Source organism: Streptomyces sp. NBC_01463 (assembly GCA_036227345.1).
Classification (GTDB): Bacteria; Actinomycetota; Actinomycetes; order Streptomycetales; family Streptomycetaceae; genus Streptomyces.
The window spans coordinates 634,387-692,057 of the sequence record CP109468.1 but is presented as its reverse complement, the minus strand read 5'-3'; the positions used below and the strand labels follow the sequence as shown (position 1 = coordinate 692,057).

Genomic DNA, 57,671 nt, shown 5'->3' with positions numbered 1-57,671 from the left:
CTCGCCGTCGCGGTGGGCGCCGCGCTCGCGGTGTCCGGCGCGCTGATCCAGACGCTGGCCCGCAACCCGCTGGCCGAGCCGGGCATCCTCGGAGTGACCGCGGGTGCCGGCTTCGCCGTCACCGTCGGCTCCGCCCTCGGACTGGCCACCGGCCGGACCGGCGAACTGGGCTTCGCCGTCACCGGATCCGTGCTCGCCGCCCTGCTCGTCGCCGCGGTCGGACGGCGCTCACCCCTGCGCCTGGTCCTCACCGGAGTGGCGCTGACCGCGGTGCTGAGCGGCGTCGCGCTGGGCATGCGGCTGATGCTCCCGGACGTCTTCGACACCTACCGGTTCTGGTCGGTCGGCTCGCTGGCAGGCCGCGAACAGACCCCGCTGGCCGTCCCGTTGGCCGCCATCGCCGTGTCGCTGATCGGCGCACTGCTGCTGAGCCGGGCCCTCAACGCCCTCACCCTCGGCGAGCACGTCGCCCACACCCTGGGCGCGGGCGTCGGCCGGGTGCGGATCGCCGCCCTGGTGCTGATCACCGTGCTCAGCGGGGCCGCGACCGCGGTCGCCGGGCCGATCCTGTTCGTCGGACTGATCGTGCCCCACCTGGTACGCAGGCCCGCCGCCGGCTCGGTGCCGTGGCTGATCCTCTACACGATGGTCCTGGGACCGGTCCTGCTGCTCGTCGCCGACATCGCGTCGCGCGTGCTGCTGCCCACCGGCGAGGTGCCGGTGGCCATCGTGACCGCGTTCCTCGGAGGCCCCATGCTGATCTGGGCCGTCCGCCGCTACGGGGCGGAGTCGCTGTGACACTCCTGCACACGGCACGACCGCACACCACACGCCCGCGCGGACCGCGGATCGAACGCCGCACCGTCGTCCTGATCGCCGCCTTGGTGCCCCTGATGCTGGGCCTCGGCCTGCTGGGGCTGTGTTACGGGGCGTCATGGTCGTCCCCCGGCAAGGTGTTCGCCGTACTCACCGGCACGGACCACTCCGTGGTGATCCGGGACTGGCGGCTGCCGCGGGTACTGGCCGGGCTCGTCTTCGGCGCCGCACTCGGGGTGGCGGGGGCGCTCTTCCAGAACCTCACCCGCAACCCGATGGGCAGCCCCGACGTCATCGGCCTGGACGCGGGTGCCTACACCGGAGCCCTCGTCGCCCTCACCGTGCTCTCGGGAACCTCCGCCCAACTGGCCGCCGGGTCGGTGCTCGGCGGACTGCTCGTCGCCGCCGCGATCTACCTGCTGTCGTACCGGCAGGGCTTCTCCGGAATGCGGCTGGTGGTCATCGGCATCGCGGTCAACGCGATGGTCACCGCCGTCAACTCCTGGATCGTGCTGCGGGCCGACCTGGAGGTGGCGATCGCAGCGGTCGGCTGGAGCGCCGGATCGCTCAACGGCGTGGGCTGGGAGGACCTCGGAATCCCGTTCACCGTCATCGCCGTGCTGCTCGCCCTGATGACCGTACGGGCCCACGCCATGCATCAGGCGTCGCTCGGCGACGCCGTCGCCGTCACCACCGGCGTCGCACTCGACCGGCTGCGCCTGCTCATGGTGCTGGTCGGTGTCGGCTGCACGGCCACGGTGACCGCGGTCGCCGGACCTATCGCGTTCATCGCGCTCGCCGCCCCGCAGATCGGCCGCCGGCTCGCGGGCGCGGCCGGAGTGCCGCTGCTCCCGGCGGCACTCACCGGAGCGGTGCTGCTGCTGGGCGCCGATCTGATCGCCCAGATGCTGCTGGCACCCGTGGCCCTGCCCGTGGGCGTGGTGAGCACCGCGATCGGCGGCTGCTACCTGATCTGGCTGCTGACGAAGGAGGTGAGGCGCGCGTGACCGCACGCCTGACGGCGCGGGAGATCACCCTGCGCTACGGAGACCGGGTCGTGTCCACACGGCTCAGCCTCGACATACCGGACGGCGCGTTCACTGCCGTCGTGGGACCCAACGCCTGTGGAAAATCAACCCTGTTGAGTGCCCTGGTCCGGCTGCTGCGCCCCGCATCGGGGCAGGTGGAGCTCGACGGCCGCGAGGTCGGCGGCTACGCGACCAAGGCACTGGCCAGACAACTCGGCTTCCTGCCGCAGGACCCGCTGGCACCCGAGGACATCAGGGTCCGCCAACTCGTCGGCCGGGGAAGGTTCCCGCACCAGTCGATGCTGGCCCTGTGGTCGGCGGACGACGACAAGGCCGTCGACGGGGCGATGGCAGCCGCCGGAGTCGCCGACCTCGCAGGCCGGCCGGTGCGGGAACTCTCCGGCGGGCAGCGGCAGCGCGTCTGGATGGCCATGGTGCTCGCTCAGCAGACCTCCTGTCTGCTGCTCGACGAGCCGACGTCCTTCCTCGACATCACGCACCAGTACCAGCTCCTCGGCCTGCTCGCCAGGCTGCGCAACGAGGGCCGCACCGTGGTCGCGGTCCTGCACGACATCAACCAGGCATGCCGCTTCGCCGACCACCTGGTCGCGATGAAGGACGGCCGGGTGGTCGCCGAGGGCGAGCCCGGGGACATCGTGGACGCCGCCCTGATCAAGGACGTGTTCGACCTGCCGAGCGTCGTCGTCCCCGACCCGGTGACCGGCACACCGATGGTCGTTCCCACACTTCAAGGAGAGTAAGTTGAGCCCCGCAAGCGCGCCCTCGGACGGCCTTCTCGCCCTGACCAGTGCCCAGTCGGGCATCTGGAACGCGCAGCGCCTCGAACCCGACTCGCCGTACTACGTGGTCGGCGACGTGGTGGAGATAACCGGCAGCGAGCCGGTCGACGCGGACGCGCTGGCCCAGGCGGTCCGGGCGACCACCGAGGAGGCCGAGACGCTGAGGCTGCGGGTGTACGACACCCCGGACGGACCCCGCCAGGCGGTGAGCGACGAACCGGTCCCGCTGCCCGAGGTCGTCGACGTCAGCGGAGCGGCCGACCCGGTGGCCGCCGCCCAGGAACTCGTCGACGCCGAGCGGGCACGGACCGCCGAGGCCTGCCGCGGCATGACCGGCCGGCCGCTCTGCTCACGTACCGTCATCAAGCTCTCCGACCGCGAGGTCTGGTACACCCAGCTCGGCCACCACCTGGTCTTCGACGGCTACACCGCCGCGATGCTCGCCCGGCGGACCGCCGCCCGCTACACCGCCCTGGTGCGCGGGACCGAGGTGCCGCGGTCGACCTTCGGCACCTTCGCCCGGCTCGTCGCCGCCGACCGGGCCTACCGGGACGGCGACCGGTTCGCGGAGGACCGCGCCTACTGGGTCGAGCGGTTCACCCCGCTGCCCGACCTCGGCTCCGCCGACGACTCCGGCACCGCGGGCCCGGCCGGCGGCACACTGACCGCCCGCGCGACACTCACCCCCGAGGACACGGCCCGGCTGCGCGCGTTCGCCGACGCCGAGGGCGTCACCTGGGGCGAGGCCCTGATCGCCGGCTACGCCGCCTTCCTGCACCGCATGCTCGGCCGCACCGACGTGGTGTTCGCGCTGCCGCTGATGTGCCGGACGGACTCCGCCGAACTGCGCACCCCCTCCATGGCCGTCAACGTGCTGCCGCTGCGCGTCACCGTGCGCGGCGGCGACGGACTGGGGGAGCTGAGCCGGCGCGTCGCCTCCGCCATGCGCGAGATGCGTGAGCACCAGCGCTACCGGGGCGAGGACCTGCCGCGCGACCTCGGCGTGCCCGGTGCGGGCGCGCTGCTGCACGGACGCGGGATCAACCTCAAGGCCTTCGACCTCGCTCTCGACTTCGCCGGCGCCGCCGGAGCGATGCGCAACGTGGCGGGCGGCCCGCCGGAGGACATGGGGCTGAGCGTCCTGCCCACCCGTGACGGCGGACTGCTGCTCGGCTTCGAGGTCGATGCCGGGACCAGGGACCAGGCCGCCGTCGACCGCCTGTTGTCCGGGCTGCGCACCCTGCTGACCGGGCTGACGGACGGCCTGCCCGTCGGACGGATCTCCCTGGCCGGTGACGTGGACCGGCTGATGGCGGACTGGTGCCCGCCCGCGCTGCCGGGCACGGCCCCGCACGTGCCGGACGCGCTCGACGCGATGGCCGCCGCCGGTCCCGGGCGGACCGCGCTCGTGTGCGGTGACGAGCGGCTGTCCGCCGGCCGGCTGGCGGAACGGGTGCACCGGCTGGCCCGCGCGCTGCGGGCCCGCGGCATCGGCGCCGGGGATGTCGTGGCCCTGGCCCTGCCGCGCTCGGCCGACTCGGTGGTCGCGCTGCTGGCCGTACTCGACGCGGGCGCCGCCTTCCTGCCGCTCGACGCCGCCCACCCTCCCGAGCGGCTGCGCGAGCTGATCGAGGACACCCGCCCCGCGCTCGTACTGACCGACGGAACAGTCGACGGGTCGGCCTGGACCACCCTGACGGCCGAGGCCGCCGTGCTGCCCGGCACACCCCTGACCGACGGCGAACTCGCCGCACCCCGCCACCCCGACCACCTCGCCTACGTCATCCACACCTCCGGTTCGACCGGACGCCCCAAGGGCGTACTGGGCCGGGCCGGCGGACTGGCCGGGCTGGTGCACCACCAGCGGTCCACGGTCGTCGCGGAGGCCGAGAAGGCCGCCGGACGACGGCTGCGCGCCGCACACACCTACTCGTTCGCCTTCGACTCCGCGTTCGACCACCTGGTGTGGCTGCTCTGCGGGCACGAACTGCACGTCTACGACACCGAGACCGCCCGCGACGCCGACGCGCTGCTCGCCGCCTTCGGCCGCGACGGCATCGACATCGTGGACACCACCCCGTCGATGGCTTCGCCGCTGATCGACGCCGGACTGCTCGACCTGGCACCGACCCTGCTGGTCCTCGGCGGAGAGGCCACCCCGCCCGCGCTGTGGCGGCGGGTCGCCGCGTCCGGGATCACCGCGCGCAACATGTACGGACCGACCGAGGCGACCGTCGACAGCACCACCGCGCGCATCGACGGCGACGAGCCGACGATCGGCCACCCGCTCGCCGGCACCCGGATCTACGTGCTCGACCACGCACTGCAGCCCGTGCCCCACGGCACGCCCGGCGAGCTGTACCTCGCCGGGCCTCACCTGGCCCACGGCTACCTCGGCAGGCCCGGCGCGAGCGCCGAGCGGTTCGTCGCCGACCCGTTCGGCGAGCCGGGGGAGCGGATGTACCGCACCGGCGACCTGGCCCGCTGGGTCCCGGGCCGGGGCCTGGAGTACGGCGGCCGCGGCGACGGACAGGTCAAGATCCGCGGCCACCGGGTGGAGACCGGCGAGGTCGAGGCCGCGCTCGCGGCCGTTCCCGGGGTCACCGCATCCGCCGCCGGTGTCCGCTCGACCCGGCTGGTCGGCTACATCGTGTCCGCCTCCGTCACCGGGGACGAGGCGCGGGCCCACCTGGCCGGGCGGCTGCCCGAACACATGGTCCCCGCGGCCGTGGTGGTGCTGGACCGGCTGCCGGTCACCCCCAACGGCAAGCTGGACCGCGCCGCACTGCCCGCACCGGCCCTGTCCGGCGCCGGCCGGGAGGCGGGCACCGAGCGGGAGCGGCTGCTGTGCACGGTCCTCGCCGATGCCCTCGACGTCGAACGCGTCGGTGTCGACGACGACTTCTTCGCCCTCGGCGGCGACAGCATCACCGCGATCACCGTCAGCAGCAGACTGCGGGCCCTGGGCATCGGACTGCGACCGCGCGACCTGCTGGCCCGCCGCACCTTCGCCTCGCTCGCCGCCTCCGCCGAACTCCTGACGGAAGCAGCCGGCCCGGCGGACGACCCGGTCGGAGCCGTACCGGCGCCGCCGATCGTACGCGGCCTCCTCGACCCCCATCCGGACGTGGACGCCGTCGCCGGATACGCGCAGTGGACCGCCCTGCACGTCGAAGGTCTCTCCCACGACGACCTGGTCAGGGGCGTCCAGTCCGTGCTCGACCACCACGACGCGCTGCGGCTGCGGGTGGCCGGCGGACTGGAGGTACTGCCCCGGGGCATGGTGCGCGCCGTCGTCGCCGAGACCCGCGGCGAGGACGTGACCGGCCTGGCCCGGCGGCTGGCGGACGAACTCGACCCGCGCTCCGGCGACCTGCTGCGGGCGGCCCTGCTCCGCAGCGACGACGGCACGGCCGACCGGCTGGTCGTCGTCGTGCACCACCTCGCCATGGACGGCGTGTCCTGGCGCATCCTCCTGCCCGACCTGCACACGGCCTGCACGGGCGGCACGCCCGAACCCGTCGGCGCCTCCTGGCGGCGGCACGCCACTCTCCTCGCCGAGCAGGGCACAACCGGCGCACGCCGGGGCGAACTCGCCCACTGGCGGACGGCGCTGGGCGCCGCGTCCCGGCTCGGCGCCCGGCCCCTTGACCGGACACGGGACACGGTGTCGACCGCCCACCGCTCCGTCACCGTGGCCTCGGCCGAGGCCACCGAAGCGGTCCTGACCACCCTCACCGCTGCGTACCGCGCCGGGGCCGACGAGGTGCTCCTGGCCGCACTCGTCCTCGCCCTGCGGGGATGGGGCCTGCGCGGCGACGCCGTGACCGTCTCCATGGAGGGGCACGGCCGGGAACACCTCGATCTGGCCCGCACCGTCGGCTGGTTCACCAGCGAGTACCCGGTCCGTGTCCCCGCGTCCGACGACGTGGGGCAGGCGCTGCGCGCCGCCAAGGAGGCCCGGCGCGGCGTCCCCGACGGGGGCATCGGCTACGGCGTCCTGCGCCACCTCGACCCGGAGACCGGCCCCGCACTCGCCGCCACCCCGCCGCCGGACGTACTGCTCAACTACCTCGGCAGGTTCGCCCCGCTGTCCGCCCCCGGGTGGCGGCTGCCGGAACACGACGCCTTCGCGGTGACGGAGCCGGACGCCAAGGCCCTCGAACAGGTGCTGGCCCTCAACTGCTTCGTCCACGAGGGCGACACACCCCGGCTCGCCGTCGAGTGGACCGCCGCGACCGGGGTGCTCGGCACCGAAGCCGTGGCGGCCCTCCAGGACGCCTGGGCCGCAGCCCTGGACGCGCTGGCCGCGCACGCGCTCCACACCCCGGGCGGACTCACCCCCTCCGACCTGCCGCTGGTCGACATCGACCAGAGCGCCATCGACGCCCTCGAACGCACCGGCCGCGTCACCGACGTCCTGCCCGCCACCCCCCTCCAGGTCGGGCTCTCCTTCCACACCATGGTCCGCGACGGCGACGACACCGACGTCTACGTCGTCCAGGCCGTGACGACCCTCGCCGGCGAACTCGACCCGGAGCGCATGGCCGAGGCGGCGCGCGAACTGCTGCGCCGCCACCCGGCCCTGCGCGTCCACCTGGCCACGGCGGGGGACGACGTGGTGCAGGTGATCCCCGCGGACATCGCCCTGGAATGGCGGCAGGACGACCGGTTCCCCGAGGCCGCCCGCGCCGATCTGGAGCGACCGTTCGACCCGGCCCGCCCGCCGCTCATCCGCTTCCTGCTGTCCCGCGTCGGGCCCGCCGAGCACAAGCTGGTGATCACCAACCACCACGCCCTGCTCGACGGCTGGTCGATGCCGCTGGTCGGCCGCACCCTGCTCGCCCTCTACGCGGAACTGGGCGGAGGCCCCGCCGCGCCCTCCGCCCCGCCGCTGTCCGAGTACTTCCGGTGGCTGGCGGACCGGGACGGCGAAGCAGCGCTCGCCGCATGGCGGGACGCGCTGGCCGGCGTCGACGACGCGACGCGGCTGGCACCCGCGAGCACCGGCGCCGGAGTCGAACGGCCCGGCCGCGAGACCGTCGGACTGGGACGGGAGTTCAGCGACCGGCTGCGCGCGTTCGCCCGCGAGCAGGGTGTCACCCTGACCACCGTCCTCCAGACCGCGTGGGGTCTGCTCCTCGGCAGGCTCACCGGGCGCCGCGACGTCGTGTTCGGCTGCCCGGTGTCCGGGAGGCCCGCCGAGGTCGACGGCGTCGAATCGATGATCGGCCAGCTCGGCACCACCATCCCGGTACGCGTCCGGCACACCCAGGACGAGACCGTGCGCGACCTCCTGGCGCGGCTGCACGCCGACAGCGTCGCCCTGGCCGAGCACCACCACGTCGGCCTGCCGGGCATTCAGCGGGCCGTGGGCATCGGCGAACTGTTCGACACGATGCTGGTCATGGAGAACTTCCCGTTGTCCAGCCGGAAGCGCACTCCCCTCGCCCCCGGGCTCGACCTGGCCGGGGTGGACATCACCGACGCCACGCACTACGCCCTCACCGTCATCGTGATCCCGGACGACGAGATCACGATCGGCCTCGGCTACCAGCCGCGCGCCTTCGATGCCGGCGCCGTCCGCGACTACGGCCGCTGGCTGCACCACCTCCTGCGCGAGATCGTCGACGACCCGGCACGCCCCGCGCTCCGACTGCCGGTCCTCGACGCCGACGAGCGGGCGACGATGCTGCGGACCGGCACCGACACCGCCGCCGCCCGGGCCCGCGGCCACTGGCTGGACGAGTTCGCCGCGTGGGTGGGCCGCAAGCCCGGCGCCGAGGCCCTGGTCTGCCGTGACCGCAGCCTGAGCTATGCCGAACTCGACCGGCGCGCCAACCGCCTGGCCCACGCGCTGATCGGGGCCGGGGTACGGCCGCAGGACCCGGTCGCGGTGCTCATCGGCCGCGACGTCGAGATGACCGTGGCCCTGTTCGCCGTGGCCAAGGCAGGCGCGGTGTACGTACCGATGGACGCGAGCTATCCGCGCGAGCGGCTGGCCTACATGTTCGACGACATCGCCCCGGCAGCGGCCGTCACGACCGGCGCCGAACTGCCCGTCGACCGCGACATCCCCGTCCTGCGTCTCGACGACCCGGCCACCCTCGCCTCCGTACCGGACGACGACCCGGCCCAGGCGCGCGCCGGGCTCACCGAGGACGCGCTCGCCTACGTCATCTACACCTCCGGAACCACCGGGCGCCCCAAGGGAGTCGGCGTGACCCACCGGGGCGTGCCCGACCTCGTCGCGCTGCAGGAGGAGGTCGTCGGCGTCACCGAGCACGACCGGTACCTGCACTTCGCGTCGACGAGCTTCGACGTCGCGTTCTGGCAGACCATGGTGCCGCTGCTGTCCGGCGGCACGTCCGTCATCGCGCCCGAAGAGGTGCGCGTACCCGGCGACGAACTGCTCGACTACATCGTCGAGCACCGGGTGACCGGAGTGAACCTGCTCCCGTCGTTCCTGGCCGCGATGCCGGACGACCGCACCGTCGACCCCGACGTGTTCTTCGTCGTCGGCGCCGAGCGCCTCGACCCGGAACTGGCGCGCCGCTGGGGCAGGGGCCGCCGGGCGCTGTTCAACGCGTACGGACCGACCGAGGTCACCATCAACTCCACGACCTGGCACTACGACCCGGACGACGAGGGACCGCTGCCCATCGGCCGCCCCGACCCCAACATCCGCGCGTACGTCCTCGACGGCGGGCTCCAGCCGGTCGGCACCGGGGTGACCGGCGAGCTGTACCTCGGCGGGCCGAGCCTGGCCCGCGGCTACCTCGGCCGCCCCGGTCTGACCTCCGGCACGTTCGTCGCCGACCCGTTCGGTCCGCCGGGCGAGCGGATGTACCGCACGGGCGACCTGGTGCGATGGCGGCCCGACGGACAGCTGGTGTTCCTCGGCCGCGCCGACCACCAGGTCAAGGTCCGCGGCTTCCGCGTCGAACTGGGCGAGATCGAGTCCGTGCTGACCGGCCACCCCGACGTGCGCGCCTGCGCCGTGATCATGCGGGAGGGCAGGCTCGTCGGATACGTCATTCCGGCCGACGGCGCCGGCCTCGACACCGCGGGCGTGCGCGGCCACCTGGCCGCGGAACTGCCCGACCACATGGTGCCGACGGCACTCGTCCCCATCGACCGGCTGCCGCTGAGCCCCAGCGGCAAGCTCGACGCCGCCGCGCTGCCCGCCCCCGAGACCGCCGCCGTCGCCCGGCGCGAACCCGCCACCGAGGCGGAGGCGGTCCTGCTCGCCGTGTTCCGCGACGTCCTCGGCACCGACGACATCGGCCCGGACGACAACTTCTTCGACATCGGCGGGGACAGCATCGTGTCGCTGCAACTCGTCTCCCGGGTCCGGCGGCAGGGCCTCGGCCTGACCCCGCGGGACGTGTTCGACGGCGAGACGGTCGCGGGGATCGCCGCCCGCGCCCGCACCCTCGACGGCGACGTGGCCCCCGCCGTCGGGGACGCGCCGCTGACCCCGGTCATGCGGGACCTGCTGCGCCGCGCGGGAGCGGCAGCGGACGGGTTCTGCCAGTGGACGGAGATCTGCGTTCCGCCGGGCGGCGACGAGACGACCTGGCGGGCGGTGCTCGACGACGTCCTGGCCCGTCACGACGTGCTGCGGGCCAGGCTGTCGGGCGACGTGCTGCGCATCCCGCCGGTCGGCGCGGTGACCGGGGCCGACGTACTGACCCGGGTGCCGGCCACCGAAGACCTCCGCGGCGCGGTCGATGCCGCGATCGCCGCCGCCCAGGCGTCGATGGACCCGCGCACCGGTCCGCTGCTGCGCGCCCTGTGGGTGGACGCGGGACCCGGCAGGCCGGGCCGGCTGGCCCTCGTCGCCCACCACCTGGCCGTCGACGGAGTCTCCTGGCGCGTCCTGCTGGACGACCTGGAGCACGCCCACTCCGGCGGCGCGCTGACCCGGCACGGCCAGTCGTTCCTCGGCTGGGCGCGCACCCTGCACGACGCCGACCGGCGTGCCGAACTGCCGCACTGGCGGCGGATGGACGCCACTCCGGCACTCGCCGGACCGCTGGACCCCGCCCGGGACACCGTGGCCACCGCCGGGCACCACGAGATCCGGCTCGACGCCGAGTCGACCCGCGCCCTGGTCACGACCCTGCCGGCCGCCTACCGCACCACCCCGGACGCCGTCCTGCTGACGGCGCTCGCGCAGGCGGTACGGGAGTGGCGCGGCACCCCGCAGGTGCTGGTCGCGCTGGAGAGCCACGGCCGCCCGCGGGACGTCGACCTGTCCCAGACCGTCGGCTGGTTCACCGCCGTCCACCCCGTGCGGCTCGACGCGGACGACGACGTGCGGGCGGTCAGGGAGCGGCTGCGCGCCCAGGGCGACGGCCTCGGGTACGGCATCCTCACCGCGGCCGGCCTGCTGGACCCGGTGCGGCCCGAGATCGCCTGGAACTACCTCGGCCAGTACCCCGCCACCCCGGACCGGGAGACGGCGTGGCAGACGCCCCCGGACGCCGGACCGCTCGGCTCGAACGGCTCCGACGCGATGCCGCTCCCGTACGGCCTGATGGTCAACGCCCTGGTGCGGGACGACGCGCTCGGGATCCGGATCACCTGGCCGGCCGCGCTGTTCACGGCCGCCGGGATCGAGGAACTGGCCGGACATCTGCGGACCGCGCTCCTGCGGATCGCCGCCGCACCGGAGATCGGCGCGCTCGACCGGGACCGCCCGGTCGCCGGCGTACAGCCGCTCACCCCGCTCCAGGAGGTGATGCTGCGGCACTCGCGCACCGAGCACCCCGACCCGTACACCGTGCAGTCGGCGTTCTCGCTTGCCGGCCGGCTCGACACCGACGCGCTGCGGGGAGCGGGCGACGACCTGCTGGCCCGGCACCCGAACCTGGGGGCGGTGTTCCCCGCCTCCCTGGCGGTGATCCCGGTGCTGCCACGGCCGGAGTTCCGGGTCACCGACGAGCCCGTGGAGGAGGTGCTGGCCGCGGATCTCGCGGAGCCGTTCGATCTCGCCCGGGGCCCGCTGTTCCGGCTCACCGTGATCCGGCGCGGACCCGAGCGCGCCGAGCTGGTGATGACCAGTCATCACGCGCTGTCCGACGGCTGGTCGGCCCCGCGCATCCTCACCGAACTGTTCGCGCTCTACACGGCACGGACGCGCGGCGGGGCTCCGGAGCTGCCGGCCCCCGTCCCGTTCGCCGGCTACCTGGACTGGCTCGCCGGGAACGAGCCGGACCTCGGTGCCTGGGCGGACGAGCTGGCGGGGCTGCCCGAAGGGGACTACCTGGGCGGCGGTGAAGCCGGTCCTGCCTGGCAGGAACCCGAGGTGATCGAGTTCGACGCATCGCTGGTGGCCGGCCTGACCCGCCTCGCGGCCCGGCGCGGGCTGACCCGGAACACGCTGGTGCAGGGGGCGTGGGCGGTGCTGCTCGCCCGGCGGTCCGGGCACACGGACGTCTGCTTCGGCGCGATGGTGTCCTGCCGGCCGCCGGAGCTGGCGGGCGTCGAGGAGATCATCGGGCTGCTGGCCAACACCGTGCCGGTACGGGCACGGCTCACCGGCACCCTCGCCGACACGCTCAGCGCACTCCAGTCCCGGCAGCGGGAGCTGGTCGAGCACCACCATGTCGCCCTGTCCGACCTGGAACGGCTGACCGGGCGACGCAGGCTGTTCGACAGCATGGTGGTGTTCGAGAACTACCCGGTCGACCCGGACCGCCTGCGTGAACCCGCCCCGGGGCTCACCGTCGTCGGCACCCGCTTCCGCGAGTCCACGCACCACCCCGCGACCCTGACCGTCATGCCGGAGGGTGACGGCTGGACCGGTGTGCTCGCCCACCGGGCGGGCACGGACGTCGGGGGACTCGCCGGCGAACTGCTCGAACTGCTCCGCGGCATGGACAAGCACCTCGACGACGACGTGCGCGATCTGCTGGAGGGCCGATGAGCGGGAAGACCGCGCCGCCCGCCGGGCGAGTGGACAGGGAACTGCTGAGAACCGCGTTCATCCTGGTGCTCGGCACCTTCATGGCGACCCTGGACGCCACGATCGTCAGCGTCGGCATCGGCACCCTGACCGATGAGTTCGGTGCCTCCGTCGCCGAGATCCAGTGGGTGACCACCGCCTACCTGCTCGCCGTGGTCGCCGCCGTGCCGGCGTCCGGCTGGCTGGCCGACCGGTTCGGCGGGCGGCGGACCTGGCTCGTCGCCGTGGGCGTGTTCCTGCTCGGCTCCGTCCTGTGCGCGTGCGCCTGGTCGGTGACCAGCCTGATCGTGTTCCGGGTGGTCCAGGGCCTCGGCGGCGGGCTGCTTCCCGCGACCGGTCAGGCGCTGCTGGCCCGGATCGCCGGCCCCGGCCGGACGGGACGGGTGATCAGCGTCGTCGCGGTCGTGCCGCTCCTGTCCCCGGTGTTCGGCCCGCTGGCCGGCGGCTCCGTCCTCGCCGTGGCGCCGTGGCCGTGGCTGTTCCTGGTCAACCTGCCGATCGGCGGGGCCGCCGTGCTGCTCGCCCGCCGCCACGTGCCCGTCGTGCCGCCCTCCACCCGGCGGACCGCGTTCGACCTGCGCGGGGCCCTGCTGCTCTCGCCCGGGCTCGCCGTGCTCGTGTACGGGCTGACCGAGGTGGCCCACGGCAGGACCCTGCCGGCGACGGCCGGCGTGTGCGCGGGGCTGGTGATGCTGGCGGGCTTCACCGTGCACGGGCTGCGGACCCGCGGTACACCGCTGGTCGACCCCCGGCTGTTCGCCCGGCCGCCCTTCGGCGCCGCGGCCGTGGCGCTGCTGGTCCTCGGCGCCTCGGTGTTCGGCACGATGTTCCTGCTGCCGCTGTACTTCCAGACCGGACGCGGGATGCCGGCCTGGCAGGCGGGGCTGCTGCTGGCGCCCCAGGGGCTGGGAGCGGCGGCCGGTTCGGTGCTGGTCAACCGCACGATCGACAAGGTCGCGCCGCGGACCCTGGTGGTCGCCGGCATCGTGCTGATCCTCCTGGGCACGGCTCCGTTCACCCAGCTCGGCCACGAACTCCCGGACACCGCAGTCGTGGCGGCGCTCGCGGTCCGGGGCGTCGGGATGGCCATGGTCGGCGCGCCGGTGATGAACATCGTCTACAGCCGGATCGAGCCCGAGTACCTTCCGCGTGCCTCCGGAGCGCTCAACCTGCTCAACACGGTGGGCGGCTCGGTGGGTACCGCTGCCCTCGCGGTGATCCTTCAGGACCGGCTGTCCGCCCGTGGCGCGGATGTCCCGGCGGCGTTCGGCGACACGTTCTGGTGGGTGCTCGGGTTCTGCCTGTTCGCGGCGGCCGGGGCCACGAGGCTGCCACGGTCCGAAGCCGCGCGGCCGGAGCGCGCCGCCGCCGGCTGAGGCGGGGAGCGGGGGGCCGTCGGTCGTCAGCCGGCGGCTGCCGCCGTTCAGTCCTCGGCCGGCACGGGGAGCGGGGCGTCCGCCTGGTGGCGGAGGCCGTTGACCAGCAGGGTGATCATGCGCCGGGTGTAGTCCTCGTCATCCTGCGCGAGGAGGTCGCCGACGGCGCGCAGCAGGTCGAACGGGGGGATGTCGGTCCGGATACCACCGGAGGTGCTGGCCGCTTCCAGCAGCTCCGTCACGACCGGGAGGAAGCTCTTCTGGAAGTAGGCGGGCAGGCTCTCGTACGCGGGGTCGCCGGAGTGCAGGGCGCCCTTGAGGCCGCGCTTGGCGGCGACGAACTGTGCGAAGCGCTGGAGCCACCGGGTGAGGGCCTCGACCGGCTCGTACTGCTGGGCGAGAGCGGGAGCCGCCTCGACGCAGGCGTCGACCTCGTGCCGGAAGACGGCGGTGATCAGGTCGGAGCGCTGCGGGAAGTGCCGGTAGAGGGTGCCCGACCCCACCCCGGCCCTGGCGGTGATCCGCCGCACGGGGGCGTCCACGCCGTCCGACGCGAAGACCTCGGCGGCCGCGGTCAGCAGGGCGTCCAGGTTGCGCCGGACGTCGGGCCGTACACGGCGGGCGGCCGGTTCCCCGGCAGGGCGATCAGGCATGGAGGGTTCCCTTTTGCGCTGCGGAACGTTGTTCCGTATTGTGGTTGCTGAACGGTGTTCCGGTTTCATTCTAGCCGGACCCCCGACCGGCAGCCCAGAGGAGGAACGCCATGCAGTACCGCACGCTGGGACGGACCGGGATCAAGGTCAGCCCCTACTGCCTGGGCGCCATGATGTTCGGCGCCTTCGGCAACACCGATCACGAGGACTGCACCCGAATCGTGCACAGGGCGCTGGACGCCGGGATCAACTTCGTCGACACCGCCGACATGTACTCACGCGGTGAGTCCGAGGAGATCCTCGCCAAAGCCCTGAAGGGCCGCCGGGACAACGTCGTCCTGGCGACCAAGGCGCACGTCGCGATGGGGGACGACCCCAACCAGCAGGGAAACTCGCGGCGCTGGATCGTCCGCGCCGTGGAGGACTCGCTGCGCCGTCTGCAGACCGACCACATCGACCTCTACCAGATGCACCGCCCCGACCCGGACACGGACGTCGAGGAGACGCTCTCCGCGCTCACCGACCTGATGCGGGCGGGCAAGGTCCGGGCCATCGGCTCCTCCACCACACCGGCCGCCGAGATCGTCGAGGCCCAGTGGGTCGCCGACCGGCGCGGCCTGCAGCGCTTCCGTACCGAGCAGCCGCCGTACTCGATCCTCAACCGCGGGATCGAACGCGATGTCCTGCCCCTGTGCGAGCAGTACGGCATGGGCGCCCTGGTCTGGAGCCCCCTGGCCCAGGGGCTGCTCACCGGCCGCTACCGCAAGGGCGAGGCCGTCGACACCCACCGCGCAGCCTTCGGCTTCAAGCACCTCAGGGACGAGCGCCGCCTGGACGTCGTCGAGCAGCTCATCCCGCTCGCGGACGAGGCGGGCATCAAGATGTCCCACCTGGCCGTGGCCTTCACTATCGCCCACCCCGGCGTCACCTCCGCCATCATCGGGCCGCGCACCATGGACCACCTCGAGGACCTCCTCGACGGCATGGGCACCACGCTCGACGACGAGATCCTCGACCGCATCGACGCCATCGTCCCCCCGGGTACCGACATCGGCACCCTCGACATGGCCTACAACCCGCCCGCCCTGACCGAGACCGGCCGGCGCCGCCGTCCCACGGCCACGCGCAACGCGGCCTGAACCCTCCCACCACTCCGAGCGCACCGCCACAGGCTTCCGCTCACCACCGGCCGCTCCGCTCCCGCGCGGGCGACGCAGCGGCTCGTCACGTCCCTCATGAGTTCCGAATTGAGTTCCGAAGTGGGTACTCCCATGTCCGAAACAGTCCTGTCCGCCGGAAGAACCGACACCGGCCCCGACCCCAGGCGCTGGAAAGCGCTCATCTTCATCGCCCTGGCCCAGCTGATGGTCGTGCTCGACGCGACCATCGTGAACATCGCGCTGCCCTCCGCCCAGCAGGACCTGGGGATATCGGACGGCAACCGGCAATGGGTCATCACCGCCTACGCCCTGGCCTTCGGCGGTCTGCTGCTCTTCGGCGGCCGCATCGCCGACCTCTGGGGGCGCAAGCGCGCCTTCCTCGTCGGCCTGACCGGCTTCGCACTGGCCTCCGTACTCGGCGGCGCGGCCCAGGGCGAGGCCATGATGCTCGGCGCCCGCGCCCTGCAGGGCGTCTTCGGCGCACTGCTCGCACCGGCGGCCCTCTCGCTGCTCGCGGTGACGTTCACCGAGGCCAGGGAGCGCGCCAAAGCGTTCGGCATCTACGGTGCGATCGCCGGTGGCGGCGGCGCCGTGGGCTTCATCCTCGGCGGCACCCTGACCGAGTACCTGAACTGGCGCTGGACGTTCTTCGTCAACGTCCCCTTCGCGATCGTCGCCGCGCTCGGCGCGTACTTCGTGATCCGTGAGCCCGCCGGCGGCCGCAACCGCTCGCCGCTCGACATCCCCGGCGTGGTCCTCTCCTGCCTCGGCCTGGTCGCCCTGGTGTACGGCTTCACCCGCGCCGAGTCGGCCGGCTGGTCGGACGCCCTGACGATCGGCATGTTCGTCGCCTCCGCGGTGCTGCTCGCCGCGTTCCTGGTCACCGAGTCCAGGGTCAAGGCCCCGCTGCTCCCGCTGCGCGTGCCGGCCGACCGCAACCGCGGCGGTGTCTACCTCTCGCTCGGACTCGCCGTCATCGCGATGTTCGGCACCTTCCTCTTCCTCACCTACTACCTCCAGATCGTCCAGGGCTACTCGCCGATCAAGACCGGACTGGCCTTCCTGCCCATGGTCGCGGGCATGATCACGGGCTCCACCCAGATCGGCGCGCGCCTGATGACCAGGGTGCCCCCGCGGCTGCTCATGGGCCCGGGCTTCCTGGTCGCGGCGGCCGGCATGCTGTGCCTGACCCGGATGGACATCGGCAGCTCGTACGCCGGACTGGTGCTGCCCGGGCTCCTGCTGCTCGGCCTCGGCATGGGGACGGCGTTCATGCCCGCCATGTCGCTCGCCACCCACGGTGTCGCACCGCGTGACGCCGGTGTCGCCTCCGCCATGGTGAACACCTCGCAGCAGGTCGGCGGCGCCATCGGCACCGCGCTCCTGAACACCATCGCCGCCTCGGCCACCACCGCCTACCTCGCCGCGCACGCCGCGGGTGCGACCACTCCGGCCGCACAGAAGCTGGTCCAGGCGCAGGCCATGGTCGACGGTTACGCCTCCGCCACCTGGTGGGCCGCCGGCATCCTGGTGGTCGCCGCGGGCATCGCGCTGACGATGATCAACGCGGGTCACCAGGGCGGCCCCGCGGCCGCGTCGTCCGCCACGGAGGGTGCCCAGGACGAGGTGAAGATCCCCGTCGTGGCCCACTGATCCACGTACGACCCCGGGGTCACACCCCCGGCGAAGGCCGCGGCCGGCATGCCGACCGCGGCCTTTCCGGCTATCCGGCGCGCTCCTCCAGCAGCTGCTCGGGCACGAATCCGGCCCGCGCGAGCTCCTTCCAGAGCTCGTCCGGGACCGGGAAGCGCGCGTTCGCCGCGTTCGCCGTGACCTCCGCCGCCGAACGGCAGCCGAGGACGACCGAGTCGACGGCGGCGTGCAACAGCGGGAACTGGATCGCGGCCGCGGCCAGGGGTACGCCGTACGCGTCGCACAGGGCCCGGCACTCCCGCGCCCGCTCCAGCGTCTGCGCCGGTACGGGACGGTAGTTGAACATGGCGCCGGGGTTCGGGTCGGCCAGCAGACCGGTGTTGAACACACCGCCGACGACCACCGAGGTGCCCGTTTCCCCGCAGAGCGGCAGCAGAGTGGTGAGTGCCTCGTGGTCCAGGAGCGAGAGCCGGCCCGCGATGAGCACGACGTCGACCTCGAACTCCGCCACGTACGAGGCCAGCGGGCCGCTGTGGTTCATGCCGAACCCGATGGCCCGCACCAGTCCCTCGTCGCGCAGCCTGCGCACCGCCGGATAGGCAGTGCGGCGGATCTCCTCCGGGTAGTTGTCCGGGTCGTGCAGATACAGGATGTCGACGCTGGAGCGGCCCAGGCGCGTCAGGCTCGACTCCAGGGACTCGCGGATGCCGCGCTCCGTCCAGTCGGTGATCACCTCGCCCGGGGAGCCGTCCGGGCGGGGACGCAGCAGCCAGCCGGTCTTGGTGGAGATCAGCGGGGCCGGGTCGGCGGACGGGTCGAGCAGCCGGCCCAGACGCTGTTCGGCGAGCCCGTGTCCGTAGCGGGGCGCCGTGTCGAAATACGTGATCCCGGCCGCGGCCGCCGCCTTGAGCGTGGCGGCGGCCTCCTCGTCGGCGACGTCCTCGAAGAGCCCGCCGAGCGGGGCGGTGCCCAGGCCGATGCGGGGCAGGGTGAAGGGCAGCCGCTTGGCTGCCGGCCGGTCGGTCATGCCTTCTCCCACGGGGAGGCGCAGGCCGCACGGCCCGCGCGGAGCGTCATGGTCAGGGTCAGCCGGATCGCCGAGTGCGCGGGCAGGCCGACACGGCAGTACGGCCCGCCGACCGGCTGCTCGGGACCGTCGTCCACGCGGACGGCGGCGATGTGGTGCTCGGCGAACGAACCCGTCTGCACCAGCAGGGAGCGCGCCGACGCGCCGAGGTTGACCAGCTCGACCACCGTGTGGTCCGGGCGGATGTCGGACACGAGCGCGGCGACGTCCGGCGGCAGGCCGGGGCGCCGGGTGTCCGCGTCGTGGTAGCGCACGTGCAGGTGGAGGACGCCGCCGTTGTAGAGCACCTGCGGCGACCCGGTGGTCAGCTGCAACAGGGCCTCGGTCACCACCGGGTTGAGGTGCTGCCAGTGATGGATGTCCAGGGCGTCGGGTCCGACGGCCGGGTCGACGGTGTCGCTCTCGATGGCCTCCACCCGCTCGGCGCAGCTCGCCAGCGCGCTGTGCAGCATCAGCTCGGGATACCGCGGGTTCCGCCCGTGCAGGAACTCGTACCAGGGCTCCTCGTGTCCCGCCTCGTCCTTGATGCGCTGGGTGTGCACGGCGGTCCAGTCCCAGCGGGAACCGGCACGCAGGCGCTCGATCCGCTCCCGGTCGGCCTCCTCCCGGCTGAAGTGCCACAGGGAAAGGGGCAGTTGCCCGGGCATGACGGTGAAGTCGAACCAGCCGGAGTCGTTGTGCCGCTGGGGGACCATGAGGGTGCGCTCGGCCGTCATCGTGCGCAGGTGGGGGTCCCAGCGCTCGCCGAGCGTGCCCCGCCCGTCGGGCCCGCGCTCCTCGGCGCGCGATAGCACCACGTCGAGGGGGTTGCGGGCGAGGTCCAGGAAGCCCCGGTCCCCGGTGAGCAGGGTCGCGTTGGCCGCGCCGATGACGGTGGCGCTTCCGACGGGGGACAGGCCGTGCGGCCAGGACCACCCGTAGTGGCCGCCGTACCAGCGGCCGTCCAGGTACTCACCCACGACACCGTTCAGACCGGCGTTGTCCGGCACCACGTCCCGGCCGGCGAGCCGCTCCTGCCACACGCCGACGTACTCCGCCACCCAGTCCGCGTACCGGCGTTCGCCGCTGAGCAGGAAGGCATGGGTCGCGAGGCCGGTGGCGGCCAGGTTCACGATCGTGTCACCGCGGCCCATCCGGTCCCACATCGCGCGGCCGTACGCCCGGGCGCGCTCGGGTGAGCCGGACAGGTCGTCGAAGGACCGCACGTCGTCGACCCCGTCCAGCGGCAGGCCGTACGGGCGCAGGGCCTCGCTCCACGGGAAGTACGCCTCCTCGTCGCTGAAGCCGAAGCGCGGTCCCGCCGAACCGTTGTGCGGGGCGCGCAGGACCCGGTTCGCGGAGTCGTAGTTGGGGCCGCCGGGAAGGTAGAAGTCGGCGAAACGGCAGGCGAGTTCGCGCAGTTCCGCGTCGTCCGGGTCGGCCAGGCACAGGCCGTAGAACAGCAGCAGGCCCTCGCCCTGGTGGAACCAGTCGTAGCCGCGCTCCAGGCCGTCGCTGAGCATGCCCATCTCGGCGAGCTGGGCACTGACCCCGCGCCAGTGCCGGTGCGCGGCGGACAGCAACTCCTCGCTGCCGCCCAGCAGATACAGCGTCGGCCAGTTGAAGAACGGCTCGTAGAAGTCGTCCACGCCGTCCCGGCCGTCCAGGCCCTCGCCGAGCGTGCCGCGGAAGACGAGACGGCCGTCCCCCTCGGTGTAGCGGTCGGCGAAGAGCCGCCATGCCTTGTTCTGCACGACGAACAACTGCCGTTCCAGTTCCGCCCATCGGGGGACTCCCGTGAGGCTCCGCGTCGCCGTCAGCAGTGGCCCGTGTTCACCTTCCCCCGTGTGTGTGCCGCCGGTCCGCTCAGGGCTGAGCATCGAGAACACCTGCTCCCTCGTCACGTAAGCATTGAATAATCGCCCATCGATAGCCGATGGTTAGACTCACCGGCGGGGAGCCGACGTGTCAATACTCAGGAGCCGCCCCGCATGCTCCGAGGAGGAGGCGCACCGTGATCGACTGCCATGTCCACCTGTGGGATCCGGCAAGGGGATTCCCGTGGATCAAGCCCGGCGGCGAGCATCATCAGGTCTACGGCGAGGACGAGCTGGAGCGGTCGGGCGCCGGCCTCGGCCTGACCGGGGCGGTGCTGGTGGAGGCGTCGCGCGGCGACGCGGGGGAGACGCACGCCCTGCGTGAACTGCGCCTGCGCCGCCCGGATCTGGTCGCCGGATACGTCGCCAACCTGCACGTCCACGGCGAGGACGGCCCGGACGCCTTCCGTGCCCTCCTGCACGGGATGGGCGGCTCCCGCCCGGCCGGCATGCGGCTCGGCGGCGCCACGTGGGACGACACCCCCGAACCGGCCCGGGCGCTCGTCCCCGTACTGGCCGGAGCAGGCGTGGCCCTGGAGCTCAACCTGCACCGGAGCGCCCTGCCGGCCGCGGTCGACACCGCCGCGCGGCACCCCGGGCTGACCGTCGTCGTCGACCACCTGGGCAATCCGCCGGACCTGCGGACCCCCGCGGCGGGGGAGTGGTACCGCGACATCGAGCACGCCGCCGCGAGCCCGGACGTGGTGGTGAAGATCTCCGGGCTGCTCACCCAGCAGCACGGGGTCCCGCCGCAGCGAGTCGCCCACATGGTGCGGCACGTCGTGGACACGCTCGGCCCCGGCCGCTGCCTCATCGGCTCCGACTGGCCGATCTGTCTGCCCCGCGGCTCGCGGGCGGACTCCCTCGCGACGTCCCGCCTCGGACTGGCACATCTGACCGACCATCAGCGCGATCAGGTGCTGCGGACGACAGCGGTCCGGGTGTACGCACTCGACGGCTGACCACCCGCGTGGTTGACAGTGCTCGAACGCCCCTGATTCGATTCCCTCGATGATCGATAGGCGATGATCAGTAACCGACTCCTCCTCACCCCGGGCCGGCCCGGAGGGTGAACACGCCGGAGCTCCACCGGCCGGCCGCACAGCAGGAAACCTCGGTGCTACTCCATCGAGCGAAGTCGGGCGCGTATTATGTCGCAACTGACGTGCCCCAGTGCAGGATTGGGAATTCATGGCATCACAAGCGTCCGGTGGGTTCGTCTCCACGCTGGCCACCAACAAGGACCGGTTCCGCAAGACCCTGATCTCGGACCAGGTGTACGAACTGCTCCGCCAGGCCGTCGTCGAGGGCGATCTCGCACCGAACGACCGTGTGGTCGAGTCCGAGATCGCGCGGCGGCTCGGCGTGAGCCAGGCCCCGGTCCGCGAGGCCGTCAAGCGGCTGGCCCGTGAGGGCCTTTTCACACACGTGCCGCGGCGCGGGCACTTCGTCGTCGAGATCTCCTCGCAGGACGCCGACTACGCCCGTCAGGTGCGTGAACCGCTGGAGGGCCTCGCCGCGCGCCTTGCCGCCGAGCACATCACCCCGGAGCAGCTCGCCGAGCTCGACGCGCAGGTCGAGCGGATGCACCGGGCGGTGGCCGCGAACGACGTCAGCAGCTTCCGCGACGCCGACGTGGAGTTCCACTCCCTGGTCAGCCAGTTCGCAGGCAATCCCTTCCTGGCCCGCATGTGGGAGGTCATCGAGCCGAGTCTGCGCACCCTGCGGGCCATCTCCGACCCGCTGTTCGGCGGTGACTGGCAGGCGATGGCCGAGGAGCACGGGCGGCTCGTGAGCCTGCTGAGGACCGGCGAGCCCGACAAGGCGGCCCAGGCGTTCGCCGACCACGCCGCGGGCCGCGGGCCCGTGCCGGATGTGCGGGAGCCGGGGAAGCCGCGCAGGAAGGCCGCCGCGACGAAGCGGACGGCGGCCGCGAAGGCGTCGCCGAAGTCGAGTTGACCGGAACGGCCGTGTGCCCGGCCCGGAGTCTTCCGGGCCGGGCACACGGCCGTCCGCGTGCGGACTAACGGCGGGCGCCCGCCGTCCACTTGGGTGCTCCGTACTGGTAGGCCCCGAGACTCGGCGCCGGATCCACGGAACCGTCGTTGATGCCCGGCAGCGCGATCGCCTGATTGCGTGCCGGTGATCCGGCGGTGAGCCGGAAGTCATGGTTCGCCGCGTCGACGAACAGCGGATCGACGGCCGGGTCGAGGTTGTCGGAGAGGACGAGCCCGCCGTCCGTCGCGCCGGCGAGACCCCGGATCGTCCCCAGGTTGTTGTAGATCTTCGTTCCGGTCGACTGCCCCGGCTCCTTCACGTAGAACAGCGTCATGCCGCCGGTGTTGTTGTAGACGCCGTTGTCGTGCGATCCGGTGCCCAGACCGTTGAGCATCACGGTGCCCTCCCGGTTGCCCCAGCCCACGTTGTTCGCGATCACGAGGTCGCTCTGGCCGTTGTCGGCGTAGATCCCCGAGATCCCGAACGTGGTCGACGTCGTGGCCGGCGCCGGGTCGTGCAGCACGTTGTGGTCGATGGCGGTGCCCATCATCCACGCGCTGCAGCAGGTGTAGATCGCGGCGACGTCCAGGCTCATCCGGGCGTACCCGGAGATGTCGTTGTAGGCGATCACGTCCTTGCCCGGGGTGAGGCCCGCCACCTCGTTCCACTGGAGGTTGATGCCGCTGCGGCCGACGCGGGAGATCGTGTTGTGCGTGACCGTCTGGCTGTTGCCCTGCACGGCGATGCCCGCCGCGTAGGTGCCCATGTAGTCGACGTCGTGGATCACGTTGTCCGTCGCGGTGTTGTTCTGTCCGCGCAGCGCGATGCCGTTCCCGGCGCTCAGCGACAGATCGCTGTTCACGACGCTGTTGTGGGTGCCGTCGAGGATGATCCCGGTGTCACCGACGCCCCGCGTCACCGTGCTGCCGCAGTCGGTCGCGCCCCGGGTGATGTCGGTGTAGTGCGACAGGTACCTGCCCTTGATGCCGTCCAGGGTGACGCCGGTGCTGGTCGGACCGGTCTTGACCGTGGTGGCGAACAGGCCGATCCCGTCGATCGTGGTGTGGCCGGTGTTCGTCAGGTCGAAGCCGAGGGTGCGGCGCTTGGCCTCGACGACGTGGCTGTCCGGGTCGTCGGTGCCGTACAGGTACAGCCGCTTGGCGGTCGCGTCGTAGAACCACTCGCCGGGGTGGGCGAGTTCGCCGATCTTCCCGGAGAGCGCGTAGCGCGTCTCGGCGGGCACGACCTTGTGGACGCACGGCGGCGCGGCGTCCAGCGTCACCGAGCCGACGGCCGAGCTCTTCACCGTGGTGGTGGCCGAGATGTACCAGTAGCCGGTGAGGGCACGCGCGCCGTCCCAGTACCCCGCCGGGCGGGTCAGGTCCGCGTCGGCGACGGTGGCGTCCGCGCTGCCCGCGCCGGCGTACTGGAGCGCGGGGTCGAGGAGGTCGAGCCCGGGATAGGGCCACTGCGCCTCGATGTCCATCGTCTTGTCGGTGAACACCTGGACGGTGCTCACGTCCGCGCCGAGGTCGACGTCCGTGCTGTAGATGTGTCCGGCCGCCACCGCGTCGCTGAACTGCGAGTTCGCGGCGAACGGATCGGCCTGGGCGATCGCGGTGACATCGGCGGCGGTGACCGGCTCGAAGCCGCCGATCCTGGAGGCGCCGCTCACCGTGACGTCCGCCCCCGGCGCGGCACGGTAGGTGATGGGGAGCGCGGCGGTGCCGGAGCGCGCCGGCACGACGGTCTCCTCGTACGTGCCGGACAGGATCAGACACGTGTCACCGGGCACCAGCACGTCGGCACACTTCTGGATGTGCCGGAACGGCGTGCCGGTGGTCTTGCCGTCGGCGGTGTCCTGGCCGGCCGGCGAGACGTAGTAGGTCTGTCCCGCCAGGGGGCGGACCGGATGGGCGGCGGCGGGGTGGCCGGCCGCCACCATGGTCAGGGATGCGAGCAGGGCGGCTGCGGACCACAGTCCCGTGCGGGACGGCGGCCTCCTTCTCATCGGCACTCCGGAGTCCTTTCTCTGGGATCGGCTCGTTCTCGGACGGGGGTGTCGCACCCGGGCGGCGTCCGGGTTCAGCCCTTCACGGCGCCGACGGTGAGACCGCTGATGATGTGGCGCTGCATGTAGATGAAGAAGATGACGACGGGTGCGATGGCGAGCAGGAGGTTGGGGAACACCTTCGTCAGGTCGGTCGAGTACTGGCTGATGCCGGCGTAGACCGCCGTGGTGACCGTGTAGTGCCCCGACGAGGGGCTGAGCAGGATCTGCGGGGAGATGAAGTCGTTCCAGATCCCGATCGAGTTGAGGATGAGCACGGTGACGACCGCCGGGCGCATCAGGGGGAAGATGATCGACCAGAACGTCCGGTTGCGGCCCGCGCCGTCGATCGTCGCCGCGTGGTCGATGTCCACCGGGATGGTGCGGATGAAGCCGACGAACAGGAAGATGCTCACCGGCAGGGTGGACGCCACATCGTGCGCGACCAGGCCGGTCACCGTGTTGGCCAGGCCGATCTCGCGCAGCACGTAGATCACCGGGATGATCACCGCGGCACCCGGGATGAACGTGCCGGCCAGGAAGTACAGCAGGACCAGCTGGGTGCGCCGTTTGAGGCTGCGCGCGATCGCGTACGCGGCGGGGCCCGCGAGCAGGATGCACAGCACGTCCACGAGAACGACGAGGAACAGCGTGAAGCCGTAGCCGTGGATGACGTTGAACTGCGGGCTGTTGACCGCCGCCGACATGTGCTCGAAGGTCAGCCCGCCGAGCGGGATCGAGAACGGGTTGTCGAGGATGTCCTGCTGCGACTTGAAGGCGTTCACCACGAGCAGGTACACCGGCACGATCATGACGACGAAGAGCACCCCGAGAAGGGCCCACCGCACGGGCGAGCGGGACTCCTCCCGGTCCGCCCGCGGCGCGTCGTCCGCCTTGGCCGGCGCGACCTTCGGCCTGTCGCGGACCTCTGCTTCCAGTACAACCACCAACGGCTCCTAACTTCCTGTCGCGGCCTGGTCCTGACGGTTGCGCAGCGCCGTCACCACGAGGGCGAACACCGCGGACACCACCATCAGGAACACCGCCTGCGCGGTCGCGTAGCCGACCTTGGTGCCCTCGAAGGACCGGGCGAGAATGAGATAGGTGAACGTCTGCGTGGACCCGGCCGGACCGCCTCCGGTGAGGCTGACCACGATGTCGTACGCCCGGATCAGCCCCACCAGGTTCAGCACCGTCGCCACGGTCACCACGGGCGCGATCATGGGGATCACGATCCGCAGGTTGATCTGCCGCTTGGAGGCGCCGTCGATCGCCGCCGCCTCCAGCAGCTCGGCCGGCACCGTCTGCAGGGCGGCGACGAACAGCACGACGTTGAAACCGAATCCGGCCCAGACGATCACGGCGATCAGCGAGATCAGCGCGAACTGCTCGTCGAAGAGGAAGCCGACCGGCTCGATCCCGAACTTGGCGAGCGTGTTGTTGATGGCGCCGTTGGTGCCGAGGATCGCCGCCCACAGATAGCCCAGGATCAGCGCGCTGATCACATGCGGGAAGTACGCGACGGCCCGGAAGAACGAGTTCGCACGCGAACGGCCCTTGAGCGCGAGCGCGTACACGAGCCCCAGGCCCACCATCAGGACCGTGCCGACCGCGGCGATCAGCGCCGTCACGTACCAGGCGTCCGACGAACTCGGGTCGTCGAAGAGGTGCTTGTAGTTGTCGAGTCCGGTGAAGGCGGCGGTGGAGAAGCCGTCCCAGTCGGTGAAACTGAGGTAGACCGCGACTCCCACCGGGACGACGGTCATCACCGTGTAGAGCAGCACCGCCGGGCCCATCATCCCGAAGGAGACGGCCGACTCGCGCAGCCGCGCCCGGCGCCGTGCCCGGAGATCCGGTCCCGCGGTCAGCTCTGCGAGTTCCACCACTTGTCCAATCCGTCGGCCGCACCCGAGGCGGACGAGCCCGTGTACAGGGACTGGACCTGCTTGTTGAGCTCGTCGCTGAAGCCCGCGATCGGCTGGCTCTCACCGGACTTCACGATCACCGAGGGCGCCTTGTCCAGGATCTGCTGCACGGCGGTGCCGAGGCTGGACATCTTGTACGTGAAGCCCTCCCGCAGGTTCGCGTCGGAGGCGAGCTGGCTCCTGATGGCCGCCGGGTCGGTGGTCGCCCACTTCACGAACTTGACCGCCTCGGCCTTGTGCCGCGACTTGCCGACCACGACGTACGGGTTCGAGATGTTGCCGAACTGGCCCGACGGGTAAGCCCCGTCGGTCGGCATGGTGAACACGCCGATGTCGTCGCTCTTCTTGGCGGCGTCCGCGGCGGGCACGAAGAACGAACCCATGATGTACATCGCGGACTTGCCGTTCAGGAAGGCCGTCTGCCCGTCCGCGTAGGTGAGGCCGAGCGCGCTCTTCTCCAGGTAGCCCTTGTCTATCCAGCCCTTGTACCGCTCCAGGTAGGGCAGGTAGCCGCTCTTCGCGAAGGAGGCCTTGCCGTCGTTGCGCTTGACCGTCCACCGGGGGTCGGCGGTGAGCACCCCCGCGTCGGCCATCATCGAGAACTGCGATCCGGTGACCCACTGGCCGGCGGCCTGCAGCGGCTTGTACCCCGCGCCCTTCAAGTCGCCCATCGCCGCGGTGAACTGATCCATGGTCCGGATCTTCGAGGCATCGAGCCCCGCCTTCTCGAAGGCGGCCTTGTTGTAGAAGACGAGCGACTGGATCTGCTCACCCACGCCGACGACGTAGCGCTTGCCGCCGACGGCGTACTGGTCGGCCAGCGGAGTCTTGGCGGTCCAGGGCTGGTCGGACAGGTCGGCGAAGAGCGAGGCGGTGTCGGCGGTCGGGACGATCTGCTGGGCGACATCCGGCGGATCGCCCGCCGCCAGGTCCTGGCGCAGCTTCGCGTCCGCCGAGATCGTGCCGGTCAGTTCGAGCTTGATGTCGACCCCGGGGTGCGCCTTCTCGTAGGAGGCGAAGAGGTCGTTCCAGTACTTCTCCGTCAGGTTCGGCGTGATGTTCACGATCACGCGGAGAGTCGTGCCGTCCGAGGCCTGGCCGGACCCGCCGCCGCAGGCGACGGCCGATGCCATCAGCAGGGGGGCCACGGCGAGCCCGCAAGTACGGCGCCACTTAGTTTTCATCGGGACACGCTCCGTTGCGTAGTCGTGAATAATCGATAGCTGTTCTGCAGCCGCGTACTCCCGGTGGAGCAGCGGCAGGGGGGTGCGGGCGCAAGTGCGGATTGCCCGGCGGGTCGTGCGGTGCGGGGGGAGGCGGGGCAGGGCCCTCACCTTCAAGCCAATCGTCTATCGATTGTTGATGCTAGGGCTGGGTTCTCTCTTTCTCAAGAGTGCTGCCGCAACCTCTGGGATCCGATGACGCCGCTCAACGTGAAGGCCCCGCCCCGGGGTTCACTCCGCGCCGTCCAGTTCCAGCTCGATGACGGGGAGCAGCACGTCGGGCCGGGCGATCGGCAGGGTCAGGGTGAGGGTCCCCGTCGGCTGGCTCGGCGGCGCGAGGTTGTTGTGCTCGTGCCGCGTGCCGTCCAGCTCGCTGAACAGGATCTCCGAACCGTCGTGCAGGAGTTGGGCGTAGCGCACGCGCCCGGCCAGCCCCGGCAGGTGCAGGTGCTTCAGCGGCCAGACCGGCAGATGCAGATAGAGGCGGTTTCCGGCCTGCGTGTAGAGGCCGGCCGCGGGCGGTTCGTGGGCGCTCGGCCCCGCACCCCGCACGGACCGCTCGTGCAGCGCCGACCAGTCGCCGATGGCCCGGAGCGTGGCGCGGGCCTGCGGGTCCAGGGCGCCGCGGCCGGTGGGCCCGACGTTCAGGATGAGGTTGCCGCCGCAGGCGACGGACTGCACCAGCATCCGGACCAGCAGCGCGGGGTCCTTGTAGTCGTGGTTGTCACGGTCGTAGCCCCACGAGCCGTTGAGTGTGTGGCAGGCCTCCCAGGTCACCCGCTCGCCGGCCCGCTCCAGCGGCCGGTCGGGCTGGTACTGCTCGGGAGTGACGTAGTCCCCGGGCACGCCGAGGCGGTCGTTGACGAGGATGTCCGGCTGCAACGCCCGTACCGTGGACAGAAGGTGTTCCGCACCCCACTCCTCCGGGCCCTTCTCCGGGTACGTGAAGTCGAAGAAGAGGGTGTCGATCTTCCCGTAACCGGTGAGGAGTTCGCGGATCTGGCCCTCCATGTACGCGCGGTAGCGCGCCATGTCGCGGGGTTCCTCCGCCGCCGCGGTGCCGCGCAGGGGGTGGTGCTCGTCGATGGTGAAGTCGGGGTGGTGCCAGTCGAGCAGTGAGTAGTACAGGCCCACCCGCAGGCCCTCGGCGCGCATCGCGTCGACGAACTCACGCACCAGATCGCGGCCCGTCGCCCGCACCGAGGTGTAGTCGGTGAGCGCCGAGCCGAACAGGCAGAAGCCGTCGTGGTGCTTGGCCGTCAGCACCGCGTACCGCATCCCCGACTCCTTCGCGGCGCGCGCGAGTTGACGGGCATCGAACAGGTCGGGGTCGAAGCGGTCGAGGTAACGGTCGTACGCCTCCTGCGACATGGCCTCCCGGCTGCGTACCCACTCGTGCCGCGCCGCCATGCTGTACAGGCCGAAATGGACGAAGAGTCCGAAGCGGGCGGCCTCGAACCAGGCGGTGGAATCAGGGGATTCGGCACAATCGGCGGAATCTGTGGGGACACCGGTCACGGAGGGCTCCTGACGCATTGACAGCACTAATCGATTGGCTGTTATCTACCATCGATAGGCGATGATGTCACTGGCGTTGCGTGCGACGAGCGCGCGGAGAGGCACGTGCATGCACCCGATGGAGGAACAGACGGCGGCGCCGACGGGGGAGACCCGCACGAACGGGACGGAGGGGACCGGTGCCTACGCGTCGATGCGATCACCGGTCCACACCTCGTCCTACGTGCGGCCCACGGCGCAGATGGTGGACGCCCTGAAGGACGTGAGCGCGGCGACCGCCTGCGCGAAGCTGCATCAGATGGGCATCACCCGGACGTTCATCGACGGCCCCGTCCCGCTGCACCGCGAACCGGACGTCAAGATCACCGGCGGCGCCGTGACCCTGCAGTTCCTCCCGCAGCGGGAGGACGTCTTCAACGGCGCCGAGCAGGAGGACATCGAGAGCAAGACCCCGCTCTGGGGCGTTCTGGAGTCGATCCAGCCGGGTGACATCCTGGTCGTGGCAGCTCACGGCAGTCACTTCACCGGCTGCCTCGGCGACATGCTCGTGCGCTACTTCAAGCTGCGCGGCGGGGCCGGGATCGTGGTGGACGGCCGGGTACGGGACGCGGCCCGGGTGCGTGCGCTCGGTGTCCCCATCTGGTGCACCGGTGTCACCCCGCACTACGCCTCGCAGACCGAGCTGTTCCCGTCGGCCTTCAACGTACCGGTCGGTGTCGGCGGCTCCCTCGTCACGCCCGGCGACCTGATCGTCGCCGATGAGGACGGCGCCGTCGTCGTGCCGCAGCAGAACGCGATCCCGCTCGCCGAGGACTCCCTGCTGCACCAGGACCGGGAGGCGTTCGCGCGCCAACGCCTCGACGAGGGCGGGCTGCTCTCCGACTACTACCCGCTCACCGACCGGGGCCTCACCGAGTACCTCGCGAGCCGGGCGGCCACCTGAGCGGGGCGGCCACCTGACCCACCGGGTCCGCGCCGACCCGGCGGGCGCCCCCGCCACGCCCACGGCGAATTCGCTCGACGGGACACCGCCCCGACGGCACCCTGTGGGGATGGAGTTCTTCTGCTACCACCGAGACCGGCCCGGATCCCTGCCCTTGCGCCACGAACTGCTGGAAGACCATTGGGCGTACATGGACGGCTATGCGAAGGAGATGATCGCCAGGGGGCCGACGCTCACCGGCGACGGCTCCGAACCCACCGGCAGCGTGCACATCCTCGACCTGCCGGATCCTGCGGCCGCCCGCGCGTTCGCCTTCGATGAGCCGGGCTACCAGGCAGGCGTGTACCAGGATGTGATGCTGCGCCGGTGGCACAACGGCCTGGGGCGCACCATGTGGGAATTCGCCGGCGGGGACAGTGAGGGTGACCGCTATCTGGTGCTCGGACTCGGCATGGAGCAGGACGCCGATCTCGACGTGCCGCCGGACCGGGAGGACCTGATCGCCTTCGGTCCGCTGCTCTCCGACGACGGTTCCGTCCGGCTGGGGGCGGCGGCGCTGGTCCGGGCGCCGGACCCGGGCACCGCCCGCGCCGTGCTGGCGGCGGGCCGGTACGCCGCCGTCGAGGTGCACCGCTGGCAGTTCGGCGGCCGGTCCTCCTGACCGGGGCCGGGGCGGCGTTGGGCCGGTACGTCAGACCGGCCGCCGGCGCACGGCGTCGGCCGTCGCCGCTGTCACGAACCTGTCGACGGCCGCCGCATCCGGCGGGCCTGGATCGCGGTCCGCGAACAGGAGATGGCCCCCGCCGACCAGGGAGAGGGTGAGCGAGCCGATGTCGGCGTCGGCCGCGATACGGCCCCGGTCCCGCTCGTCGGCCAGATAATCGGAGACCGCGGTCGTCACCTCGGCGAGGATCGCGATGCCGCCGCCGGGCCGGGCCTGCCGCAGCCGGGTGCGCAGCTCGTCCCTGAACGTGATGAGCGGGATGATCGCCAGCGGAACCGGTCCGAACAGGCCGGTGAGCGCGGCGGTGAGGTTGCCCGTGACCGTTCCGGTGCCGGCGGCCTCGCGCAACACGGCGGCCCGCGCCTCGAGTTGCGCGGCCCGGTCGAGCACCAGCGCGGCCAGGAAGCCGTCGAAACCGTCGAAGTGCCGGTGCAGGACGCCCTTGGCACAGCCCGCCTCGTCGGTGACGGCCCGGCTGGTCAGCCCGCTCGGCCCGTCGCGCAGGAGCACCTGTTCCGCGGCGTCGAACAGCTGCTGCCGCGCGTCGCGCAGATGTACTCCGGTCGGCACTGACCGATCCCTCCGTACGTTCGGGCCCTGGCGTCCGTTGCCCAGTGGGCATGTGCCCACTAGAGTGGGCGCATGCCCATACTACCGCGAGAGCAGCCGGAACAGCCGCGGGCGGAAGCGCACCGGGCGCGAGGGATGGCCGAGTCGTTCGGCGTCGACGCGCAGCGCTACGACCGGGCCCGGCCCCCGTATCCCGACGCGTTGGTGGCGCGGATCGTCGCCGCGAGTCCCGGCACCGATGTCCTCGACGTCGGCTGCGGCACGGGCATCGCGGCCCGCCAGTTCCGGGCCGCGGGCTGCGAGGTGCTCGGGGTCGAGCCCGACGAACGCATGGCCGCCCTCGCCCGGACCCGTGGTCTGCCGGTCGAGGCGGGGACCTTCGAGGCCTGGTCACCGGCCGGGCGGACCTTCGACATGGTCGTCGCCGCGCAGTCGTGGCACTGGGTGGATCCGGCCGCGGGCGCCGCGAAGGCGGCGGACGTGCTGCGCCCGGGAGGACGGCTCGCCATTTTCGGGCACGCCTACGAGCCGCCGCCCGAGGTGGCCGAGCCGTTCGCCGCCGCCTTCCGGAAAGCGGTGCCCGACTCGCCGTTCAAGGACCAGCCGGCCCACCGTCCGGTGGAGCTCTACCAGGCGGTCTACGCGAAGGTCGGCGCAACGATGCGTGAGGCAGGGCGTTTCGACGTACCCGAGCAGTGGCGGTTCGACTGGGAGCGCACCTACACGCGTGACCAGTGGCTGGACCTGCTGCCGACGACCGGGGGTCTCACACAGCTGGCTCCCGACCGGCTCGCGGGGATACTCGACGCGGTCGGACGGGCCATCGACTCCCTCGGCGGCCGCTTCACGATGCACTTCACCACCCTGGCGGCGACCGCCGTACGCACCGGCACCAGCTGATCCGTCCCCGGGGCGGGGGCTACTGGCCCACCCGTCCGTCGACGCACTCGCGCAGCAGGTCGGCGTGCCCGCAGTGACGGGCGTACTCGTCGATCCTGTGCACCATCAGCTCCCGGACCGCGATCCCGTCCTTCCCCAGCCGCTCACCCAGATCGGGGTGCCCGGCCAGCGCGGTGTCGAGCGCGGCCTGCTCCCGCGCCAGATCGGCGTAGGCGCCGTCGACCACGGCCTGATCGGCGACCGCGCCGTCGAAGTCCGCGTCGTGTGTGCCGTACAGCTTCGGCAGCGGATCACCGTCGCTGATCCAGTTGCGCCAGTCCCGCTCGACCTCGGCGAGATGACGCACGAGGCCCAGGAGCGACATGGTCGACGGCGGAACCGAACGCCGGGCCAGCTGTTCCGGATCCAGGCCCTCGCACTTCATGCGCAGGGTCAGTCGGTAGTCCGAGAGGAAGTCCTGCAGGGTCGCGAGCTCGCCCTCCGCATTCCCACCCTCGCTGTTGCGGGGGTCGTCGTCCGGGTCCGCCCACATGTCCGGGTAGACGGTGGACCTGGTCCATCGTTCGGGTTGATCACTCATCCGCCCATCGTCGTCCGCGCGGAACCCGGTCCGCCAGTGGTTTTCCCCGGCCCGGACAGCCGTTGCTACGCCTGCTCGGCTGACCGCCCTGCGTCCTCGTGCGCACCGGCGCTCACCAGCCCCGTCTCGTAGGCCACGATGACCGCCTGGACCCGGTCACGGAGACCGAGCTTGGCGAGGATGCGGGCGACGTGCGTCTTGACGGTCGTCTCGGCCAGGTGGAGGCGGGCGGCGAGTTCGGCGTTGCTCAGCCCCTGGGCCAGCAGGCCGAGGACCTCCAGTTCGCGCGGGGTGAGCGCGGCCAGGTCGCGGTGGAGGGCGGCCGCGTCGCCGCCGCGCCGGGCGAACCGCTGCACGAGCCGGCGGGTGATGGCGGGCGCGAGCAGGGCGTCACCGGTCCGGACCGTGCGGACGGCCGAGGCCAGGTGCTCGGGCGTGACGTCCTTGAGGAGGAAGCCGCTGGCCCCGGCGGACAGCGCCGCGTACACGTACCGGTCGAGGTCGAAGGTGGTCAGGATGATGACGCGGGGTTCGCCCGGGGCGCCGGTCAGGATGCGGCGGGTGGCCTCCAGGCCGTCCATCTCGGGCATCCGGACATCCATCAGGATCACGTCGGGCCGGGTGCGCCGGGCCGCCTCGACCGCTTCGGCCCCGTTGACCGCCTCGGCGACGACGTCGATGCCGTCGGCACCGAGGATCATCCGGAATCCGGTGCGGACCAGGGTCTGGTCGTCGGCGAGGAGCACCCGCAGGGGCTCGGTCACGGTGCCTCCAGGGGGATCAGCGCTTCCACACGGTAGCCGCCGGTCAGCCGCCGGGCGGTGTGCAGGGTCCCGTCGTAGACGGCGAGACGCTCCCGCAGTCCGATCAGGCCCCGGCCGTTGCCGGATCCCGCGTCCCGCCCCGGCCGTCCACCGGTGTCGGTGACCTCCACCCGGAGCCGCTCCGGGCCGTACTCGACGGTCACGGCGGCAGTGGAGCCCGAGGCGTGTTTCACCGTGTTGGTCAGGGCTTCCTGCACCACGCGGTAGGCGGCGAGCCCGATACCGGGCGGGATCTCGCGGGACGGGCCGGTCACGGTCAGACCGACCGGCAGCCCGGCGTCCCTGACCCGCCCGACGAGCGCGTCCAACTGGTCCAGCCCGGGCTGCGGGGCCAGCTCCACGCCCGCCGGCTGCCCGCTCCCGTCGTCCGGCGCGCCCTCGCCGGCCATCGTCAGCAGCCCCATCACGTGCCGCAGTTCGGTCATGGCCGCCCGGCCGCCCGCCTCGACGGCGAGCAGCGCCTCGCCGGCCTGCTCCGGGGCGGTCCGCATGACCTTGCGGGCGGCCCCCGCCTGAATGACCATCACGCTGACGTTGTGCGTGACGACGTCGTGCAGTTCGCGCGCGATCCGCGCACGCTCGCGCTCGACCGCCCGGCGCAGGGCCTCGGCCTGTTCGCGCTCCAGATCGGAGAGCCGGGCCCGGCCCTCGTCGGTCCGGAGCTTCCAGGTGCGCAGCCCCAGGGAGGCCCCCGCCATCGGGACCAGGATCAGCAGGGCGATGTACTCGTTGGGGACGATCGGTGTCACCGAGTTCCCCGAGGTGCCGACGAGCAGCACCGACACGGGCAGCGCCGCCAGGGTCGCCGCCCGGTAGGGGCTGTGGACGGCAGCGCTGTAGACGGCGATCACGAAGGCGTAGAAGGTCAGCCGCATCACGCTGTGCGGTGTCATCAGCACCGCGGCGGTCACGACGCACAGCACGGCGAGCGGGAAGCGGCGGCGCAGCGCGAGCGCCCCCGAGGCGATGGCCGCGAGCGTGACCATGAGGGCCAGGCCCCCGGTTCCGGCCGGGCGCGCCACCACGTACTCCACGCCGGGCGCGATCTCCCGCACCACGACGTTGTCCGCGTTGTCGATGCCGTAGTAGACGGTCGTGACCCCGAGCACCAGCGCCACCAGCGCGTCGAACCGCACGGTGCGGCGGCCGGGCCGCAGTGGTGGACCGGTGGGGAGCCCGGCGTCGCGCAGCGCCTCACGGGCGGGCACCCGGAGCCGCTCCAGCGCCGTCATCACGTTCATCACCGGATCATTCTCGCCGCCGCCCGGTCCGGGGGAGTCCGTCTCAGCGGTCGTTCCCGCCGCCGCCCGTACATCGGGCGCCTACATCGCAGGGATGACGTTTCGCCGGGTCGTTCCGCTGCGGTACGGCGAAGGGTCCGGGCGGCCGACGCGCGAAGACCGGGCGCGCTCCTAGCGTTCGGCGGGTCCGATGCCCGCACTGAAGGAGACCGCTCATGACCACGCCGGTGATCGAACTGTGCGAGGTGAGCCGCCGTTACGACGACGGCCCGCCCGCCCTCCACGAGGCGTCCCTGACCGTGCGGCCGGGTGAGGCGGTCGCGATCCTCGGCCCTTCCGGCAGCGGCAAGTCCACACTGCTCAACCTGATCGCGGGTCTCGACCGGCCCGATACGGGGACCGTCACCGTGGACGGGGTGCGGGTGGACCGGCTGGGCGAGGGCGGATCGGCGCTCTACCGGCGCTCGAAGATCGGCATGGTCTTCCAGTTCTTCAACCTGCTCGACGATCTGACCGTCATCGACAACGTCGTCCTGCCCGCACGGCTCGCGGGAACCGCACGCGGTCCGGCGGTCCGCCGGGCGGAGGAACTCCTGGACACCCTCGGCATCGGCCGGCACGCCCGCGCCCACCTGGGCCGGCTGTCCGGCGGCGAGCGGCAACGCGTCGCCGTGGCAAGGGCGTTGATGAACAAGCCGCCGCTGCTCCTGGCCGACGAGCCGACCGGGGCCCTGGACACGGCCGCGGGACAGGACGTCAGCAGGCTGCTCAGGGACCTCAACGCCGAGGGGCAGACCATCGTCGTGGTCACCCACGACCTGGCACTGGCCCGGTCGTGCACCGACCGCACGGTCCGCATCGCCGACGGCCGGATCACCGAGGACGTCCGGTCCTGCGCCGTCACCCCTGAGGCCGTCCGATGAGCGGGCTCGGTGGGGTGGTGCGCTCGGGGGTGGGGCGTCGCCGGGTGCAGACGCTGGTGATCGGGCTCGCCACGATGATGGCGGTGGCCGCCTCCGTCCTCGGCGGATCGCTGCTGGTGGTCTCCGCTGCGCCCTTCGACGACGCCTTCGCCCGGCGGCACGGCGCGCACCTGTCCGTGCAGTTCGACGCGGGCCGGGTGAGTGCGGGTCAGCTGGCGGAGTCCCGGGACGCCGAGGGGGTGAGCGGCGCGGCCGGGCCGTTCCGTACGGCGACGGTCGTCCCGAAGGCGGACGCGGCGGGTCCCGGGTGGCCGATGACCGTGGCCGGCCGGAGCGGCCCCGGGCGGGACCTGGACGAGGTGACCCTGCTCGACGGGCGGTGGGCCGCGCGCCCCGGCGAGATCGTGCTGTCCGCCGACTCCTCGCTCATCCCCACCCCGGGCCGTCAGGTCGTCTTCCCCGCGCTGCCGGGCGACCCGGCGCTGACGGTGGTCGGGGTGGCCCGTTCGGTCACGCGGACCGCCGATGCCTGGGTGGTCCCTTCCCAGATGCCGGCGCTCACCGCGCCGGGCGGCGGCGGATTCCAGATGCTCTACCGGTTCACCGACGCGGGCTCCGCCGCGGGGATCGCCGCCGGGCGCAAGGCCGTGACGGAGTCCCTGCCCCCCGGAGCAGCGACCGGCGAACAGTCCTGGCTGACCGTCAGGAAGACGGCCGAGCGCGACACTTCCCTCTACGTCCCGTTCCTCGTCGCGTTCGGTGCGCTGGGCCTGGTCATGTCGGTGCTCGTCGTCGGCAACATCGTCGCGTCGGCCGTCGGTACGGGAACGCGCCGGATCGGCATCCTCAAGGCCGTCGGGTTCACTCCGGCCCAGGTCGTGCGGGCGTACGTCGGTCAGGCGCTGATCCCGGCCACGGCCGGTACGGCACTCGGTGTACCGGCCGGCCATCTGCTCGCCGTCCCCGTGCTGGCCGAGACCGGGGAGCTGTACGGCACGTCGTCCCTGACGGTCGTCCCGTGGGTCGACCTGACGGTGATCGCGGGGGTGCTCGGCCTGGTGGCGGTGACCGCGTGGGCGAGCGCCTGGCGGGCCGGCCGGCTGCGTACGGTCGACGCGCTCGCCGTCGGACGTTCCGCGTCGGCGGGGCGCGGTCGCCGGGCGGCCCGCATGGCCGGCCGGCTGCCGTTGCCGCAGCCGGTCGCCCTGGGCCTGGCCCGGCCCTTCGAGAGGCCCGCCCGCGCCCTGGCGATGGGTGCGGCGGTGCTGTTCGGCGCCGTCGCCGTCACGTTCACCGTGGGCATGAGCGCCTCGCTCGGCGAGGTGATGAAGGCCAAGGCCCACGACGCCGCCGATGTCACCGTGGCGGCGCCCCTGCCGGAGTCCGGCCCCGGGGGACCGGTTCCCGCGAAGGGGCCCCGGGCCGATCCCGCCGAGGTCGACGCGGCGATCGGGGCCGCCGCCGGCACGCGCAGGCACTACAGCGCCTCGACGGTACGGGCGGCCGTGTCCGGGCTGACCGGCACCATCGACGTGACCGCCTTCACCGGCGACGCCTCCTGGGGCGGCTACATGATGGTCTCGGGACGCTGGATCGACGGGCCCGGCGAGGCCGTGGTCCCGACTCCCTTCCTGGCCGCGACCGGCACCCGTATCGGCGACACCGTCGCTCTCACCGGCCTCGGCGAACCGGCCGGACCGGCCACGGTCCGGATCGTCGGCGAACTCCTCGACCCCCGCAACGACGGCATGCGGGTGTTCACCGACGCCGCGAGCCTCCCCACCGCACTTCCGCGTACGGCGGAGACGAGCCATCACATCGCGGTCGTGCCGGGCACCGACATCACCGGTTACGTCGACGCGCTGAACAAGGACCTGGCGCCGCTGGGGGTCAGTGCGCGGGCGGGCGGGCCAGACAGGGGCAGCGACATGGTCGTCACGCTCAACGCGCTCGCCGGGGTCCTCACCCTGATGCTCGTCGCCGTGGCGGCGCTCGGTGTCCTCAACGGTGTGCTGCTCGACACCCGCGAGCGCGTCCGGGAGATCGGTGTGCACAAGGCGCTCGGCATGACGCCCCGCCAGACCGTCGCGATGGTCCTGACCTCGGTCGCCCTGACAGGGCTCGTCGCGGGTGCGCTGGGTGTGCCGCTCGGGGTGGCCCTGCACGGGTGGGTCATGCCCGCGATGGGCGAGGGCGCCGGGCTCCGCCTCCCCGCCTCCGTCATCGCCGTCTACCACGCGGCCCTGCTGCTCCCGCTCGCACTCGGCGGCCTGCTCATCGCCACCCTGGGCGCGCTCCTGCCCGCCGGCTGGGCGGCGAGGGCCCGCACCGCCACGGCCCTGCGCACCGAGTAGCAGCCGGTCCGCGCCGACCCGCGCGCTGACCCCGAGTCCGGCCGACCGCCGCCTCGGGGCAGCGCGCGACCCGCAGTGAACCGGCCATCGACCTGCGAGGGGTGGCCGGTTTTCATTCATGGTTAGGTTAGGCTAACCTCGCCCCGTGATCGTGACTCCACTCGACCGAGAAGACACCCCACCGCGTGGCCGCGCCGTGGCCGAACCCGGCGTGCCCGCCGGGGACTCCGCCGCCCGGTCCGGGCTCGCCGCGACGGACCTCACGGTCGCCTACGACGGCACCGACGTCGTGCACCAGGCCGACCTGCGGCTGCCGCGCGGCCAGGTCACCGCACTGATCGGCCCGAACGGCAGCGGGAAGTCGACCCTGTTGCGTGCCGTCGCCCGCCTGCACCGGGCCCGTACCGGCAGCATCACCCTGGAGGAGGGCGACGGCGGTCCCGTCGACGCCCTCGCCCTCTCACGTACCGACTTCGCCCGGCGCATCACACTCCTCGCACAGAGCCGCGCGACCCCTGCCGGTCTCAGCGTCCGCGAGGTGGTGGCCTTCGGACGCCACCCCTACCGCAGCCGGCTGCGCGGCAGCGACCCGGACGGGGCGCGGCTCGTCGAGCACGCCCTCGCCGTCACGAACGTCACCGAGCTCGCCGACCGCGGCGTCGAAAGCCTCTCCGGCGGCCAGTTGCAGCGCGTCTGGTTCGCCTGCTGCCTGGCCCAGGACACCGAGGTGCTGCTGCTCGACGAGCCCACGACCTATCTCGACCTGCGCTACCAGGTGGAGGTCCTGGACCTCGTCCGGGACCTCGCCGACACCCATGGCGTGACCATCGGGGTCGTTCTGCACGACCTGGACCAGGCGGCCGCGGTGGCGGACCGGATCGTCCTGCTCTCCGCGGGCCGCGTCGCCGCCGCGGGCACCCCCGCCCAGGTGTACGACCCCGAACTGCTCACCGACACCTACGGCATCCGCATCGAGGTCGAGACCGACCTCGCCACCGGCACCCCCCGCACCCGTGCGGTGGGACGTCACCACCTCCGGCTCGAAAGGCCCTGAACAACCATGACGACCAAGCACTGGGCATGGCCCGCGATCGCGGCGGCCACGGCGGTCACCCTCGTCGGCTGCGGCACCTCCGAGGCACCCGAGAAGGAGACGGTCGCGGACTCCACGCTGACCGTCACCGACTCGCGCGGCCAGAAGGTGAAGCTCGACGGGCCCGCCAAGCGCGTCGTCGGCACCGAATGGAACGTCGTCGAATCGCTCATCACCCTGGGCGTCGACCCGGTCGGCGTCGCCGACGTGAAGGGCTACAACGCCTACGACACCGCGGCCCCGCTGCCCAAGGGCGTCACGGACATAGGCACCCGCGGCGAACCCAGCGTCGACACGGTCGCCGGCCTCAAGCCCGACCTGATCGTCGCCACGGACGACCTGAGCGGCTCCGCCATCAAGCAACTCTCCAAGGTGGCCCCCCTCATCGTGGTGAAGGCGGCCGACGCGAGCCGTCAGATCGACCGGATGACCGACAACGTGAACCTCATCGCCGAGGCCACCGGCACCCAGGACAAGGCCAGGACCGAGATCGCCTCCTTCCGGAAGAAGCTCGCCGACGGCAGGAAGGAGATCGCCGCCGCCGGACTCGCCGGCGAGAAGGTCGCCTTCGCCGACGGCTGGAAGGAGGGCAGCCAGGTCTCGGTGCGCCCGTTCGTCAAGGGATCGCTGCTCACCGACGTCAACACCGAACTCGGCCTGGTCAGCCCGTGGACGATGAAGGGGGACAAGGCCTACGGGCTGGCGGCCACCGACGTCGAGGGCCTCACCAGGATCGGCGACTCCTCGTTCGTCTACATCGCCAACGACTCCGACGGCGGCGACCCGTTCGCCGACGGACTGAAGGACAACGCGGTCTGGAAGTCGCTCCCCTTCGTGAAGAAGGGCGACGTCCACCGGCTCCCCGACGGCGTCTGGATGTTCGGCGGCACGGCCTCGATGAGGCAGTACGTCGACGCGGTCGTGGACGCACTGACCAAGTGAACGTGAGCACCCGTACGGCGAAGGCCGCACCCGTGTCACCGGCCGGCCCGGCGGAGTCCTCGCACTCCGCCGCGGCCGCCCGGCCGGCCCGGCGCGGCAGTCTGCCCCTCATGGCACTCGGCGCTCTCCTGGCCCTGCTCGTCCTGACGGCCGTGCACATCAGCCAGGGCACGGCGACCGTCGGACCGCACTCCCTCTGGCGGGCCTTCGCCGCACAACTGCCGGGCGGCGACGACGGACCGGCCCAGGCCGACGCCGTCCTCGTCGCGTCCCGGCTGCCGCGCCTCGCCGCGGGACTGGTCGTCGGCTGCACCCTCGGCGCCGCGGGCGCCGCACTGCAGTCCGTTTCCCGCAACGTGCTGGCGTCGCCCGACACGCTCGCCGTCGACGCCGGCGCCTACCTCGCGGTCGTCGCCGTCGCCGCGTTCGGCATCACCCTGCCGCCCCTCATGGCGGGCAGCACGGCCCTGATCGGCGGACTCCTCGCCGCCGCCGTCGTCCTGGGACTCGCCCGGGCCGGAGCGGGCCCGACCCGGCTCGTCCTCGCCGGCTCCGCGCTCACCCTCGGACTCAGCGGCCTGAGCCAGATGCTCCTCCTCCTGCGCGCCCAGCAGACGACCGGTCTCTACGCCTGGGGCAACGGCTCACTGGCACAGATCGGCATGCAGACGATCAACCCCCTCGCCCCGGTCGCCCTGGTGGCACTCGCCGGGCTGATCGTGCTCGGCCGACGGCTGGACATCCTCGCCCTCGGCGACGACAACGCCGCCGTGGTCGGCGTCAGCCCCCGCGTCACCCGGGCGGTCACGGTCGTCCTCGCCGTCGTCCTCGCGGCCGTCTCCGTCACCGTCGCCGGTCCCATCGGCTTCGTCGGACTGTGCGCACCGGCCATCGTGCGCCTGCTCGGCGCCCGGGTGCCCGCGCTGCTGCGCCACCGCGTGTTCGTGCCCGCCTCTTCGGTGGCCGGCGTGTTCGTCGTGCTCGGTGCCGATGTGCTGCTGCGCGCGCTCTTCGGCGGCCAGGCGGGCGCCGCCGTACCGACCGGCATCGTCACCAGCTTCTTCGGCGCGGTCGTCCTCGTCGCCCTCGCCTACCGCTCCCACGACGTGGGGGACAGCGGCCCCGCGGCGGCCTTCGTCCGCCTCCGCAGCCGCCGGGCCTTCGTCGTCACCCTCGTGGTGCTCGGCGCCGCTCTCGCCGCGACCGTCGTCGCCTCGGCACTCCTGGGCGACGCGCCGCTGCTGCTCGGGGACGTGGTCAACTGGCTCACCGGACGCTCCGGACGGTTCGTCACCTACGTCCTGGACAGCCGGATGCCGCGGATCGCGGCCGCGCTGCTGGCCGGGGCCGCGCTCGCGGTCGCGGGAACCGTGGTGCAGGCGGTCTCGCGCAACCCCCTTGCCGAACCCGGCATTCTCGGGGTCGTCGGGGGAGCGGGAGCGGGCGCCGTCATCACGCTGACGGCCGTACCGCTCGCGAGCTACTGGGCGGTCAGCGGTTCCGCCCTGGCCGGAGCGGCGGGCGCCGCCGCGCTCGTCTTCGGCCTCGCAGCCCGGCGCGGACTGGAGCAGAACCGGCTGGTGCTGATCGGCATCGGCGTGTCGGCGGGCGCCGCGGCGTTCGTCAGCCTCCTCATCGTGCTGACCGACCCGTTCAACGGCACGAAGGCACTGGCCTGGCTCGCCGGATCGACGTACGGGCGCACCTTCCCGGAGACCCTTCCCGTACTCGCCGCACTGGTCGTCGCCCTGCCGGTGCTCGCGGCCCGGCGCCGCGAACTCGACCTCATCGGGCTGGACGCCGACACCCCGCGCCTGCTCGGAATCCGGCTCGGCACGAACCGGCTCGGCCTGCTCGCCATCGCCGTCGTGCTCACCGCCACCGCGGTGTCGGCGGTCGGTGTCATCGGCTTCGTCGGACTCGTGGCGCCGCACGCCGCACGCGCCCTGGTGGGCCAGCGCCACGGGCGGGTCCTGCCGGTGGCCGCTCTGCTGGGGTCCCTGCTGGTCGTCGTCGCGGACACCATCGGCCGTACGGTCATCGCACCCGCACAGATTCCGGTGGGCGTGGGGACTGCCGTGGTCGGGGCCCCGTACTTCGCCTGGCTGCTCTGGCGGTCCAAGGCGGAGAGGTAGGACGGGGCCACCCGACCCCCTCGGCCGGCCGCTCCCGGCGTCCGGCCGAGGCGCGTCCGGTACCGGTGCCGGACGCCCTCAGTCCAGCAAGGCGGCGGTGAACACCTCGCGTTGCGCGGCCAGCCACTCCTGCCTGCGGTCCCAGCGGCGCATGCCACCCCGCTCGGCCAGCGCCCGGACGTAGACCGGGTCACCGTCGGCGACCCGGCCGACGACGAACGCCCGGCAGGACGCGGTGGCCTCCTCGATGACGCCGGGCAGTTCGGCGCGCTCCCGCCGGGAGAGGCCGTAACTGTCGGCGAGGATCCGCAGCCGCCCCGCCGTGTCGAGCCCCGCGGGATACTGCGCCGCCGTGGACTCGGGATCCCGCACCGGAACCCAGTACAGCGCCGTCATGGCGACGTCCCACACGGGGCGGCCGGGAGCCGCCAGGTCGAAGTCGATCAGGGCCGTCGCCCGGCCGTCACGGAAGACGACGTTCTCCGGGCACACGTCGTTGTGGCAGAGGACCGTGCCTCCCGCCGGGTCGGACAGGGCCCGCGGCCAGTCGGCGAGGGTGTCGACCGGGACGGCCGCCGACACGTCGTGCAGACGCCGCAGCAGCCTGCCCACCGACCGCAGTGCGGCCTCCGTCATCACCCACTCCGGAAACGGCGGCAGCGCCACGTCGCCGGGGAGGTACGTCAGTTGCTCGCGGCCGTCCTCGGTGAGCCGGACCGGAACCGGGGCCGCGTCGAAGCCCCGTTCACGCAGTGCGATGAGGTGGGCGTGGAGGGCGCGCGCGGTGCGCGGCGCCGGACGTTCCACCAGGTCACCGCGGCGGAAGACCGCACCCGCGTTCATCATGCCGCCGGTCAGCTCTTCGCCTGGTGGCGTATCACCCTCGCTCGTCATGCCCGTCACGCTACCGGCGCCGCGGGTGCGGCCCCGGGGCGGTGTGCTCAGAGGCGGACGGTCAGCCGCACGGCCACGTCGTCGCCGGCGGCGAGGTTCTGCGGCTTGCGCACCGCGTTCTTGAGCGGCAGCAGATAGCCGCCGTCCCTGGGGAAGAGCGAGGTGGTGAAGGCCGTCCCGCCGATCTCGGCGTCGACGGGGACCGCTCCCCAGCCGTACGTGGCCAGCGCGGCCACCTCACGGATGTCGGCGGCCTGTTCCTCGGGCACGGCGGCGAAGTAGAACGGCGAGGGACCGCGCCATTCCACGACGCGGCCGGTGAAGACAACCTGCATGGGATCGTTCCGCTCAGCGAGAAGGGCCGGACCCCGGGCAGCGTACCCGGGCCGCCGCCGGCCGCGGCCTCCCGGTGTCAGTCGTCCCAGTCCCACGCGCCGACGTACGCGGCCGTGCCGGTCCGGCGGGCCTCCGCGACCGCCTCCAGCCGGGCGAAGTCCCTCGGTGACATGAGCGCCCGCCACTCGGGCAGCGGCAGCACGCGTGCGTCGTCGTGCTCGGCCGGGTCCAGGGTCAGGGCGCTGATCTGCCCGGCGGTGAGCCGGCCGCCGTCGAAGACGAAGCCGATGGTCGCGTAGGGCCACTCCGCGCCCGGCTGGCCGAAGACCGTCGCCAGGAGCCGGGCGGGGCCCTCGAAGTCCATCCCGGTCTCCTCCCGGCACTCCCGCAGGGCCGTCTCCCACGGCCGCTCGCCCGGGTCCATCGTTCCCCCGACCAACTGCCACACATGGGTACGGGAGTACACCGCCTTCAACTGCAGCGGACGGTCGTGCTCGTCGGTGAAGTACAGGCAGGCGAACGCGGTCGCCTTCAGCACGGTCTCGGCGTACTCCTCCGGCGGCAGCCATTCCGGGCTCGCCGGCCGGTCCTCGCGTCCTGCCGGTGGCCGGTTCCCGCGCGGGAGCGTGCGGGACTGCGAGTGAACCGGGGGAGTCATCAAGGCGCTCCGATCGTCGGGAGGGAACGCGGACGTGCCGGAGCCCGTACGGGCACAGGGGCACAAGACACCACGTCGTCCTCCGGGAGGGTCCGGGCAGGGGCTGCCGACGCCCTGAGAACGGCCCCGGGAAGTGCCGGTAACGGCCCGTGCGGGAGGAGTTGGGGAACGGGTGTTCCAGACCCCGGTGTTCGGGACCGCCAACGGCCTGGATCGCGGACGTCCGGGACCCGATGCCGCCCTCCCGGTGCCGGATCAGCCGCGGTCCTGCCGGTCGTCACCCTCCCAGGGCGGATGCTCCGGGGGCGGTAGGCGGTGAAGCCGATCCGGCCGGCCGTCCCGGCCTGCTCGGGCGGTACGGACTCGGCGGCGTACGGCCGGTCCAGGTACAGATGGGACTGGGGCGACAGCAGAATCCGCCCGCCCGCTTCGACGACCCGCTCGACGTCCTGGTCCGTGGGGGCGAAGAACGACTTGAGCGCCCCGACGATCTCCGGGGTCATGCCCGCGGTCGCGAGCTCGGGACGGCCGGCGAGCTCCTCGGAGGTGTCGGGCAGGTCCATCATCGGCACGTCCACCCAGTGCTGGGCGATGTCCCGCGGCTCGATCCCGGCGCGGGACGACTCCTGCCAGCCGACCGGACGCTTGCCGAACGCGCGGACGATCGCGCGCAGTTCGCGTACGGACGCGGCGAAGCTCTCGGGCGTCGCGCCGAACGCCTCGTCGGCGCCGATGTGGACGTGGGGGCCGGTGGTCAGTTCGCAGACATCGGCGAGGATCCGGGTAACCGCCGCGTGGGTGGCCTCGTCGGTCAGGTCCAGCGGCGGGACGAACGGGAAGCGCTCCTTGAGGCCGGCCGGGGCCGGTGCCTCGCGCAGCCCCGGTACGGCCTCGCGGAGGGTGCGGCAGTGGCCCGGCAGGTCGATCTCGGGGACGAGGGTGACGAAGCGCCGGGCCGCGTACTCCTGGAGGGACCGGTAGTCGGCCACGGTGTAGAAGTCCCGCGCCCGACCGTCCGCTCCGGTCTCCGTCAGCCGGGGCGTGCCCGGGAGTTCGATGCGCCAGCCCTCGTTGTCGGTGAGGTGCAGGTGCAGCACGTTGAGCTTGTAGAGCGCGGCGAGGTCGATGATCCGGCGCAGTTCGTCCGGGGTGAGGAAGGTGCGGGCCGGGTCCACCATGAGGCCGCGCCAGGCGTACCGCGGGGCGTCCGCCACTTCCTGGAAGGGGAGTTCGCCCGTCCCGTGGGCCGTGGCGATCAGCTGCGCGGCGGTGGTACCGGCCCGGAAGGCCCCTTCCGCGGTGCGGGCCAGGCAGGTGATGCCGTCGGCGGTGACCCGGAGCCGGTACGCCTCGTCGGCCGGGTGCGCGCCGCCCGCCGGGTCCACCCCCAGCGTCGTCCGGGGGGCCGCCCGGGGCAGGTCGTCGAGGGCGAGCGTCAGCGTGGGAACCCCGGTGTGACGCGTCCCGGCCGGCAGCAGGCGGTCGGACAGGTGCGGGGCGAGCAGTGCGCGCAGGGTGTCGGCGACCTGTTCCAGGGCCGGGTCACCCGCCACCACCTGCCAGCGGCCCGAGGCCACGAGTGCTCCGCCGGCGGCCGGCGGCGCGGGATCGGCGTGGGGGATGACGGCGTTCATGGGACTTCTCCCTCTGTGCGGGTGGATCCAGGGGGCCGGAGCGGCGTGGTCAGGTTCGGCGGTCCGGCCCCCTGGGGCTCTGCGCGGCCCGCTCCGGTGCGAGTTCGGCCCGGCCTTCGCCGACATCTGCGACCGGGTGGCCGTGATGAGCGCCGGCCGCATCGTGGAGTCCGGCCCCGCCGAACAGATCCTCGGCAATCCGCAGGACCCGTACACCCGGACCCTGCTCGACGCCGTACTCGACGACGCCCCCACCCGTGACCCCTGGCAACACCGAGCAGCGAGGACCGTCACCGCATGAGCAGCCACGAGACCGCGGGCCGGCCGGACGCCCTGCTCGACGTGCGGGACCTGCGGGTCTCCTTCCCCGGCAAGGGATGGCGCACCCCGGACACCGACGTGCTCAAGGGCGTCGGCCTCACCATCCGGCCGGGCGAGACCCTCGGCCTGGTCGGCGAGTCCGGCTCCGGCAAGTCCACCATCGGCCGGGCCGTCCTCGGCCTCGCCCCCGTACGTTCGGGCTCGGTCACCTTCGACGGCGAACGCATCGAACGGGCCGGCGCACGCCGCCGCCGCGCCCTCAGCCGCGACCTCCAGGTCATCTTCCAGGACCCCTACACCTCACTGAACCCCGCCCGCACCATCGGCGACACCCTCGCCGAACCCCTCATCGGCCAGGGCGCCGGCACCCGCGAGGCCCGGACGAGGATCGGTGACCTGCTGGACCGGGTCCACCTCCCCTCCGACGCGGCGGGCCGCCTGCCCAGGGAGTTCTCCGGCGGCCAGCGCCAACGCGTCGCCATCGCCCGCGCGCTGGCCCTGCGCCCCCGCCTGGTCATCTGCGACGAACCCGTGTCCGCACTCGACCTCACCACCCAGCGCACGGTGCTCGACCTCCTCCTGGAGATCCAGCAGGAGACCGGCGTCGCCTATCTGTTCGTCTCCCATGACCTGTCCGTGGTCCGCTTCATGAGCCACCGGGTGGCGGTGATCCACCGGGGCGAGATCGTCGAGACCGGCGACGCGGCGAAGATCACCTCCGAGCCCGACCACCCCTACACCCGCACCCTGCTGCTCGCCTCACCGGTGGCGGACGTCGCCGAACAGCGGCGGCGGCGCGAGGCATCGGAGCAGGCCGGCACGGTAGGGCGGGCCTGACCGCAGGCCGGGGGCGCAGCCCGGAGCCCGGTCCCTGGCCGAAAAGTCACATGCCGTCAGGCCGAGAAAAACGCGTGGACCCGGCGCGCGGCCGGGCGGGAGACTGGCACCTCGCCCGACCCTCCTCATACCCCCACCGACGCACCGCCGCGAGCCGCGCCGGGGCTCTCACATCGCGCGCGCCGTGTGCCGCGGGACCGCCGGGCGAGGCAGTCGACCGAACCGAACCTCCGCGCGCCCGGTGAGTCCGGCAGCTCACCCCGCAGCCGCACAACCACACAGGGTTGATATGGGATCGCCTCAATCGCACGAAGCTCCGGGCAGGGGCTCCGTGCTCCTCGCCCTCCGGTACTACGGACGGGAGCTGGCCCGCCGAAAACGGGTGACGCTCCCCGCGATGCTGCTGCCCGCACTGGGCAACATCGGCATCAACTACGCCGCGCCGCTCGTCGTCGCGAAACTCGTCGGGCACATCGCCGGCGACCACGACACCTCGATCGCATCGATGCTCCCCTACGTCCTCGGCTTCGCGGGCGTGCTCCTCCTCGCCGAGGCGTTCTGGCGCGTCGGCCTGCACTTCCTGAACCGCCTCGCCGCCCACTCCATCGAGCACCTGTACGTGACGGGCATGGACGAGCTGTACGCCAAGGACTCCTCGTTCTTCCACGACAACTTCGCCGGATCGCTCACCAAGCGGGTCCTGAGCTTCGCCTCCCGCTTCGAGGACTTCGTCGACACGCTGACGTTCTCCGTCGTGGGCAGCTTCGTGCCACTGGCGTTCGGATCGGTGGTGCTCTGGCGCTACGAACCGCTCCTCGTCGTCGGACTGCTGGCGATGATCGCGGTGACGGGGCTGGGCGTCGCCCCCCTCATCCGCCGCCGTCAGGTCCTCGTGGGCCGGCGTGAGGCGGCCATCGCCCGGGTGTCCGGCCACGTGGCCGACAGCCTGATGAACATGGACACGGTCCGGGCGTTCGCCGCCGAGAAGCGCGAGGCCGCCGAACACCGGTCCCGCGTGGCGGAGTCGCGGCGTCTCACCCTGCGTTCCTGGGACTACGGCAACCTCCGCATCGACACGCTGGTCGCGCCGATGTCCGTACTGACCAACGCCTTGGGCCTGCTGCTCGCCGTCGCCCTGGGCGGCGGCGGCAACGGTGTGGAGGCGGTGGTCGTCGCCTTCATGTACTACTCGAACGCGACCCGGATCATGTTCGAGTTCAACCAGATCTACCGCCGGCTGGAGAGCTCCATGACGGAGGCCGCCCAGTTCACCGAACTGCTGCGGACACCGCCGGCCCTGCGCGACCCCGAGTCGCCGGAACCCCTGCTGACCCGGGCCGCCGACGTCCGCTTCGAGCAGGTGACGTTCGCCCACGCCGGTGCGCAGCCCCTCTTCGAGTCCCTCGACCTCTCCGTGCCCAGCGGTACGAAGATCGGCCTGGTCGGCCGGTCCGGCGGCGGCAAGACGACACTCAGCCGGCTGCTGCTGCGGATGACGGACATCGACGGTGGCCGCATCCTCATCGGGGGCCAGGACATCAGCAGACTGCGCCAGGCCGACGTGCGCGGCATGATCGCGTACGTGCCGCAGGACCCGGCGATGTTCCACCGCACCCTGCGGGACAACATCGCCTTCGCCCGGCCCGACGCCACCGACGCCGACATCCGCCGCGCGGCCAAGGCCGCGCACGTCACGGAGTTCGCCGACGCGCTGCCCGAGGGCTTCGACACGATGGTGGGGGAGCGCGGGGTGAAGCTGTCCGGCGGACAGCGCCAGCGGGTCGCCCTCGCCCGGGCGATCCTGCGCGACGCGCCGATCCTGCTCCTCGACGAGGCGACGAGCGCCCTGGACTCGGAGAGCGAGATCCTCGTCCAGGAGGCGCTGTGGCGGCTCATGGAGGGGCGGACGGCGCTCGTGGTGGCGCACCGGCTGAGCACGGTCGCCACCATGGACCGGCTCGTGGTCCTGGACCGCGGCCGGATCATCGAGCAGGGCACGCACCACGAACTGCTCGCGTCTCACGGCGCCTACGCGAAGCTGTGGCAGCACCAGTCGGGCGGCTTCCTCGACGCCCCCACCCCGCAGCCGCAGCGGGCCGACCTGCGCTGAGACCGCGCGGACGCGGCCGGACCCGGGAGGGGGAGTCCGGCCCCGGCCGCCGCGGGTCACAGCCACCCGGCGCGCTGTGCCTGCAGCGCCATCTGGAAGCGGTTCGCGGCACCGAGCCGGGCCATCAGGACCGCCAGCCGGCGGAACAGAGTGCGGCGGCTGATCCCCATCTCGCGGGCGATCACGTCGTCGCTCGCGCCGCCCGCCAGGAGCCACAGCAGCCGGCGGTCCGCGGGTGGCAGACCGCCCGGCCGGGTCGCGTGGCCGTGGAACGGCAGGGCGTTCTGCCAGGACTGCTCGAACAGGGCCACCAGGGCGGAGAGCAGCCCGCACGGCTGCACGACCAGCGTCGTGTTGTGCACGTCGGCCTCCCTGATCGACAACGACACGAGGGCGTAGGCGTCGTCGATGATCAGGAGCTTGACCGGCACCGATGGCAGGACCCTCGCCTGCTCGCCGGCCTTGATGCACGGTTCGATGACGTCCTTGAGATGGCCCGGATGCTCCAGCGACTCCCGCGAGTACACGACCCGCTGGGTCACTCCGCGGGCGAGCGTGGCCAGCGCGTCGTCCGTCGCCCCGGGCAGCGGGATGTACGGAGGCGACTCGAACTGCCGGATCTGCGCCCGGGCACTCGCCCACGCCTGACGGGTCCTGGGGCCGACGGCGTCCCCCGTGACGACCTCGACGAGATGGTCGTTGTACGCGGCCAGCCGCTGCCGCCGGAACGACTCGAACGCGCCCCCGACCGCCAGGCGCGACTCCTCGACCTCGGCCGCCCGGTGCCGGGCCAGGATCTCCAGGCCCGCGGCGGGCGGAACCGGGGCCACCACGTCCTCGCCCTCCCCGGCGGCACTGGCCAGACCCGCGTCGACCAGCGACGCGTACGCCGTCGCGAGTTCCGCACGCCCCAGACCGGACGCGGAGCCGATCGCGGCAAGCGGGGCGGGGGCCAGCTCCAGCAGTGCCAGATAGACCCGGCGCGCCTCCGGACCGATGCCCAGCAGCCGCAGCGCCTCATCGAGTCTCGCGTTCGTCATACCCGGCATTATCGACGGTTTCCGCCCGGCTCGTGGCCGATCTGTGCCAGTGGCGGTTCCGGGCGCCACGCGCGTGTGCGCCGGGATACCTTCCGTGAACCGCCGGCAGCGAGGGCCGGACGGGGCCTTCCCCGGTTGCCCTCGCCCCCATGAACCCATCCCGAAGAAGGAGCACGACGTGGCGAAGGGCCGAAAGAACGGTCTCTACTCAGGGATCTCCGAGGAACTCTCCGCCCTCATGCGGACCGGCTGGGCTGACACCGAGCAGCACGACCTGCCGCCCGGCGAGCAGGCCCCGTACGCGGCCGGCCGCCGCGCCGCCCTCTCCGCGCGCTTCCCCGGCGAACGCCTCGTGATCCCCTCCGGCGGTCTCAAGGTCCGGTCGAACGACGACACCTACCCGTTCCGCCCGTACTCGGGCTACGTCCACATGACGGGCGACCAGGCCCGGGACGGTGCCCTCGTCCTCGAACCGCGCGCGGAGGGCGGCCACGACGCCTACTGCTACCAGCTGCCGCGGGACAGCCGGGACAACGACGAGTTCTGGACCGGTCCCACGGCGGAGCTGTGGATGGGCCGGCGCCGCTCCCTCGCCGAGTCCGAGCGCGTCCTCGGCCTGCCCTGCCGCGACGTCCGCACGGCGGCGCGCGACCTGGCGGCCGCCTCCGGCGCACCGACCCGGATCGTGCGCGGTATCGACCCGTCCCTGGAGGACGCACTCAGCACCGACGAGGGGCGCGACGCGGACCTCGAAGAGGCGCTCGGCGACCTGCGCCTGATCAAGGACGAGTGGGAGATCGGCGAGCTCCGCAAGGCGGTGGACTCCACCGTGCGCGGATTCACCGATGCGGTCGGCGAGCTGTCCGGCGCGGTCGCCTCGTCCGAGCGGTGGATCGAGGGCACGTTCCTGCGCCGCGCACGCCTGGAGGGCAACTCCGTCGGCTACGGAACCATCTGCGCCGCCGGTGACCACGCCACGATCATGCACTGGACGGACAACGACGGCCCGGTGCGCCCGGGCGAGCTCCTCCTGTTCGACGCGGGTGTGGAGACGCACACCCTCTACACCGCCGACGTCACCCGCACCCTGCCGATCAGCGGCACCTTCACGCCGCTGCAGCGCAAGGTCTACGACGCCGTGTACGAGGCGCAGGAAGCCGGCATGGCGGCCGTCAAGCCGGGCGCCGCGTACCGCGACTTCCACGAGGCGGCCCAGCGCCACCTGGCCGTCCGGCTGGTCGAATGGGGCTTCATCGAGGGCCCGGCAGAGCGCGCCTACGAGCTCGGGCTCCAGCGCCGCTTCACCATGGCGGGCACCGGTCACATGCTCGGCCTGGACGTCCACGACTGCGCGCAGGCCCGGCACGAGGAGTACGTCGGCGGCGTGCTGGAGCCCGGCATGGTGCTCACCGTCGAACCCGGTCTCTACTTCCAGCCCGACGACCTCACCGTGCCCGAGGAGTGGCGCGGCATCGGCGTCCGGATCGAGGACGACCTGCTCGTGACCGCCGGGGGCCACGAGAACCTGTCGGCCGGCCTGCCCCGCTCGGCGGACGACGTCGAGGCGTGGATGGCCCGCGTCGCGGGCTGAGGACGGGGGAGCACACGCGGCCGCCCCGGGCCCGGCTCGTTCGCCGGGGCGGCGGCACTCCTCGTACCCTGATCACCGTGCCCGCCTCCCGCCTCCACCGCACCGCCGTCCTCGTCCTCGAAGGCGCGAAACCGCTCGATGTCGGGATTCCCGCCCAGGTGTTCACGACGCGCGCGAGCATGCCGTACGAGGTGCGGGTGTGCGGAGCGGCGCCCGGCCTGGTGACCGGTGGCGACGGCCTCTCGTACCACGTCGCCGACGGGCTGGACGCGCTGGAGTGGGCCGATATCGTGTTCATCCCCGGCTACCGGTTCCCGGACCGTGACGACCCGCCGCGGCCCGTCGTCGAGGCGCTCGTCGCCGCCCACGACCGGGGCGCGCGGCTCGCCGCCATCTCGACGGGCGCCTTCGCCCTGGCCGCCACCGGTCTGCTCGACGGCAGACGGGCCACGACGCACTGGCACTACACGGGGGCGCTGGCCGCCAAGCACCCACTCGTCAGGGTCGACGAGAACGTGCTGTTCGTCGACGAGGGCAGCGTCCTGACGTCGGCCGGCGCCGCCTCCGGGATCGACCTGTGCCTCCACATCCTGCGCAAGGACCTCGGCGTGGCCGCCTCCAACCACGCGGCCCGGCGGCTGGTGGCAGCGCCGTACCGCAGCGGCGGACAGGCGCAGTACGTCCCGCGCAGCGTGCCCGAGCCGCTCGGCGAGCGCTTCGCCGCCACCCGCGAATGGGCGCTGCACCGGCTCGGCGCCCCCCTCACCCTGGAGGCCCTCGCCCGGCATGCGGCGGTCTCACCGCGCACGCTCTCCCGGCGCTTCGTCGAGGACACCGGCTACACCCCGATGCAGTGGGTCATGCGGGCCCGTGTCGACATGGCCCGTGAGCTGCTCGAACGGTCGGAACACAGCATCGAGCAGATCGCCGCCGAGACCGGACTGGGCACCGGGACGAATCTGCGGCTCCACTTCCAGCGCATCCTCGGCACCACCCCGAGCGAGTACCGGCGCACGTTCGCCAGCGGCGAGTAGCGGGCGGCGCGACCAGTGGCGCGCACGGTGGCGCGATCCTTTCGAACCGTGGCGCTCTCGCCGCTGCCGGGGAGCGGTACGACGAGCGAACCTGGGTGACGAGACGAAGGGACACTCACTCATGACTCGCATCGCCATCAATGGATTCGGCCGCATCGGACGCAACGTGCTGCGCGCCCTGCTGGAGCGTGACAGCGACCTGCAGATCGTCGCCGTCAACGACCTCACCGAGCCCGCCACCCTGGCGCGGCTGCTGGCCTACGACTCGACGTCGGGCCGGCTGGGCCGCCCGGTGACGCTCGACGGGGACGTGCTCGTCGTCGACGGCCACCGCATCAAGGTCGTCGCCGAGCGCGAGCCGGCACAGCTGCCGTGGGCCGCTCTCGACGTGGACATCGTGCTCGAGGCGACCGGCCGCTTCACCTCGGCCAAGGCCGCCCGCGCCCACCTCGACGCCGGCGCGAAGAAGGTACTGGTCAGCGCGCCGTCCGACGGCGCCGACGTCACCCTCGCCTACGGCGTGAACACCGACGCCTACGACCCGGCCCTGCACACGATCGTCTCGAACGCCTCGTGCACGACCAACGCGCTCGCGCCGCTGGCCTCGGTGCTCGACCGCCTCGCCGGCATCGAGCACGGCTTCATGACGACGGTGCACGCCTACACGCAGGAGCAGAACCTGCAGGACGGCCCGCACCGCGACCCCCGCCGCGCCCGCGCCGCCGCCGTCAACATCGTGCCGACCACGACCGGCGCCGCCAAGGCGATCGGCCTGGTCCTGCCGAACCTCGAAGGCAAGCTGTCGGGCGACTCGATCCGCGTACCCGTGCCGGTGGGATCGATCGTCGAGCTCAACACGACGGTCGCCCGCGACGTGACGCGCGACGAGGTGCTGGCCGCCTACCGCGCCGCCGCGGACGGACCGCTCGCCGGCGTCCTGGAGTACTCCGAGGACGCGCTCGTCTCGTCCGACATCACGGGCAACCCGGCCTCGTCGATCTTCGACTCGGCCCTCACCCGTGTCGACGGCCGCCACATCAAGGTCGTCGCCTGGTACGACAACGAGTGGGGCTTCTCGAACCGTGTCATCGACACGCTCGAACTCCTCGCCCGCGGCTGACCGCTCCCCAGGCCCCGCGTCCTGCCGTCCCCGAGGTCCCGCACACGGAAGCGGGGCCTCGTTCCGGGGCGGCGGCGCCGTCCCGGAACCGCGGTCTCAGCCCCGCAGCCGCACCGGCAGCCTCGCCACGCCGTTGCCCACGAACGAGGCATGGCGCGGCAGTTCGTCCTCGGGCACGGCGAGATCGAGGCCGGGGAAGCGCGCGAACAACTGGTCGAGCGCGATGGTCGCCTCCATCCGGGCCAGCGGCGCACCCATGCAGTAGTGGGCGCCGTGCCCCAGGGAGAGGTGCCGGGTCCCGCCCTCGCGGGTGACATCGAAGCGATCGGCGCCCGCCCCGTGGGCCTTCGTGTCGCGTCCCGCCGCGGAGTAGCCCGCGAGCACCGGCGTCCCCTTGGGGATCAACGTGCCGGCCAGCGTCAGGTCACGGGTGGGATAGCGGAACGGGAAGTAGCTGACCGGGCTGTCCCAGCGCAGCGTCTCCTCGACCACGTCCGCCCAGCTCGCCCGGCCCGACCGGACCAGGGCGAGCTGGTCCCGGTGCGTGCACAGGGCGCGGACGGCGTTACTGATCAGGTTGAGCGTCGTCTCGTGCCCGGCGATGATCGTGAGCATCAGCGTGCCGATCAGCTCGTGCGGGCCGAGCCGGTCGCCGTCCTCCTCGCGGGCGGCGATCAGCGCGCTGGTGAGATCGTCCCCGGGACTCTCCGCCCGGTCGGCGGCGACCGCGCTCAGCACCTCCACCATCTCCCGGTTGGCGGCCATCGCCTCGGCGGGGCCGATGTCGGTGGAGACGATGAGGTTGGACAGCCGGTGCAGCCGGTCGTGGTGGCCGGCGTCCACGCCCAGCAGTTCGCAGATGACGCCCATCGGCAGCGGCAGCGCGAAGCGCGCCCGCAGATCGACGACACCGTCCACGGCCGCGCCTTCGAGACCGTCGAGGAGCGATGCCGTCAACGCCTCGATGCGCGGCTGCAGTTCCTCCACGCGCCGCGCGGTGAACGCCTTGCTCATGAGGGACCGCAGCCGCCGGTGGTCGGCCCCGTCCGCCGTGGTCATCCCCTGCACCGTGGCGAACGTCTTCAGCGGCCAGCCGTCGGCGATCAGCCCGTCCTGGAGCGTCGCGAAGTGCCGCGCGTTCTTCGCGACGTCCGGGTGCGCGAGGAACTCCTTGAGCGCGTCGTGTCCCAGGACCGCCATGCCCTCCACCTCACCGGGCAGGACCACCGGTGTGACGGCTCCCTGTGCGAGCAGCCGGGCATTGGCCGCGTGCGGGCAGCCGCCCGCGGGGTCGAGACGGTGCGGCGGGAGCGCCGCGGCGTTCACCGGTGACGTGTTCAACAGGGCTCTCCAGCTGCTCGGTCGGATGATCGCGGAGCCACGAGGGGAAGCCCCCTTCGTCCGGGGGGTGCACCGAACTCCCCTTCGTAACAGGGCGCATGAAGAGCCTAGACCAACACGGCGGGCGGAAAAGGGGAGCGGGCCCGCCGCACATGGCGACGGGCCCGCGGGTTCTTCGCAACTGCGGCAGGCGTCAGGGGGCGATCGCCATGTCGAAGACGTGGACGTTCGCGTTGGCCGGGAGGACCACGAAGTCGACGGTCCTGGACGGGTCCAGCGGAACCGAGTTCGCGAAGACGCGGTACTTCACCGTGGCGTTGCCGTATCCGTCGGGCCGGTTGCGGCCGTCCGTCGACCTGACCAGCGTCGCGCCGTGGGCGTCGGCCGGGTCGAAGGACCAGTTCGGGAAGCCGAACGACCCCGAGGCGGACGTGCCGTCGGTGTAGAAGACGGTGGCGGTGCCGGTGGCCCCGCTGCCGACGCCGGAGCCCAGGAACACCAGACCGGAGCCCTTCCCGGCCAAGCTGACGGCCTGTCCGGAGCTCGACACGTTGTCCTTCGTGCCGGCCGGCACATCGGGCCACGTCAGGGTGGCACCCAGCGCGTCGACCTTCGCGCCGGGCGTCAGACCGGCCGAGGCGAGCTTCTGCGCCGAGAAGGTGTTGCCCTCACCGTCGTAGTTCCCCGCCGTCGGCGCGGACTCGTCGGTGATCGCGACACCGTTGTACGCCGCCGCCAGATTCGCCTGCGGGGAACCGGAGCGCTCGGTCCGGGTACCGGTGGCGGTGCCGAGGCCGTCGCCGCCCTGGTACGTGGCCGTCGCCGTGAACGTACGGATCACGAACCCGGACCGCTTCTCCGGCACCTGGATCCGGAACGTCGCCGAGGCCGATGCTCCTGTCGCCAGGGACCCGGACACGCTCTGCACGGAGGGCTGCACCGCCCATCCGACGGGCCCGGCGAAGGCCACCTTGAGTGAACGCAGGCGCTGCGGCGCGGAGTTCTTGACGGTCACCTGCACCGTCGAGATGGCCGGTCCGTCGAGATCCACGGCGGAGACGGTCACCTCCGTCCGCGCCTCGGAGGCCGCCGCGGGCGGCGCGGGCGCGGCCGAGGCGGCCTGGGCGGGAACGAGCAGGAGAGCTGCCGCCGCGGTGGCGGCTCTCAGCGGGGTCATCAGTCGGGCCGGTCTCATGGCTGCTCCTCGGAGGCGGAGGCGGAGGTCTGGCGGGGAGGTCATCAGGCGACGGGGGGCATCTCGGTGGTGCGCGAGTCCAGACCGGTGCGCAGATTCACCCACGAGCCGCGGGTGAAGTCCGGGATGTCGACCGGACGGCCCTTGGCGGCAAGGGACTTGACGCTCAACGGGACGGGGGCGCACCACGCCGCCGAGTCGTACACATCGATGTCCGGAACCAGCCCGGCACGCATCAGCTGGACCGTGCGCCACTGCAGGACGTAGTCCATGCCGCCGTGACCGCCGTTCTCGGCCTCGTCGCCGAGCTCCTTCCACAGCCAGTGGTCGAACTCCTTGCGGTACGCGTCGAAGTCGCGCCAGGTGTCGCCGCCGTGGTCCGGCTCGACGTAGATGCGCGCGCCCGTGGGCGAGGTGCCCGCGTAGTCCTCGAAGATGCCCCGGCTGCCGACGAGCGAGTTGATCCGGCTGTACGGGCGGGGCGAGCTCACCGCGTGCTCGGCGCGGATCGTGCGGCCCTTCGCGGTCTCGATCTGGCAGGTGACCAGATCGCCGTTGATGTACGTCTCCTTCCACGACGGGTGGGACTTGGGCAGGAACCGCTCCCGGTAGTCGGCGAGCCCCTTCGGTTCCGTCGCGGTGGCCGCGAGGGTGGTCAGCCGGTCGCCGCGGTTGATGTCCATGGCCGCGGCGATGGGGGCCAGTCCGTGCATGGGGTAGAAGGAGGCGGTGGAGCGGGTGTGCCAGAGCCGGCGCCAGGAGTCCGTGTAGTAGGTGTCGGAGAAGAGCAGGGACCGCAGGTCGTGGAGGTAGCCTCCGTGCCCGTTGGTGACATCACCGAACAGACCCTCGTGCGCCATCTTCAGCATGGCCAGCTCGTTGCGTCCGTAGCTGCAGTTCTCCGACAGCATCAGGTTCTTGCGGGTGCGCTCCGAGGTGTCCACGAGGTCCCACAGCTGGTCGAGCTCAGTCGCGATGGGGAGCTCGACGACCACGTGCTTGCCGGACAGGAGCGCGGCCCGGCCCTGCTCGTAGTGGAACTCCCAGGGCGTCGCGATGTAGACGAGGTCGATGTCGTCGCGCTTGAGCATCTCGGCGTACGAACCGTCCGAGCCGCCGAACTCCGCCGGTCGCGGGTTGCCCGCCGCGACCAGTTGGTCGGCGGTGCGCTTGGCACGGTCGGCGCGGATGTCGCAGACCGCCGCCACGACGCAG

The 57,671-nt window shown here is 72.5% G+C and carries 42 protein-coding genes and 1 pseudogene (2 of these 43 only partly in view); 23 read left to right on the top strand and 20 right to left on the bottom strand.

Annotated features, from left to right (window positions below; all coding sequences use genetic code 11):
- The 5 genes from OG521_02995 to OG521_02975 all read left to right on the top strand — a co-directional run.
- Positions 1–798: the 3' portion of an iron chelate uptake ABC transporter family permease subunit gene (locus OG521_02995; GenBank protein WUW19801.1), read on the top strand. Its footprint begins 225 nt before the window's first position; the window shows 798 of its 1,023 coding nt (coding positions 226–1,023); its start codon lies beyond the left edge, outside the window; it ends in the stop codon at positions 796–798.
- Positions 799–893: 95 nt separating this feature from the next.
- Positions 894–1,823, top strand: coding sequence for an iron chelate uptake ABC transporter family permease subunit (locus tag OG521_02990; protein ID WUW26558.1), 930 nt, complete (start codon positions 894–896; stop codon positions 1,821–1,823).
- Positions 1,820–2,605 carry an ABC transporter ATP-binding protein gene (locus tag OG521_02985; GenBank protein ID WUW19800.1) on the top strand — a complete coding sequence of 262 codons (786 nt, stop codon included), beginning with the start codon at positions 1,820–1,822 and terminating at the stop codon, positions 2,603–2,605. The genes OG521_02990 and OG521_02985 overlap by 4 nt, the downstream gene beginning before the upstream one ends.
- Position 2,606: 1 nt before the next feature.
- Positions 2,607–12,578, top strand: coding sequence for an amino acid adenylation domain-containing protein (locus OG521_02980; protein ID WUW19799.1), 9,972 nt, complete (start codon positions 2,607–2,609; stop codon positions 12,576–12,578).
- On the top strand, positions 12,575–13,993 hold the full coding sequence (locus OG521_02975; protein ID WUW19798.1) for a DHA2 family efflux MFS transporter permease subunit: 1,419 nt from the start codon (positions 12,575–12,577) through the stop codon (positions 13,991–13,993). Before OG521_02980 ends, OG521_02975 begins: the two co-directional genes overlap by 4 nt.
- 47 nt (positions 13,994–14,040) lie before the next feature.
- On the opposite strand, the gene OG521_02970 is transcribed toward OG521_02975, so the two are convergent.
- Positions 14,041–14,646 (bottom strand): TetR/AcrR family transcriptional regulator, encoded by a 606-nt coding sequence (locus OG521_02970; protein ID WUW19797.1) that lies wholly within the window; start codon positions 14,644–14,646, stop codon positions 14,041–14,043.
- A gap of 110 nt (positions 14,647–14,756) precedes the next feature.
- Here OG521_02970 and OG521_02965 point away from each other — a divergent pair, with 110 nt between their 5' ends.
- Both OG521_02965 and OG521_02960 read left to right on the top strand, forming a co-directional pair.
- On the top strand, positions 14,757–15,785 hold the full coding sequence (locus OG521_02965; protein ID WUW19796.1) for an aldo/keto reductase: 1,029 nt from the start codon (positions 14,757–14,759) through the stop codon (positions 15,783–15,785).
- 132 nt (positions 15,786–15,917) lie between these two features.
- On the top strand, positions 15,918–17,459 hold the full coding sequence (locus OG521_02960; protein WUW19795.1) for an MFS transporter: 1,542 nt from the start codon (positions 15,918–15,920) through the stop codon (positions 17,457–17,459).
- Positions 17,460–17,529: 70 nt separating this feature from the next.
- Here the strand turns inward: OG521_02960 and OG521_02955 are convergent, their stop codons facing one another.
- Positions 17,530–18,486 (bottom strand): aldo/keto reductase, encoded by a 957-nt coding sequence (locus OG521_02955; GenBank protein WUW19794.1) that lies wholly within the window; start codon positions 18,484–18,486, stop codon positions 17,530–17,532.
- Positions 18,483–20,429 carry a hypothetical protein gene (locus OG521_02950; GenBank protein ID WUW19793.1) on the bottom strand — a complete coding sequence of 649 codons (1,947 nt, stop codon included), beginning with the start codon at positions 20,427–20,429 and terminating at the stop codon, positions 18,483–18,485. The genes OG521_02955 and OG521_02950 overlap by 4 nt, the downstream gene beginning before the upstream one ends.
- A 110-nt stretch (positions 20,430–20,539) precedes the next feature.
- Here OG521_02950 and OG521_02945 point away from each other — a divergent pair, with 110 nt between their 5' ends.
- Both OG521_02945 and OG521_02940 read left to right on the top strand, forming a co-directional pair.
- Positions 20,540–21,364: an amidohydrolase gene (locus OG521_02945; GenBank protein WUW19792.1), complete on the top strand. Its 825-nt coding sequence runs from the start codon at positions 20,540–20,542 to the stop codon at positions 21,362–21,364.
- 229 nt (positions 21,365–21,593) lie between these two features.
- Positions 21,594–22,361: a GntR family transcriptional regulator gene (locus OG521_02940; GenBank protein WUW19791.1), complete on the top strand. Its 768-nt coding sequence runs from the start codon at positions 21,594–21,596 to the stop codon at positions 22,359–22,361.
- 64 nt (positions 22,362–22,425) lie between these two features.
- Here OG521_02940 and OG521_02935 read toward each other — a convergent pair whose 3' ends face one another.
- The 5 genes from OG521_02935 to OG521_02915 form a co-directional block, all read right to left on the bottom strand.
- Entirely contained in the window at positions 22,426–24,411 is a 1,986-nt protein-coding gene (locus tag OG521_02935) for a right-handed parallel beta-helix repeat-containing protein (protein WUW19790.1), read from the bottom strand.
- A 74-nt stretch (positions 24,412–24,485) separates the two neighbouring features.
- Entirely contained in the window at positions 24,486–25,397 is a 912-nt protein-coding gene (locus OG521_02930; protein WUW19789.1) for a carbohydrate ABC transporter permease, read from the bottom strand.
- A gap of 9 nt (positions 25,398–25,406) precedes the next feature.
- A complete protein-coding gene (locus OG521_02925) occupies positions 25,407–26,336 on the bottom strand; it encodes a sugar ABC transporter permease (protein ID WUW19788.1) in 930 nt (309 codons plus the stop codon).
- Complete coding sequence (locus tag OG521_02920) at positions 26,315–27,559, bottom strand: extracellular solute-binding protein (GenBank protein WUW19787.1); 1,245 nt, start codon at positions 27,557–27,559, stop codon at positions 26,315–26,317. The genes OG521_02925 and OG521_02920 overlap by 22 nt, the downstream gene beginning before the upstream one ends.
- A gap of 270 nt (positions 27,560–27,829) precedes the next feature.
- Positions 27,830–29,116, bottom strand: a complete 1,287-nt coding sequence (locus OG521_02915) for an alpha-L-fucosidase (GenBank protein WUW19786.1) — start codon at positions 29,114–29,116, stop codon at positions 27,830–27,832.
- Between the two features lie 109 nt (positions 29,117–29,225).
- Here OG521_02915 and OG521_02910 point away from each other — a divergent pair, with 109 nt between their 5' ends.
- Both OG521_02910 and OG521_02905 read left to right on the top strand, forming a co-directional pair.
- Positions 29,226–30,059, top strand: coding sequence for a ribonuclease activity regulator RraA (locus tag OG521_02910; protein WUW19785.1), 834 nt, complete (start codon positions 29,226–29,228; stop codon positions 30,057–30,059).
- 109 nt (positions 30,060–30,168) lie between these two features.
- Complete coding sequence (locus OG521_02905) at positions 30,169–30,720, top strand: YciI family protein (GenBank protein ID WUW19784.1); 552 nt, start codon at positions 30,169–30,171, stop codon at positions 30,718–30,720.
- A gap of 30 nt (positions 30,721–30,750) precedes the next feature.
- Here the strand turns inward: OG521_02905 and OG521_02900 are convergent, their stop codons facing one another.
- Positions 30,751–31,353, bottom strand: coding sequence for a TetR/AcrR family transcriptional regulator (locus OG521_02900; GenBank protein ID WUW19783.1), 603 nt, complete (start codon positions 31,351–31,353; stop codon positions 30,751–30,753).
- Between the two features lie 72 nt (positions 31,354–31,425).
- Between OG521_02900 and OG521_02895 the strand changes: the two genes are divergently transcribed.
- On the top strand, positions 31,426–32,253 hold the full coding sequence (locus OG521_02895) for a methyltransferase domain-containing protein (GenBank protein WUW19782.1): 828 nt from the start codon (positions 31,426–31,428) through the stop codon (positions 32,251–32,253).
- A gap of 19 nt (positions 32,254–32,272) precedes the next feature.
- Here OG521_02895 and OG521_02890 read toward each other — a convergent pair whose 3' ends face one another.
- From OG521_02890 to OG521_02880, 3 genes are all read right to left on the bottom strand, one after another.
- A complete protein-coding gene (locus tag OG521_02890) occupies positions 32,273–32,833 on the bottom strand; it encodes a DinB family protein (protein WUW19781.1) in 561 nt (186 codons plus the stop codon).
- A 65-nt stretch (positions 32,834–32,898) separates the two neighbouring features.
- On the bottom strand, positions 32,899–33,597 hold the full coding sequence (locus tag OG521_02885) for a response regulator transcription factor (GenBank protein ID WUW19780.1): 699 nt from the start codon (positions 33,595–33,597) through the stop codon (positions 32,899–32,901).
- On the bottom strand, positions 33,594–34,889 hold the full coding sequence (locus OG521_02880; protein ID WUW26557.1) for a histidine kinase: 1,296 nt from the start codon (positions 34,887–34,889) through the stop codon (positions 33,594–33,596). Before OG521_02880 ends, OG521_02885 begins: the two co-directional genes overlap by 4 nt.
- A 224-nt stretch (positions 34,890–35,113) precedes the next feature.
- On the opposite strand from OG521_02880, the gene OG521_02875 reads away from it, so the two are divergent.
- From OG521_02875 to OG521_02855, 5 genes are all read left to right on the top strand, one after another.
- On the top strand, positions 35,114–35,821 hold the full coding sequence (locus tag OG521_02875; protein ID WUW19779.1) for an ABC transporter ATP-binding protein: 708 nt from the start codon (positions 35,114–35,116) through the stop codon (positions 35,819–35,821).
- Positions 35,818–38,175, top strand: coding sequence for an FtsX-like permease family protein (locus OG521_02870; GenBank protein ID WUW19778.1), 2,358 nt, complete (start codon positions 35,818–35,820; stop codon positions 38,173–38,175). The genes OG521_02875 and OG521_02870 overlap by 4 nt, the downstream gene beginning before the upstream one ends.
- Positions 38,176–38,371: 196 nt before the next feature.
- The gene (locus OG521_02865; protein WUW26556.1) at positions 38,372–39,229 is read left to right on the top strand and encodes an ABC transporter ATP-binding protein; all 858 of its coding nucleotides are present in this window, start codon (positions 38,372–38,374) and stop codon (positions 39,227–39,229) included.
- A gap of 6 nt (positions 39,230–39,235) precedes the next feature.
- A complete protein-coding gene (locus OG521_02860) occupies positions 39,236–40,210 on the top strand; it encodes an iron-siderophore ABC transporter substrate-binding protein (protein WUW19777.1) in 975 nt (324 codons plus the stop codon).
- A 2-nt stretch (positions 40,211–40,212) separates the two neighbouring features.
- Positions 40,213–42,345: an iron ABC transporter permease gene (locus OG521_02855; protein ID WUW19776.1), complete on the top strand. Its 2,133-nt coding sequence runs from the start codon at positions 40,213–40,215 to the stop codon at positions 42,343–42,345.
- A 78-nt stretch (positions 42,346–42,423) separates the two neighbouring features.
- On the opposite strand, the gene OG521_02850 is transcribed toward OG521_02855, so the two are convergent.
- The 4 genes from OG521_02850 to OG521_02835 form a co-directional block, all read right to left on the bottom strand.
- Positions 42,424–43,239, bottom strand: a complete 816-nt coding sequence (locus OG521_02850; protein WUW19775.1) for an aminoglycoside phosphotransferase family protein — start codon at positions 43,237–43,239, stop codon at positions 42,424–42,426.
- 47 nt (positions 43,240–43,286) lie between these two features.
- Complete coding sequence (locus tag OG521_02845; GenBank protein ID WUW19774.1) at positions 43,287–43,574, bottom strand: DUF1905 domain-containing protein; 288 nt, start codon at positions 43,572–43,574, stop codon at positions 43,287–43,289.
- Between the two features lie 77 nt (positions 43,575–43,651).
- The gene (locus OG521_02840) at positions 43,652–44,233 is read right to left on the bottom strand and encodes an NUDIX hydrolase (protein WUW19773.1); all 582 of its coding nucleotides are present in this window, start codon (positions 44,231–44,233) and stop codon (positions 43,652–43,654) included.
- Positions 44,233–45,867 carry a beta-N-acetylhexosaminidase gene (locus OG521_02835; protein WUW19772.1) on the bottom strand — a complete coding sequence of 545 codons (1,635 nt, stop codon included), beginning with the start codon at positions 45,865–45,867 and terminating at the stop codon, positions 44,233–44,235. The genes OG521_02840 and OG521_02835 overlap by 1 nt, the downstream gene beginning before the upstream one ends.
- 118 nt (positions 45,868–45,985) lie before the next feature.
- Here OG521_02835 and OG521_02830 point away from each other — a divergent pair.
- The 3 genes and pseudogenes from OG521_02830 (at position 45,986) to OG521_02820 (ending at position 49,135) form a co-directional block, all read left to right on the top strand.
- A pseudogene (locus OG521_02830) lies at positions 45,986–46,168 on the top strand (ABC transporter).
- Positions 46,165–47,025: an ATP-binding cassette domain-containing protein gene (locus OG521_02825; GenBank protein WUW19771.1), complete on the top strand. Its 861-nt coding sequence runs from the start codon at positions 46,165–46,167 to the stop codon at positions 47,023–47,025. Before OG521_02830 ends, OG521_02825 begins: the two are co-directional and overlap by 4 nt.
- A gap of 289 nt (positions 47,026–47,314) precedes the next feature.
- Positions 47,315–49,135 (top strand): ABC transporter ATP-binding protein/permease, encoded by a 1,821-nt coding sequence (locus OG521_02820; GenBank protein WUW19770.1) that lies wholly within the window; start codon positions 47,315–47,317, stop codon positions 49,133–49,135.
- Positions 49,136–49,191: 56 nt separating this feature from the next.
- On the opposite strand, the gene OG521_02815 is transcribed toward OG521_02820, so the two are convergent.
- On the bottom strand, positions 49,192–50,175 hold the full coding sequence (locus tag OG521_02815) for a LuxR family transcriptional regulator (protein WUW19769.1): 984 nt from the start codon (positions 50,173–50,175) through the stop codon (positions 49,192–49,194).
- A 178-nt stretch (positions 50,176–50,353) separates the two neighbouring features.
- Here OG521_02815 and OG521_02810 point away from each other — a divergent pair, with 178 nt between their 5' ends.
- The 3 genes from OG521_02810 (at position 50,354) to gap (ending at position 53,920) form a co-directional block, all read left to right on the top strand.
- Positions 50,354–51,766, top strand: a complete 1,413-nt coding sequence (locus tag OG521_02810; GenBank protein ID WUW19768.1) for an aminopeptidase P family protein — start codon at positions 50,354–50,356, stop codon at positions 51,764–51,766.
- Positions 51,767–51,843: 77 nt separating this feature from the next.
- Positions 51,844–52,800, top strand: a complete 957-nt coding sequence (locus OG521_02805; protein WUW19767.1) for a helix-turn-helix domain-containing protein — start codon at positions 51,844–51,846, stop codon at positions 52,798–52,800.
- Between the two features lie 121 nt (positions 52,801–52,921).
- A complete protein-coding gene (gene gap / locus OG521_02800; GenBank protein WUW19766.1) occupies positions 52,922–53,920 on the top strand; it encodes a type I glyceraldehyde-3-phosphate dehydrogenase in 999 nt (332 codons plus the stop codon).
- Positions 53,921–54,016: 96 nt separating this feature from the next.
- On the opposite strand, the gene OG521_02795 is transcribed toward gap, so the two are convergent.
- The 3 genes from OG521_02795 to OG521_02785 form a co-directional block, all read right to left on the bottom strand.
- Positions 54,017–55,261 carry a cytochrome P450 gene (locus OG521_02795; GenBank protein WUW19765.1) on the bottom strand — a complete coding sequence of 415 codons (1,245 nt, stop codon included), beginning with the start codon at positions 55,259–55,261 and terminating at the stop codon, positions 54,017–54,019.
- A 193-nt stretch (positions 55,262–55,454) separates the two neighbouring features.
- On the bottom strand, positions 55,455–56,456 hold the full coding sequence (locus OG521_02790; GenBank protein WUW19764.1) for an NEW3 domain-containing protein: 1,002 nt from the start codon (positions 56,454–56,456) through the stop codon (positions 55,455–55,457).
- Positions 56,457–56,500: 44 nt separating this feature from the next.
- A protein-coding gene (locus tag OG521_02785; protein ID WUW19763.1) for a Gfo/Idh/MocA family oxidoreductase crosses the window boundary here: on the bottom strand, positions 56,501–57,671 show its 3' portion. It continues 278 nt past the right edge of the window; the window shows 1,171 of its 1,449 coding nt (coding positions 279–1,449); the start codon falls outside the window, past its right edge — the gene reads right to left on this strand; the stop codon is at positions 56,501–56,503.

Coding starts and splice junctions, on each gene's coding strand:
- OG521_02850 (WUW19775.1), bottom strand. CDS start 43,239: ATGACGAGCGAGGGTGATACGCCACCAGGCGAAGAGCTGACCGGCGGC.
- OG521_02845 (WUW19774.1), bottom strand. CDS start 43,574: ATGCAGGTTGTCTTCACCGGCCGCGTCGTGGAATGGCGCGGTCCCTCG.
- OG521_02905 (WUW19784.1), top strand. CDS start 30,169: ATGGAGTTCTTCTGCTACCACCGAGACCGGCCCGGATCCCTGCCCTTG.
- OG521_02965 (WUW19796.1), top strand. CDS start 14,757: ATGCAGTACCGCACGCTGGGACGGACCGGGATCAAGGTCAGCCCCTAC.
- OG521_02935 (WUW19790.1), bottom strand. CDS start 24,411: ATGAGAAGGAGGCCGCCGTCCCGCACGGGACTGTGGTCCGCAGCCGCC.
- OG521_02890 (WUW19781.1), bottom strand. CDS start 32,833: ATGAGTGATCAACCCGAACGATGGACCAGGTCCACCGTCTACCCGGAC.
- OG521_02875 (WUW19779.1), top strand. CDS start 35,114: ATGACCACGCCGGTGATCGAACTGTGCGAGGTGAGCCGCCGTTACGAC.
- OG521_02960 (WUW19795.1), top strand. CDS start 15,918: ATGTCCGAAACAGTCCTGTCCGCCGGAAGAACCGACACCGGCCCCGAC.
- OG521_02815 (WUW19769.1), bottom strand. CDS start 50,175: ATGACGAACGCGAGACTCGATGAGGCGCTGCGGCTGCTGGGCATCGGT.
- OG521_02970 (WUW19797.1), bottom strand. CDS start 14,646: ATGCCTGATCGCCCTGCCGGGGAACCGGCCGCCCGCCGTGTACGGCCC.
- OG521_02790 (WUW19764.1), bottom strand. CDS start 56,456: ATGAGACCGGCCCGACTGATGACCCCGCTGAGAGCCGCCACCGCGGCG.
- OG521_02920 (WUW19787.1), bottom strand. CDS start 27,559: ATGAAAACTAAGTGGCGCCGTACTTGCGGGCTCGCCGTGGCCCCCCTG.
- OG521_02910 (WUW19785.1), top strand. CDS start 29,226: ATGCACCCGATGGAGGAACAGACGGCGGCGCCGACGGGGGAGACCCGC.
- gap (WUW19766.1), top strand. CDS start 52,922: ATGACTCGCATCGCCATCAATGGATTCGGCCGCATCGGACGCAACGTG.
- OG521_02895 (WUW19782.1), top strand. CDS start 31,426: ATGCCCATACTACCGCGAGAGCAGCCGGAACAGCCGCGGGCGGAAGCG.
- OG521_02825 (WUW19771.1), top strand. CDS start 46,165: ATGAGCAGCCACGAGACCGCGGGCCGGCCGGACGCCCTGCTCGACGTG.
- OG521_02955 (WUW19794.1), bottom strand. CDS start 18,486: ATGACCGACCGGCCGGCAGCCAAGCGGCTGCCCTTCACCCTGCCCCGC.
- OG521_02860 (WUW19777.1), top strand. CDS start 39,236: ATGACGACCAAGCACTGGGCATGGCCCGCGATCGCGGCGGCCACGGCG.
- OG521_02880 (WUW26557.1), bottom strand. CDS start 34,889: ATGACGGCGCTGGAGCGGCTCCGGGTGCCCGCCCGTGAGGCGCTGCGC.
- OG521_02940 (WUW19791.1), top strand. CDS start 21,594: ATGGCATCACAAGCGTCCGGTGGGTTCGTCTCCACGCTGGCCACCAAC.
- OG521_02820 (WUW19770.1), top strand. CDS start 47,315: ATGGGATCGCCTCAATCGCACGAAGCTCCGGGCAGGGGCTCCGTGCTC.
- OG521_02840 (WUW19773.1), bottom strand. CDS start 44,233: ATGACTCCCCCGGTTCACTCGCAGTCCCGCACGCTCCCGCGCGGGAAC.
- OG521_02975 (WUW19798.1), top strand. CDS start 12,575: ATGAGCGGGAAGACCGCGCCGCCCGCCGGGCGAGTGGACAGGGAACTG.
- OG521_02990 (WUW26558.1), top strand. CDS start 894: ATGCTGGGCCTCGGCCTGCTGGGGCTGTGTTACGGGGCGTCATGGTCG.
- OG521_02835 (WUW19772.1), bottom strand. CDS start 45,867: ATGAACGCCGTCATCCCCCACGCCGATCCCGCGCCGCCGGCCGCCGGC.
- OG521_02870 (WUW19778.1), top strand. CDS start 35,818: ATGAGCGGGCTCGGTGGGGTGGTGCGCTCGGGGGTGGGGCGTCGCCGG.